We start from the raw sequence: 57,671 nt of genomic DNA, 5'->3' as shown, positions 1-57,671 counted from the left end.
GCAATAACGGTATCTGTATCTTTCTGCATCTGCTGAATGATTTTTCCTCCAGGCCCTATTACAGCTCCAATGAAGTCTTTAGAGATCTCCATTACTACCATTTTCGGTGCGTGCGGCTTCACATCTGCTCTTGGTTCAGAAATAGTTTCAGTGATTTTATTTAAGATGTGTAATCTTCCGTCTCTAGCCTGCATCAAAGCTTTTTCCATGATGTCCATAGAAAGACCCTGAATTTTGATATCCATCTGACAAGCAGTGATACCATCTGCAGTACCTGTTACTTTGAAGTCCATATCTCCCAGGTGATCTTCATCTCCTAAGATGTCGGAAAGTACTGTAAATTTACCTGATTTTGCATCGGTGATCAATCCCATTGCAATACCGGAAACCGGTTTTGTAATCTGAACCCCTGCATCCATTAATGCTAATGTTCCTGCACAAACTGTTGCCATTGAAGACGAACCGTTTGATTCTAAAATATCAGAAACAATTCTGATCGTGTATGGATTTTCTTCAGGAATAACTGCCTGTAATGCTCTTTGAGCAAGGTTTCCGTGTCCTACTTCTCTTCTTGAAGTTCCTCTTAAAGGTCTTGCTTCACCTGTTGAGAATGGAGGGAAGTTATAGTGTAGGAAGAATTTTTCGTCGTGTTGCGTAATAACGCTGTCTACCATGTTTGCATCTTTTACAGAACCTAAAGTTACCGCTGTTAAAGACTGAGTTTCACCTCTTGTAAACACTGCAGAACCGTGAGCTCCCGGAAGATAGTCAATTTCTGACCAGATCGGACGGATCGTCTGAGGATCACGACCATCAAGACGGATATTGTCTTCAAGGATCATCTGACGCATTGCTTCTTTCTCTACGTCATGATAATATACTTTTACGAAAGGAGTTACTCTTTCCAATTCTTCCACATTGTCTGCATATTGAGCAAGGAATTCTTCACGAACTGCTTTGAACTTTTCTCCTCTTTCTTCTTTACCAGATGGAGTTCTTGCTACTTCATACACTTTATCATAAGTTTCTTTCCACACTTTTTCACGAATTTCTTCATCGTGATCTTCGTGAGAATATTCTCTCTTAGGGAAAGCTTTTCCTACTTTTTCAGCTAATCTTTCCTGAGCTTCAATTTGTTTTTTAATTTCAGCGTGAGCGAAATTAATAGCTTCCAACATTTCCTGCTCAGAAATTTCTTTCATCTCTCCTTCTACCATTACGATAGAATCTTTAGTGGCTCCAACCATAATATCTAACTCAGAATCTTTCAATTCTTCATAGCTTGGATTGATCGAAAGTTTTCCGTCAAATCTTACCACTCTTACTTCAGACATAGGTCCGTTGAAAGGAATATCGGTAATGGCAATAGCTGCAGAAGCTGCCAAACCAGCCAAATCATCAGGAATCGTTTTTCCGTCATAAGAAATTAAAGAAATCATCACCTGTACTTCAGCGTGAAAATCTTCAGGGAAAAGTGGACGTAATACTCTGTCTACTAATCTCATTGTTAAAATTTCCTGATCGGAAGGTCTTGCTTCTCTACGGAAGAAGTTTCCAGGAATTCTTCCACCTGCATAAAATTTTTCTCTGTAATCTACTGTTAAAGGTAAAAAATCTACACCAGGATTTGCTTCTTTATTGGCTACAACTGTTGCTAAAAGCATTGTTCCGCCCATTTTTACTACCACAGATCCATCAGCCTGCTTTGCTAATTTCCCTGTTTCAATAGTGATTTCTCTGCCGTCAGCAAGAGTAATCAACTCTGTAAACACTTGAGGTATACTCATAAATTTGTCTTCTTAATACTCCGTATTGAGTATGAATTAATATTTAAACTCTTTAAATTTTCGTTTGCAAAGGTACTAATAATAATGATATATTAGATTTTTTCGATTGCATAAATAAGCCTTCAAAATACAAAATTTTGGCTTTCAGTTTCATGAAAGCTTTAAAAATTAACGTCAGTAATTAAAGCTTATTTCTTATTTGAGAAAACAAAAACCATCTATTTTTAAAATATTTCATTGAAAAATCCTCTTGTTTTTGTATTATTGTCTCATAAAAAGAAAATAATGTTTTTATCCTGTAAAATGGATACCTCTCATTATAAAAATCATTAAAACAATTGCAAAAACAGGGGGTGATCCTTATATTTGCCTTACTTCACAAAATACCATGCTGTAGCAAAAAAAGATAAGGACTTCATCATCCTTACACAGATAAATAAATGTTTATGAATAAAGAAGTACAACCACAAAGCAGGAATTACACGGTTCCGTTGATTACCATCACCCTGCTTTTTTTTATGTGGGGATTCATTACCTGTATGAATGACATCCTGATTCCCTATCTGAAACAACTTTTCAATCTTACCTTTTTCGAATCCATGTTGGTACAGTTCTGTTTTTTCGGAGCGTACTTTATCGGATCTCTGATTTACTTTCTGATCTCTATTTCCAAGGGTGATCCTATCAATAAATTGGGTTATAAAAAGGGAATTTTATTTGGAATTTTTCTTGCTGCTTTCGGCTGTATCCTTTTTTATCCCGCAGCTACATTCTCGTATTATCCGTTATTTCTGGGAGCCCTATTTATTTTGGGTTTAGGTTTTACCGTATTACAAATTACAGCAAATGCTTATGTATCTTTGCTGGGTAGTGAAGAATCTGCTTCCAGCCGTTTGAATATGACCCAGGCGTTCAATGCTTTTGGGACCACCATTGCTCCGGTATTGGGGGGGCATTTAATTTTTGAATTTTTCTCATCTCCGGATGGCTCATTCAGTGCAGTAGCGACAAGAATTCCTTACTTAATTTTTGCAGGTATTCTTTTACTGGTTGCTTTATTGATCTCCAGGGTAAAACTTCCATCATTTCAAATGGAGGAAGAAGAAATTATAAAAGGTTGGGGAGCATTAGAATTCAGCCATCTGAAATTTGGAGTTTTTGCTATGTTTTGCTATGTAGGAGGCGAAGTCGCAGTAGGAAGTTTTATCATTAGTTTTCTTGAGCAACCTCAAATTATGGGTTTCAATGAAATCATCAGTAAAAATTATCTTTCTCTTTATTGGGGAGGCGCTATGATCGGACGCTTTCTTGGAGCCATTTCTTTAAATCAGTCACTAAGTCAGGGCAAAAAGGCGGTTTATATGTTGGGGGCAGCTGCTGCTGTTTTCCTTGTGATTTTCAGTATCGTTAATCTTAGCTTTTCCCAGATCAGTTTTTTCCTCGTTTTTATCGCGCTTAATTTCATTGCCTTTTTTATTGGTAAATCTGCTCCGGCAAGAACGCTATCAATCTTTGCAGCGATCAATGTTGTATTATTGATTTCTGCCATGGTGAATCACGGTGAACTGGCTATGTACAGTATTCTGGGAATCGGAATTTTCAACTCTATCATGTTCTCTAACATTTATACACTGGCCATTTCAGGGCTTGGAAAATATACCAGCCAAGGCTCTTCACTAGTGGTTATGGCCATTTTGGGAGGTGCTATTGTTCCTATTTTTCAGGGTTATCTCGCAGATCAGTTTGGGGTACAGCATTCATTCATTATTCCTGTTTTCTGCTATCTTGTAATTCTGATTTTTGGAGCTTATTGTACCAAATATTTGGGTCATGTAGAAAGTACAGAAGCCAAATCAGGGCATTAAATAATATTTATATAAATAAAGTTAGTCATAGGCTGTTTCATCTTTGGAGCAGCCTATTATTTTACACTACTCTACCTATTTCTGGTAAGAAATAAAACTACTATTAAACCACATAGATTAATTGCGAGCTCATATTTTATTCGTGCATTCGTGGCCATTAAAGATACAGTTTCAACCTTTTCTATCCACGAATGTATGAATTCCTTTATTGATGTTAATCTGTAACTTTATGCATGAAATTCCGACCTATTTCACATCAATGCTAAAAACTTTATCCTGATGAAAGCTCAATTAAAACTTGAATATGCAGCCTTTTTAATACTTGGAGTTTTCGCTTTTTCACAAACAGGATATTCCTGGTGGTGGTTTGTCGGATTATTCCTTGCTCCTGATATTTCCATGCTGGGGTATACGATTAATAATAAAGTAGGTGCATTCTGTTACAATCTGTTTCATCATTTCGGAGTAGCTATTGTTGTTTATCTTGCAGGAGCAGTTTTATCTCTGCCATATTTACAAATGATAGGCAGTATTCTATTTTCTCATTCTGCCTTTGACAGAATATTAGGATATGGGTTGAAATACCCGGATAGTTTTCAGAATACACATTTGGGGAAGATTGGGAAAAAGATGGAGTGAGCAGATAACAGAAAGCATTACCCTCCATTAATTCTTTATTAAGCAACCATTTCTGAGCAGAACACTTCATCCTTCAATGGTGAGGTGGTTCAATAAAAAAGCAACCTCTTTCGAAGTTGCTTTTATTTTGAAAATCTTTATAGATTATTTTCTTAAACCTAATGCAGCAATAATAGCTCTATATCTTGCGATATCTTTCTTTTTAAGGTAATCTAGTAAACTTTTTCTCTTACCTACCAATTTCACCAAAGATCTCTCTGTGTTGAAATCATGACGGTTAGCCTTTAAGTGCTGAGATAAGTGATTAATTCTGAAAGTGAAAAGAGCGATTTGTCCTTCTGCGCTTCCTGTGTCTTGTGCAGATTTCCCGTGTTGTGCGAAAATTTCCTGCTTTTTGTCTGTTGTTAAGTACATTCCAATATTGTTTAATGATTATTATGTAACGGGTGCAAAATTACGACTATTTTTTAATTCTGCAAACTTCTGTCAACATTATTGATGTCATAAATCAAAATTGATAGAAAAAAATGTTAAAAATTTCTTAATTATTTTTACACAATTCAAGGAAAAGGCAGTAATTTTGCATTCGAATTACAAATGAGAAAAATTATATTTTTTACAACAGTTGTTACTTTCTTATCAGTGAGCTTTACTTTAGTACAGGCACAAAAAAACGCTGACGAAAAAATAAGAAAAGTTCTATACTTCAATCCTGAGGTAGAGCCGGACATCGATGAAATCAAAGAACCTACGAACACTGCTTTTTTCAGTGCAGTTTCTGATAATTTCAGTGGAAGAAAAAATAAAATGCTCCGCGCAGAAGTTCAGGTTCCTTTTGACAGTATAGATAAACAGACCATCACGGATTACTGTCTCAACAATGACGCAGACTTTGCTATTGTTTCCAAGGTACGTTATTTCAAAGTAGGTATCGGAAAATATGTCTTCTCAAATCAGGTCGTGGTAAGTATGAAGCTTTTTGCTGCTGATGGAAATCTGGTAACAGAATCAGACTATGATACATACCGAAAAAATATGCGTCTTTTAGGCTCAACAGTTAACTCTATCAAAATAGGTACTGAAGGAGCAATCAAAGATATTATTAAAAAACTGAGAAAACTCAAACCGACTGAAGCTGAACTTTAGTCCGAAAATATGTGTCCTAAAGGTTAAATTTAGCGTTAAATTCTGTTTTTTTTTTAAAAGAAACTGGAGAATAATCCATTCATTATTACACAAGGAGGTACTTACCTTGACGCCTACTCTACTCTCATCACTTATAGCTAGCTAATTTCTCTTAGTTGTTTATAGACCATAGCCTGCAGGATATCCCTAATCTATCCAGGTTTCTGCACTCCTTTCTTACATTTGGTTTACAACAAATCTAATCATTATGAAAAATTTAAATTTTAAAAAGCTAAGCAGAAATAGACAGAAACAAATTGTGGCAGGTGAAAGAGGTCTTCAAAAATGTAACTACTCTTTTGAATGTCCTGGTGGATCATGCTGCTTTAGGGTATGTATTTCTAACGCATGTCCTGATTTATAAAAATTCGCCTCGTCACCTTACTACTACTTGTTTAAACAAAACAGGTATTTTTCGTAACTATAAAAAACAACACCATAAATAACTGTGTATCAATTAAATATTTTCACTAATCAAGGAATAATTAAACAATATTTACTATTTTAGTCAGACATTAAAATCTAAATCATATGAAAAATTTAAAGAAACTCAGCAGAGAAGCAGCAAAACAGATCAATGGTGGAGCCCTGGCAAGATGCAGTAATACAAGACCATGTACAGTGGGATGGTGTTGTAATGGTATTTGTAGCCCACAAAGGTGTCCTATAGATTAATATCAACAAGTACTTTTAAGCATCTGAAAAAACAGATGCTTTTTTATGCAAAAAAACACAAAACACGTCAAACAAATTGATTTTCAATTAAATATTTTCACTAAATAAGGAATAATATGAAATATTTTACTATTTTAGTCAGACATTAAAATCTAAATCATATGAAAAATTTAAAGAAACTCAGCAGAGAAGCTACCAGTCAAATTAAAGGTGGGGGATTCCAGAGATGCAGCGAAACAGATCCATGTCCTGTTGGATGGTGCTGTAATGGAATGTGTAAAGAATTTATCTGTATAGAATAAGTAATGTATATCATTTAATAACAATCAAATCCTATGAAAAATCTAAAAAAACTCAGCAGACTAGAGCAAAAAGAAATTAAAGGAAATGGGATCATTAAAGGGTGTACAGAGCATTTTGAATGTCCCGGAGGATCATGCTGCAGAAACAGATGTGTTTTATATCCTTGTCCTTTAGAATAAGAAGAAAAAGCTATGACACCTGTTGAACACAGGTGTTTTTCATGATAGATCTTGAAATAAATTACACAAACAATTGTATATCAGTTAAATATTTTCACCAAGTATTGAATAATTGAAAAATATTTACTATTTTAGTCAGACATTAAAACTAAATTATATGAAAAATTTAAAGAAATTAAGCAGAGAAGCTGCAAAGCAAATTAAAGGTGCAGGACCAAAAAAATGTACAGAACACTCTCAATGTATTTTCGGTATGTGTTGTAAAGGAGTTTGTATGGAGTTTGCCTGTTTTGAAGACTAAAGATAAATTTCCTTTATGATTTAATTTATTAAAAATCAATAACCATGAAAACTTCAAATTTCAAGAAACTGAACCGACAAGAACAAAAGGGAATTACAGGAAGCCTGCAGATTAAAAAATGTAGAAACGGAGCTTGTGATCCAGGCGAATGTTGTTCCGGAGGGTTTTGTTTACCTTCTCCTATCATAGAATGTGGGCCTATTTTAGAATAATAGACATACATAAATTTTAAAATTTAATTTTTTAACATCCGCCTATGCGGATGTTTTTTTGTGATAAAACGTTTGTAACATTGAAATAATGCACCCCTTACTTTTCGTAAAAATAAGCAGAATTTTTCATAAAAAGTTTATACTACCCTTTCTTTTCGAGAGGTTTACATTATACCTTTAACAAGATTTAAAAATAAAACAATATGAAAAATTTTAAAAAGCTAAACAGAAATCAGCAAAAACAAATTCAGGGGGGAGCATTTAGAAAATGTAGTATTCAGAATCCATGTTCTGTGGGTTGGTGCTGTAATGGAGTATGTTCTCCAATGCGGTGTATCGACAATGATTTATAAAATTTATTCAAATAAAAAAATCAAAATCACATGAAAAACTTGAAAAAACTGAACAGACAGAATCAAATAAGAATTCATGGCGGAGGGCCAAGAAAATGTTTAGATGAAAATCAATGCAATCTTGGGGAGTGCTGCAGTGGGGGATCATGCATACGTTCTCCCTACCCTATCTGCGGTCCGCTTCTTGAGTAAAAAACACTGTGAATTTTCTAAAGACATCCGTTTACCGGATGTTTTTTTGTTATACACCTAATACACTTATTATCTGAACCCTAAAGCACGATTACATTTTAAATTATCCTTAAATTTTCTCCAGTGTTCGTCAGTCTTAAAAATTTAAATTATTTTTGCATATCCTAAAAATTTCACGTTTTGAACTCTAGAGACGAACTTATCTTCAATCCCGCCGACATTGCCGAAACTCTCAGTGAACTTCCTACTGACGAGAGGCTACTCGCGTTCCTGAAGGTTCCAAAGGAGTATAAAGCAGAAGTTTTCTCCCACCTTGATCCTGACTTCCAGGAGGATACCATCAGAAGTATCGGAAGTGATGATGTTTCCGAAATTTTGAATGCCATGACTCCGGATGATAGGACAGCCCTTTTTGAGGATTTTCCGGATGAACTGATTAAATATTCAATCAATCATCTTAATCCTCAGGAAAGAAGAATTGCTTTAAAACTTTTAGGATACAACTCTGACTCTATTGCCCGTCTAATGACTCCATATTACATCCAGATCCGTAAGGAATGGACCGTAAAAAGATGTCTTCAACAAATCAAAAAGGTAGGAAGAAGAGTGGAAACCATGAACTATCTTTATGTCGTAGATGAAAGAAACCGACTGATTGACGACCTTGCCATCGGAACTTTGCTACTTGAAGAAGAGGACACCCTGGTCTCAGACATTACGGATAATCATTTTGTTGCTATTACGACAACGACTTCAAAAGAGGATGCGGTAACGTATTTCGAGAAATATGACCGTGGTGCTCTTCCCATCATTACGGAAGCCGGTGTTCTGGTAGGAATTGTAACGATAGACGACATCCTTGATCAGATTGAACAACAAAATACTGAAGATATTCAGAAATTTGGGGGATTGGAAGCGTTGGATCTTCCCTATACCCAGACTTCATGGACTGAAATGATTAAGAAAAGAGCAACCTGGCTGATTATTCTTTTCGTTTCTGAAATGCTGACCGCCTCAGCAATGGGATATTTTGACAAAGAAATTGAAAAAGCAGTTGTTCTTGCACTATTTGTTCCATTAATTATTTCCAGTGGAGGAAACTCTGGTTCACAGGCGGCTACCTTGATTATCCGTGCCATGGCTCTGCAGGAAATCAGTCTTAAGGACTGGTGGTATGTGATGAGAAAGGAAATTATTTCGGGGCTATGCCTCGGTGCTATTTTGGGGATCATTGGTTTTATCAGAATTATGCTATGGCAAAAAATAGGTCTTTTTGATTATGGTCAATACTGGGCCTATGTAGGTCTCAGCGTTTCTGTTTCCCTGATCGCTATTGTATTGTGGGGTACTTTATCAGGATCCATGATTCCATTTGTCTTAAAGAAACTTAAACTCGATCCTGCTACTTCTTCTGCTCCTTTTGTAGCTACTTTAGTAGACGTTACAGGACTTATTATTTATTTTACCGTAGCCGGACTTTTCTTAACGGGAAAACTTTTGTAATTTTAGGCATCTAGCATGCCCATATGAAAATTGTATCTCTTGTACCTTCTATTACCGAAGCTTTATTTGATCTTGGACTGAGTGAACACGAAATTGTAGGAAGAACAAAATTCTGCATTCACCCAAAAGATAAAATAAAAAATGTACCCATTATCGGCGGAACAAAGAATATCAATATTGAAAAAATAAAAGCTTTACAACCTGATCTTATTCTTGCTAATAAAGAAGAAAATGTAAAGGAACAAGTTGAAGCTTTAATGGGTGAATTCAAGGTTACGGTAACCAATATAGAAACGGTTGAAGATAATTATTACCTGTTAAAAAACCTTGGAAAACTCTTGGGAAAGGAAGAAAGAGCTCAACTTTTCAATCTTAAAATTTACGATATTCTCCATCACGCCAAACTTGAAACAAAGGTAAAAGCCGCCTATCTCATCTGGAAAAATCCCTATATGACAATTGGTTCAGATACTTTCATCCACAAAATTTTAGCAGAAATTGGTTTTGAGAATATTTTCAAAGATAAAACACGTTACCCGGTCATCACAACAGAAGATCTTGCTGACACAGATGTTATTATGCTTTCTTCCGAGCCGTTTCCATTTAAAGAAAAACATATTGAAGAATTGAAATCTTTTTATCCTGATAAAAAAATTATGATCGTAGACGGTGAAGCTTTTTCCTGGTATGGAACTCATATTGCAAAATGCGAAAATTACTTTAAGGAATTGCGGGAAGAAATACACTCAATGCAGATCTGATATTTTTCAACACACAAGTCCGAAATTTTCTTATTATCTAAAAAATTAAGATCTCTTTTACTTAGACTTTAATAGAAAATATACTTGTCTTTTTGTCTGATTTTTGGTACATTGAATTTTAATTATTTACATTAATATTTAACACATGTCCGGTACCATTATATTGTCTGAAGGAGCAGAATTTGATCATGTTATACAGGAGGTTTCAAAACATATTCGCCTGTATGTCATGGCATTTGAAAAGGAGGAAAGAACCATCACCCGCATAGATAAACGTGAAAACATGTATGGTGGCAACGGCACGGTATATCTGATACAAATGTTTGATCAGAAGGAGCTGGCGAATAATCGTCTGGCAGCTTATATGGTTTTACTGAATAAAGGGGATGAATCGGGATTTCACACTCATAATACGAGAAATGAGCAAGAATTATATGTTGTCGTCCATGGAACCGGAGAGTATCGTGAAAGAAGCGGAGAACAAGGATCAATACGCAAAAAAGTATTGCAAAAAGGGGATATTACAGCCATCAACTCAATAGGCTATCATTCTATTGAAAATACCGGAGATGAGCCTCTAATCCTGTTTGTCATCACGACCAATAATCCGTAATCTCCAGAAAATCATTCTTACAAAGCGACTTATATTCATAAAAAACTCCAGCTGGAAAAGCCGGAGTTTTTTTATTTATTCTTACTAAACTTCGATTACAAAATCTTGGAAACCTCATTACAAAGCCACTCCAATAATTCACGATCTTCTGTTGTAAAAGGATCGATGGTATGAGAATCGATATCGATCTGACCAATATTCTTCCCGTCTTTAAATATCGGAACTACAATTTCTGCTTTTGTATCAATTGAGCAGCTTAAATAATTGCTTTCTTCATGTACATCAGGAACAACGAAAGTTTCATTGGAAACCGCTACCTGGCCACAAATTCCCTTTCCATACGGAATGATTGTGTGATCTGTAGGAGCTCCTACGTATGGCCCCAGAATCAATTCGTCTTTATCTCCGTTTTTGAAATAAAAACCTGTCCAGTTGAAATAAGAAATTTCCTGATCCAACAAGTGACAAACTTTTTCAAGTTTTTCTTCTGTATTATGCTTGGGACTTTCAAGAATTGAGGAAAGTCTTTTCTTTAATTCTGACATTATATTTATTTTTTAAGAGAATTGTTTTAGGGAAAGTTCTTCTTTATATCCAAACATTCCACGTTCTTTAATCATTTCTGCAACACCTTCCGGAACCTGGGTTTCCCAGCCTTTAACACAGCCTGCAATTTTTCTTAATATTTCTCTTGAATAAATTTCCAAAAACTCCGGATTATAGTTGGTTATGTCTACAATACGATTGTTGCGCTTGAAATATTTATACAATTCTTTAAGATTTTCCTCTACCTTAAGGTTGGAAGAGTCTAATAACTGATGAGTTTCAGGGTCTTTATACGGATACAGATACACTCTCATTCCGTTTCTGAAGAATTTACCGAATGCTTCCAGAATTCCTCCCGATAAGTCTTTATAATATTTCTCATCAAATACCATCAACAGGTTATTTACCCCCATTGCAACTCCGATATCTCCACCAGTATATGATGCAAAATAATCTATCAGTCTATAGTATTCTGAGAAGTTTGAAATAATAACAGTATATCCCAGTTTACCTAAAATATCTACTCTGTCGAGGAAGTCCCTCTCGTCAATATCTCCATCCGCCCTCAGGTTTGAAATGGTAATCTCAATAAGGACCTCTGTTTCTTCATGGGTACAGATGGCATCTTTTAAGAACATATCCAAACCGTTCTGAAGCATGTCAATATTCACTTTCGTTACCGGTCTGAAACTCCCTCTTACTGCAAAAATATTTCTCTTGTACAATATATCTGCCGGAAGCATATTACTCCCCTGAGAATTGAAAATTACAGCATCTGTCATTCCGTTTTTCACTAACTGAAGTGACATCAACCTGTTGTCAACATACGCAAAAGCAGGTCCGCTGAAATCAATCATATCAATCTCAAGATTGTCTTTTGCCACATCGTCATATAATGATTCAACCAGAGTTCTTGGGTTGTCAAAGTAATTGAAAGCTCCGAAGATAAGGTTTACTCCAAGGTTTCCTAAGGTTTCCTGCTGTAAGGTTGCATCATTTTCTTTGAATTTTACGTGGATGACGATCTCGTTGTAATCTTCATTTTCTTTAGTTTGAAAACGGATTCCTACCCAGCCGTGGCCTTTTACCGTCTTATCAAAATTGATGGTGGTAACCGTATTGGCATAGGAGAAAAATTTCCTATCAGGATTATTATCCCTTGAAATTCTTTCTTCAATCAATGCTACCTCATAGCGGAGCATTTTACGAAGTCTGTTCTGGGTAACATACCTGTTTTTTACTTCCTTTCCGTAGATTGCATCACTAAAATCTTTGTCATAAGCAGACATTGCCTTAGCAATCGTACCGGAAGCCCCCCCTGCTCTAAAAAAGTGACGAACAGTCTCCTGCCCTGCTCCAATTTCTGCGAAAGTACCATAAATAGTAGGATCTAGATTAATTGTTAATGCTTTTTGTTTGGGAGTTAGTTTCTGATACATTAGGACATGAAATTTTTTGTAAATTTACCAAAATTAAACCAACCTCAAAACAAAATGAAGTTGAAATTTTTAGGAACCGGTACTTCGCAAGGTGTACCCGTTATAGGCTGTACATGTGAAGTGTGTACTTCTGAAAATCCCAAAGACAATCGTTTACGTTCTTCTGTGATGGTTACGACGGAAGAAAATAAAAAAATACTCATCGACTGCGGCCCGGATTTCAGGCAGCAGATGCTTGTTAATCACGAACATACTGTAGACATCACCCTGATTACCCATGAGCATAATGATCATGTAATCGGGCTTGATGACATGCGTCCCCTTATTTTTAAAAGTGGAAAAGATGTTCCTTTATATTGCTATTCAAGAGTAGCAGGGGAGATAAAAAATCGTTTTCCGTATGCATTTACGGATGTCAGATATCCGGGAGCCCCAGCTTTTGAACTTCATGAAATTGAGAATAAACCTTTCAATGTCCTTGATACTGAAATCACTCCCGTGGAAGTGATTCACTATAAAATTACCGTGTTTGGATATAAGTTCAAAAAGCTTGCTTATATTACAGATGCCGGTTTTATTTCGGAAACAGAAAAGGAAAAACTGAAGGGTCTTGATGTATTAATTTTAAACTGTATCAGAAAATTTGATCCGCATCCGGCCCATTTTATCCTTCCGGATGTGATTAAGCTCTTTGAAGAACTGCAACCTAAAAAATTATTTTTAACTCATATCAGTCATCATCTGGGGCTGCATGATATTGAAGATAAGCAGCTTCCGTCCGGTATGCACCTTGCCTACGATGGTTTGGAAATTAATTTTTAAAATTTTTTCTTCAAAAAGCTTTTGAACATTGAAAAAAGTTCCTATATTTGCACACCAATTTGAAACAAACATCACGTTTGAATTCAACATCAAGCCCAGGTGGCGGAATTGGTAGACGCGCTGGTCTCAAACACCAGTTCTTAGGAGTACCGGTTCGATCCCGGTCCTGGGTACAAAAATCCCTGTAAACACTGTTTGCAGGGATTTTATTTTCCTATCTCATGCTATCTCATTGACTATCGTATAAAAAGTTTAAATAAATTTTTTGTTCTCAATATTTAATCGTAATATTGCGATATAATTATTCCAGTTATGGGTGCAACAAAAACAGATCACTTTACAGATCAACAAAACAGGATCGCTGTAATTGCAAAAGCATTAGGGCATCCTGCCAGAATTGCTATTATTGAATATCTGCTAAAAGTAAATACGTGTATCTGTGGTGACATCGTTAATGAACTTCCATTGGCACAAGCAACAGTTTCTCAACATTTGAAAGAATTGAAGAATGCAGGTCTTATTAAAGGGAATATTGAAGGAACTTCGATTTGCTACTGTATTGATGAAAAAACTTTTGGAATCCTGAAAGATTATTTTTCAAATATAATTCTAACCACTACAAATCAGAAATGCTGTTAAAGCGTTTTTTTTAAACAAATATATCGCAATATTGCATTTAAACGATAAATAAAAAAATATGAAATTATCTGAAATCAAAGAAATCTTAGCTGCGTTAAATAATGTTGAGTTTCAATTAGAAAACGGAACCTTTGTTCCTGAACATTTTCATGTTACAGAAGTAGGAACTGTGACAAAACATTTTATTGATTGTGGCGGAACTGTGAGAAATGAAAAAGTAGTAAACTTTCAATTATGGAACGCTAATGATTTTGAACATCGTTTAAAACCTATAAAACTTTTAAATATTATTAAGCTTTCAGAAGAAAAATTAGGGATTGAAGATGGTGAAATTGAAGTTGAATATCAAAACCTCACGATTGGAAAATATGATTTAGATTTTAACGGGAAAGCTTTTGTTCTTAAAAACAAAACAACCGCTTGCCTGGCTCAGGATGCTTGTGGGATTCCTGAAGAAAAACAAAAAATAAGCCTATCTGAGCTTTCTACTAATCAATCTTCATGTTGTATCCCAAATTCCGGGTGTTGCTAAATTCAATAAATCAAATTCAATAAACTATGTATTCGAAACTATTGCAAACAATAGAATTACTGAAAAATCATGAAATCAGCGAAGATAGAAAAACAATATTAGCACCGTTGGTTGATTTTATCCAGAAACGATTGGAAGAACAAAAGGAAGTAACTATTAACTTTATTTGCACTCATAATTCAAGAAGAAGCCATTTGGCACAGGTTTGGGCACAGGTTGCAAGTGCTTATTATGGTTTACCGAATGTAACTTGTTATTCAGGAGGAACAGAAGAAACTGCAATGTTTCCAAAAGTTGTAAAGACATTGGAAGACCAAGGACTTTTAATTATAAAAATTTCTAATACAGAAAATCCTGTATATGCTATAAAATTTGATGAGAGCAAACACCCAATCATAGGCTTTTCTAAAAAATACGACAGTTCTTTTAATCCTACTTATGGCTTTGCTGCAATTATGACTTGCTCCCAGGCAGACGGAGGCTGTCCTTTTATAGCAGGAGCTGACAAACGCATCACTATTACTTTTGAAGACCCAAAAATGTCTGATGATACGCCGGAACAAACAAAAGTTTATAATGAAAGAAGTTTACAAATAGGTGCTGAGATGTTCTATGTCTTTTCACAGATAAAAAATAAGAATTGATTAAAGAAACGTAATGCAACCAAAATTAAAATTTCTTGATAGATTCCTTACTTTGTGGATATTCCTGGCAATGTTTTTTGGAATTGGTTTAGGATACTTATTTCCTAATATTTCTGAAATTATCAATTCCTTATCAATAGGAACTACGAATATTCCATTGGCAATTGGTTTAATTATCATGATGTATCCACCATTAGCAAAGGTTGATTATTCATTATTACCTAAAGTTTTTCAAGATAAAAAGGTAATCGGAATTTCTTTGCTACTGAATTGGGTAATTGGTCCAGTTTTAATGTTTTTATTGGCAATCATTTTCCTGAGAGATGAACCTGATTACATGATTGGCTTAATTCTTATTGGCTTAGCAAGATGTATTGCAATGGTGCTTGTTTGGAATGATTTAGCAAAAGGTAATCGTGAATATGGAGCATTATTAGTGGCTTCGAACAGTATATTTCAAGTATTGAGTTATAGCTTTATGGTTTGGCTTTTTATCAATGTTTTACCTGAAAAATTAGGGTTGGCAAATTTTAATGTAACTGTATCAATGGGCGATGTTACAGAAAGCGTTTTGATATACTTAGGAATTCCTTTTTTAGCTGGTTTTTTAAGCCGATATATTTTAGTTAAACTAAAAGGGTTGGAATGGTATAACAGGAAGTTTGTTCCTGAGATTTCTCCATTTACTTTATATGCTCTTTTATTTACGATCGTACTCATGTTCAGTCTAAAAGGTGATAAAATATTGGAATTACCATTAGATGTTTTAAAAGTGGCTGTCCCGCTAATAGTATATTTTGTGTTAATGTTTTTTGTGAGTTTCTTTATCAACAAATACTTTGATTTGCCTTATGATAAAAATGCCTCCATTGCTTTTACAGCAACAGGAAATAACTTTGAATTAGCTATTGCAGTATCAATTGCTGTGTTCGGAATTCACTCCCCACAGGCATTTGTTGGAGTAGTCGGGCCATTAGTGGAAGTACCAGTGCTTATCTTATTGGTAAAAGGCAGTCTGTGGATGAAGCAAAAGTATTATTTATAAATCACAATTTACTATTTAAAACATTTTCTACACTACTTGAATTCAATAATATTTTTTCCAGAAATATCTATATTCAAACTATTACATAGGAAAAAAAAATCGTTTTCTTAATTAAAAATACTCTTGCTTTTAATTAAAAACATGTTTTTTTTCTATGTGACTAAAAATTTTAGACTATTGAAAAAATAGTACGAAAATTGTTTTTCAAGTCCTCTCAGCTGTATTAAAAAAAAGAATTAATATTGAATTGATAATCATCAGATTGTCTCAAAAAACCAAATCTATGAAAAAAATGCTGACCTTTTTTTGGGGAATATCTTTCCTATTTTTCTCTTTTGCACAAACAAAATCCAATCCTTTGATTCTTGGAAATGCACGATTTAGCATCATTTCTCCAGAATTAATACGCATGGAATATGCGTTCAATGGAAAGTTCGTGGATGATCCCAGCCTTTTTGCTGTAAACAGAAATGAATTTTCTCCTGATTTCGAAATAGAAAAGGAAAAAGATAATATATATCTGATCAAAACTAAAAGAATGAAAATAAGGTATAGAGCCGATGGTAAACCATTTAGCCAAATGAATATATCCGCAACCATTTACAATACGCCCAATGATTACCAATGGAAAATATACAGTACTGATGATGCCAATCTTGGAGGTGCCCTGTCTACACTGGATGGCATTGAGAAAGAGGTCCCTACTAATCCGGGACTTCTATCAAAAAATGGATGGCAGCTTATCGATGATAGTGGTAAAGAAATTATAAAAGATGGATGGATTCACGAACGTCCTATAGAGCACTATAGAGATTTGTATCTATTTGCATATGGAAAAGATTATAAATCAGCATTACAAGCACTCACCAAAATAAGTGGAGAAATTCCCATGAATCGCAAATATGTACATGGTATTTGGTATTGCCGGTGGTGGGATTATACTTCACAGGATCTTCTGGATATCGTCTCAGATTATCAGAAAAATGATTTCCCTTTGGATGTATTAGCTATTGATATGGGTTGGCATACCCAAAAAGAAGCAAAAACCGGTATGGGACACGCCGGAATGTATGGATGGACGGGCTATACCTGGAATAATGAACTCATTCCTGACCCGAAAAAATTATTAAATTCATTAAAAAATGATCAAATCAAAGTTGTTTTAAATGATCACCCTCATGACGGAATTAGAAAACATGAAAAATATTATTCCCAATTTATGAAAGCCATGGAAGCTGATACTATTGGAAAAAAAGAGCTCATGTTTGATTCCGGTAATAAAAAGTATATGGAAAATTTTTTCCGGTATGCGCTAGAACCTCATGAAAATAATGGCGTAAATTTTTGGTGGCTAGATTGGCAGCAGGATTATATAATGCCTAATGTACCGGGTTATAAAAATCTAAAACATTTACCATGGCTCAATCATCTATACTTTGAACATTCTAAAAAAAATAATCCACGGGGCTTGTTATTCAGTCGATGGGCAGGATGGGGAAGCCAACGGACCCCCATACAATTTTCAGGAGATGCAGGAGCTACCTGGGAGATGCTTAAATTTGAAATTCCTTTTACCGTTAGCAGCAGTAATGCAGGATGTTTTTTCTGGGCTCATGATGTGGGAGGTTTTTATGGAGGAAAAGATCCGGAATTATATGTTCGATGGACCCAATTTGCAATGACAACCGCCGCATTACGTATTCACTCCGAATACCATAAGGATCTGGATCGCAGACCCTGGTTATGGGGTTCACAGGCAGAGAAAGCTATGCGTATAGCTTATCATCTTCGTTCACGTCTGATGCCCTACATTTACAGCAGTGTTTATCAAGCCCATTTCCAAAGTCTTCCCCTTGTAAGAGGCTTGTATATTGATTATCCGGAGGAAGAAAACGCTTATTCTCAAAAGCAGCAATACATGTTTGGAGATCTTCTTCTTTCAGCGCCAATTGTGACTCCGGGAAAAGGAAAAAATTGGGTTGCCTCCCAATCTATATGGTTTCCACCGGGAGATCTTTGGTATGATATTACTACCCATGAAAAATATAATGGAGGCGATCAAAAACTGATAGAAAAAGATATCTACTCATTTCCATTATATGTAAAAGGAGGTGTACCTCTTCCCTTACAGCAATACAGTCAAAGAACTACAGCCAGCACATCGGGTGTTCTGACTTTGCGTTGTTACCCAGGGCTTGTAGGCAAAACAGGCACCTATGAGCTTTATGAAGATGACGGAGTCAGTAATGATTATAAAAAAGGGAATTATTTATTAACGAAACTTAGTTACACTCAGCAATCAGATCGCAAAGCCTTGATAAAAATAAAAAAGAAAGATGGAAATGGATACAAGGGTATGGAAATAAATCGAACATATCGAATTGAGCTTCCACTAAATGCTAATAAAGTTTATATAAATGGTAAAAAAACAAAGATTATAAAAGATGAAATTCCATACGTTGAAATTCTGAAACAAGATATTAATAAAAATATAGAAGTAAGAATTGATTCATAAAAAACAGATATCGAAGAACATTGCTATTCTGCCTGTATTCTTTTTATTTTAAAGTATTTCATTTCTCTTGAAAATACATTGTGAAAAGCAGATATCAGCAGCATCTTTTAGAATATAAGTCTTGACGCTGTCTATTTTACCATCTTTACTATAATATTTCCATTCACCCACTTTATCGTTATTTTTTACTTCAGTACAAGGAATCATTTTACAAACTTATTTCTCGCTCACAGCGACTAAATATAGAAGAGCTTCTTCTGCTTCTTTTTTTAAGCTAAAATCTTCGGATTTTAAATTATTTTGATAATATAAGATTTGTTGTTGAATTTCTTCTTTTGAACCTTTATCAACTTTAATATTGAAAACTCCATGGTGGGCTGAACTTTTCGGAGAACCTCCCTCGGTTGCCACAAACAAGTCTAAATTATAATGTACATTGATTTCTCCTTCTTTAAGAAACTCAAAATATCTGTTTAAAAAGTAGGTAACATGATAAGACTTTCCTGCGGCAATTTTAATAGGAGCCGAGCGTTCACTATCATTCCACTGCTTGTCTTTTATTTTTACTAAGGAAGATGGCGATGTGAAAGAAAGATCATTCGGATTGGGATAAAACAGTAAAATACTGACATCCTGAGAAGAATTATTAGTGACTGTCAGGATGGATGATACTACTCCATTAAGTAGATTCTTTCCCTGACCTTGTGTAATATTAACACCTATATTATTGTTATTGTTCATTTTAGTAGTATTTTGTGAAGCACACTGTGCATTAATGAATAAGATAATGATAATTAATAAGTTTTTCATAATATTATTTTTTTAAGGCAAACTATGATCCTGACTTGTTACATTTGCATTTCCTGCTCCGGTTATAAATCCACCTATTGTTACTGCAGCTCCAATTTTTCTTGTTCGATGTTTCCATTGAGGTATGCTAACGGTTCCTGTATTAAATACTTCATGAATTCTTTTAAAACCAGAATTCGGATGAACAATATCAACAGCGCCGCAGCATTTACATTTATATATACACAATTGATTGGCTTCTGATATTCCTGCTGTGCCTAAAGTAATACTTGCTCTCCCCATTGAATGAGTATCCTGAGTCAGCTGATCTCCGGCCAGATATCCTGAATTATTAGCCGGCCCACCTCTAGCAGGAAAAGGAGGATTATCATTTCTACCTACATAGTCAACCACTTCTTTAATTTCTATTTCCTTTAAATCTGCAAAAACGCCATTATCAGAGCTCCATCCATCCTGAACAATAACTCCCAGTCTGCTGGAAGTATTCACCTCACCAACATAAGTGTCAGTATAATTAATGGGATGACAGCATACACTAAACCCCTGTGAAGTGGCCTTTATATCGCTTCCTACTTTAGCTTCGATCATAAGTTGACCTCCATGTCCCGGCTTGGTCATAGCTGTTCCTTTTACAATAACTGTAGTGGTAGTTGTAATAGTAGAAGGGGTAATACTGGCATCGCCATTATCAGCACTTGAATTTTTTATTGATAAATTAACAGAACCAGCTCCTGTTACGGTAACTTCCACTTCATAAGTTTTATTTAAAGGAACACTATCAGGGAGTCCTGCCACTGATGTTGCATTCCTTCCTACATACGGATTTCCTCTGATAACCCTGCCAATGCTTACTACAATAGGAACAGAAGGTATTGGTGCTCCCTTTGCATCAATACTTTCCGGAACATTCACCTGCCCGGAATTTACAAATTCAACTTTTCCTGTTTCCGGCGGTGTTCCCGGTATCGCACCGATTCCCGGCAAAAATGATTGTTTCAACAAAACTTTGTTGTCCTGTACTTTTACTGTTCCAAAATTTTGCCATTCTGTGGGCTGTGTCAGGATAAATCCATCATCAAAGATAAAGTTGGGAATCTGTTTTTCGACAATAGTTCCTGTGAGCTTGTCTTGCGTGGTGGGTACATCATTTAATACTTTAAATGTTCCCATATGAGCATTGAATTTTATTTTCGCCCCATCTATGGCCAATAATAAACCTTCTTCCTTTTTATCTTTCTCTTCATTTTCCGCACGCATTTCTTCCATCTTCTGTTTATTTTCCGCCTTCATCTGATCCTGTGCCGAGGTCTGATTATGAGTTTCGGAATTGTTTCCGTCTTGATTTAAGGTATCCATGGTAATGAATGTTTTTAATGAGAGAATATTATGAAGAATCTTTTAAATTCACACTTCATGTGTTGCACCATTTTTCGATAATGTATCAGCCTGTTACTTCATCTATTTTTTAAAATATAATCCAGAACAATATATTTTTATTTAGGGAAATACTAAGAATCTTTCGACCCAAGTAATTACCATTATCATAACCTTGTATTTTATACTTCTTACCACTTTTCAGAATAAAAGATTCTTGATACATATTAAAAACTAATGATAGATTAGTCTGTCTTTTGTTCAAATTCCTTAAGAACCTTGAAATAATATTTATCTTTATTTCTTTTAAAATAAAGTCTATCTCCAACAATATTATTTCCTAGAAACATTCTCTTGATAATCAAAAAATTCTTTTTACAACAATCAGCGGTAACTTCTATAGGAGCATTGCTCCAATAATTAACTGTTTTTATATTTACATTTCTACCTAACCATTTATTATCTTTCTTTTCAATTGATAAATAGACACTATCTTCTCGTACTTGTTGATTAATTATAATATTGATATTTAAAGGTTTATTCCAAATTTTAATTTCTTGACCATTAGTAAGAATTCCAATTAATACAAAAATTAATAAATGGATCGCTTTATTTCTTATTATTGATACAATTTTCATATTTCATAATTTTTTTAAGATCAGCAACATATTTAATTCTCTCTTCCAAACCGTTAGGATGTTTTACCTTACCATTAATCCCTTGTGATACATAAAGTGTATTATCTTGATCTGCAGCTACGTTCATATTTACTCCAATCGCATTAACTTTATCATCATTTTTCCAATACCAACCAGCCGAATCAAATGCATATTCAACATTTGTTGCTAGTAATTGGGCAAACGGAATCAATTTATCTTTATAAAAATTTTTATCCTTTAAATCTTCTTTTGTTTTAAACACTTTATTATAATATTTTACATAATTATAATCGTGAGTAATTTGCATAAAACCTCTTCCTTGAAAATTGTAACCTCCACTATAATTTGATGGTGTATTTTTTTCTGTTCTACCTTCAAATGTAGCACGGAACCTGTGAGATTCGTGATGAGCTTGTGCTATAAAATGAATTTTTCTAATACAAGTATTGATATCATAATTCTTAAGCACTTTATTAATAGAATCTGTCACTTTATCGTAACTTGAATCCTCTACAGATAGATGCTCAGTTCGTTTGATATCAGATTGATTTGCAAATAATAAATCTTTAGTATGGCGCATATCATATACTGTTAAAGCAACCTTTTTGGAAACTTTTTTCTTCACTCCATTCACAATTTCAATTGTTTTTTGTGTTGTATATCCAGTAATTTCACCTTTTCTTAATGCAATTACAATTTCTCTTATTTCATCAGGTGTGAAATCTCTATTACAATAATATTTCTTATCCTCCTTCTGTTCCGGCACCGGTGCTCCCTTCGCATCTATACTTTCCGGAGCATTTACTTGTCCGGAAGTTACAAATTCTATTTTCCCTGTTTCCGGTGGTACACTTCCAGGCATTTTTCCTGTTCCCGGTAAAGTAGATTTCTTTAACAGAACATAATTTTCCTGAACTTTTGCAGTCCCAAAATCCTGCCACTCTGTAAGGGTAATCATTTGAAAACCATCATCAAAAATAAAATTGGGGATTTGCTTTTCCACAATGGTTCCTGTCAGTTTATCCTGTGTTGTTGGCACATTACTCAACACTTTAAATGTTCCCATGTGAGCATTGAATTTTATTTTCGCCCCATCTATGGCCAATAATAAACCTTCTTCCTTTTTATCTTTTTCTTCATTTTCTGCCCGTTGATCATCCATCTTCTGTTGATTATCTGCCTTCATCTGATTCTGTGCCGAGGTCTGATTATGAGTTTCGGAATTGTTTCCGTATTGATTTAAGGTATCCATGGTAATGAATATTTTTAATGAGAAAAATAATATAAATCAAATACCATATTACTTGAATCTGATTGACTATGGCTCAGTACATGGAAATTACTATTCTATCAATCGTCTTCTGTATTGTGGTGTAATAAATTTTTCAATTTCTTTCCATGTAAAATAAACCGAATATTCAGGATAGCCACTATTTGTCCTGTTTTTCTCATCATGAAATATGAGGTTTATACCTGTTATTTTTCCTTCTTTACTTGTATCTATTTTATATTGATTGATACTCTTTATCTGAAAGGATATTCTTTTATCAGTCTTTAATTTTTTACCACATATTTGTAGAAAAACTTTTTTGTTTACGAATAACTTTTCTCCAACCTCAGTATCATTAATTTCATCAAAGAAATAATAAGTAGTATCTTCCCATGGGGAACCATAAGACTGAATATGTACAGATATATTAAGCAATCTACTTTTATTCAGAAATATCTTATATTTTTCAAATCCAAATTGGTTATCCCGTAAAGCGTTTGTTGAAATTAAGTTTTTTAAAGTATCTTTTTTTGCTTTCAATCTTTTTTCCGGAATGTCAAAGAAAGTACCGTTCAAGACATCGTAGCTTTTCTGAATTTTCTTGTAAATTTCTGTATTCTTAGTTTCTATTTTTAATTCCTGTAACTCAAAACATTCCTTAGAAATACATACTGAATCTTTTAAGATAGAAGCACTTTGTGCATATGAGAATATGCTAAACAAAACAAATAATATATTGAGCAGGTATTTTATCATTTTATTCTTTATTTTATAGATTCATAATGTTCTTTGATTCCAAAAGCAATTTTTGCCCTTTCGTAGTTTTTTGCCCTTTTAGGAAGTGCTTTCGTATCATATCTATTAATAGCTTTTGAAACAGAATCAACATCATCATTGTCAGCATGCTGTTTTGCTGTTTTTTTATTGTATTTTGTTCCTTCATTCCAAAACCATAGTGCAGACTGAGTAGCATACATTGGATCTTCAGATAATTTTAAATATTTCCCTTTTAAAGGTACTCCTTGTTTTTCTTCTGCAAAATCTATAGGTCCTGTCGTATCATCAGTAAAAGTATTTTTATTTCTATATTTTGAAAAACTACCATAATTTGCTCTTCCTGTCACTTGTTTTAAACCTCTACCTTTAAATTTCCACCCATCTCTTGTTAGCTCATCTCCATTTCCAAGTCCTCTTGTATCCCCAGAATAAGGTGCATAAGCTCTAGACATCAAAGGAATTCCAAAATAAGTATGAGGTTGCAATACTATTTTATAATCTAGTGACTTATCTGATTTTAAAACTTCTTTAAGTACTTTTGCTATCCTTTTTTTGGGATTTTTTGGATCTTTTCCTCCTTTATATATTGCATATAATTCCCCATCTATGACAGATGGTTTCTCATTTAATAATATTATTTTAAGTTCATCATTTGTTTTTGGAATTACATTTCCTTTAGAATCAATTATTTGAAAAATTGAAGTTAAATGATCTTTCAAAGATTCCACAATAGTTGCATTGATTTGAATTGTAGCGGAACTAAAAATGCCTAAACTTATACTGGAGTAATACTCTTCTCCTTCTTCAAATGTCGTAAATGAAGCTGACTCAAGAGCAATTTGTGCAACAAAATGAGCCTTTCTTAAGCATGTATCTAAACCAAAATCTTTTCTATATTTATTTAAATAAGGTAGTATTGAGTTTATGATCAGTTGTTGTTTTTCACTTAATTTTTTTACACCGATTGTTTCTCTTATTAATTCAGCAGTTATTTCTGCAGAACAATTTAGACATTTATTATCTTTATTTTCCGGCACCGGTGCTCCCTTCGCATCTATACTTTCCGGAGCATTTACTTGTCCGGAAGTTACAAATTCTATTTTCCCTGTTTCCGGTGGTACACTTCCAGGCATTTTTCCTGTTCCCGGTAAAGTAGATTTCTTTAACAGAACATAATTTTCCTGAACTTTTGCAGTCCCAAAATCCTGCCACTCTGTAAGGGTAATCATTTGAAAACCATCATCAAAAATAAAATTGGGGATTTGCTTTTCCACAATGGTTCCTGTCAGTTTATCCTGTGTTGTTGGCACATTACTCAACACTTTAAATGTTCCCATGTGAGCATTGAATTTTATTTTCGCCCCATCTATGGCCAATAATAAACCTTCTTCCTTTTTATCTTTTTCTTCATTTTCTGCCCGTTGATCATCCATCTTCTGTTGATTATCTGCCTTCATCTGATTCTGTGCCGAGGTCTGATTATGAGTTTCGGAATTGTTTCCGTATTGATTTAAGGTATCCATAGTAATGAATGTTTTAAATGGGAATTGCTTTTAGTAACTTCTTATAACTCTAGTTGGCAATAAATGACACCCTTTAAGATCATTAATAACACGGTTCGTTTTTATTAAAAATACATTGCGGGAAACGAACATCAACAGCATCTTTTAGAGTATAAGTTTTGACACTGTCTATTTTCCCTTCATTATTATAGTATTTCCATTCCCCAACTTTGTAATTATTTTTTACCTCGCCTTCTTCTTTTAAAATTTCTTTACTGAAGCTTTGATTTTTACCATTCCATTCTGCATAGTAATATCCCTTAAAAGAACCGCTTCCTTTAGCCAAAAAAACATTACTTTCCAAATAATTATAAGTGATATCTCCATCTTTATTGTAGGTAACTGAGTACATACTGGGTTGTGGATTATTATTAGCATTTATAGTATATCCCGTTGACATTCCATTAACAATATATACTAAGTAATTAATATTTTCGCTTTGGCGATAATAGACCAAAAGACTGTCCACTTTCTTTCCGGAATGGAACAGCTGATCTTTTTTAAATGAGTATTGCTCCTTTACTTTCTTTATACTTTTTGATTTCTTGAAATTATAGGGAGAAATTTTATCGTTTACATATTTTTCATTGTACCAATTATCAATTTTTTTAAAATTTACTCCTGAAACTCCACATGCAAGCTTATAATTCGTTTTTAAAACAGGCTTGACTACAGGTTTTTTTGGCGTAATTTTTTTCTGAGCATTATAAGTACAAAAAAGAAAAAATATAATTATTGAAAATTTATTCATCATAATATAAAATTTTAATGGTAATACTGTTTAGTCTCCTCTTGAATTACTTTCCATTGCCATTTATCAAAAGTAATTTGCTTTCTTAAGTTATAATCCATGATATTTTCAGTAGTTTGCTTAATATATCTATGACTATTCTTTTTTAAAACATTTAATTGGTCTTCGTAATTTTTTATATTTTGATCATAAATATTCTCATTTTTAGTCTTTTCTCCAGGGTGTGTTGAATAGTATGCGGCATTCGTTACAAAGTGATTCCTTTTATCAGCTTTTTCTGCATTTAATTTCGTCTGAACGGATGCAATTTCTTGATTCACTGTTAATGTTCCATCTAAGAAAAAATGCTCTAACCCTAAACTATGGCCTATTTCATGAGAATAGGAGGATAGGTGATCTAAATTATTTTTAAATAATATTATATGTTTGCTTGTAAGTGGAACATTATAACTGGCTCCGCCAGCTGACGGGCTTAAAAAAGGAGTAAGATAAATAAAAAGCCCTTTTTTCCCGGCTATAGCAGGATACCCCACTTTAAATCTGTCATTAATAAAATTCATATACTTCGCATCATCCATTAACATTGTAACCTTATTAGTTATCATTCCTGTATATGGAGTATTGCGTGTATCAGATGTATTTACAAGAGTTTGCTCAGTAAATACCCAATCCGGCAGAGGAAGGACTTTTATTTGTATTAATCCCTGATTTAAACTGTTTTCATTCAAATATTTTTCTAAACCTGTTAGTCCACCAATCTTATTAAATTCAGTATCAACTGTAGATAATCCAAATGATGTATGATTTTTCAAATATGACTTTATCACATACACATTAATTGTATACTTAGACTGATCACTATTCTTCATCACCATCATCTTCCCTACCTCTTTTTTATCTTCTGCTCCAGATGCCGCATCTTTAAATTTTGCAAAAACTTTTATCTGCTCATTTTTTATCAAAGCTTTATTACATTTTACTTTTACCTGATTAGCTGCTAAGTAATAATCTCTGGAAGTAGTTCCACCCAAAGGTTTATTTTTCTTCCCACCTGCGATTAATGTACTTAACGGAATGTTTGAAGGATTTATGGTAAGATCAGGACTACTGCTTTCAAAAATAATTTCAGTAGCATCAGCTGCCAAAGCTTCGAGTTCTTCTACTTCTATGTCTAATTCTACCTCCTGATTTAACATCAAATTCAGAAATGAACAATAATAATCTTTTCCATAAGGAGAAACAGGATTTAAAACATCCGTTGTTTTATATTCTGTTTTCAATTGTGCAGGATCCAGACTTAGTTCTTTATTTGTACTACCGACGGCTGTCATAGGATAAATATATTCATCTCTCATCCAGTCAAAACCGAACTCTCCCTTGTATGATGCATTTCTCCTGAAGTGAATTATAAACTTTTTTAAAACCTCAACTTTATTGGGAATAGGCGCGCCTTTTGCATCAATACTTTCCGGAACATTCACCTGCCCGGAATTTACAAATTCAACTTTTCCTGTTTCCGGCGGTGTTCCCGGTATCGCACCGATTCCCGGCAAAAATGATTGTTTCAACAAAACTTTGTTGTCCTGTACTTTTACTGTTCCAAAATTTTGCCATTCTGTGGGCTGTGTCAGGATAAATCCATCATCAAAGATAAAGTTGGGAATCTGTTTTTCGACAATAGTTCCTGTGAGCTTGTCTTGCGTGGTGGGTACATCATTTAATACTTTAAATGTTCCCGTATGAGCATTGAATTTTATTTTCGCCCCATCTATGGCCAATAATAAACCTTCTTCCTTTTTATCTTTCTCTTCATTTTCCGCACGCATTTCTTCCATCTTCTGTTTATTTTCCGCCATCATCTGATCCTGTGCCGAGGTCTGATTATGAGTTTCGGAATTGTTTCCGTCTTGATTTAAGGTATCCATGGTAATGAATGTTTTTAATGAGAGAATATTATGAAGAATCTTTTAAAATGCATATAAAAACATGCTAAACACAGAAACAAATAATATATTAAGCAGGTATTTTATCATTTTATTCTTTCCCCAACATACTTTGGGACTTTATTAAGATCTTTTCTTTGAGACTTCATTAAAGAAAGATATGTTTTATAATTTTCTACAGCCTTTTCTTTTTCACCTATCAGCCAATAGCTATCAGCTAAATTTAGGTAAGCAACTGTCCTGGAAGGAAATTTTTTAATAATTTGCTCCAGCAAGTCAATTGCAGCTTTTTGATTCCCATTTTCAGAAAGAATATATGCTACATTATTAACGGTATCCAGATTAGTTTGAGACAACATAAACTTCTTTTTAAAATTTGATGTTGTTGTTTCGTTAAAACTATTTGCTAATAAAGGATAGTAAGATAGGTCCATATAGATTTTCTTTATATCTTTATATCGCTCTAATATATCTTTTTGATCGAAAAATATTAATGATTTAAATCCTCTTGAATCAATTTCAAGCATTTCGGGGTCTATGCTATGAATAGGGAGATTGATATTTTTAGTTAAAATTTTAAAATTTTGATCTTTACATTCCTGGCAAGGATTATAAAAATTAACATTCTTTATATACCAATCTCTTTTATAAAAAATAGTAATTGTACCATACAAAACTTTATCTCCGGTATAATATATTGTAATCTCATAAGGATTAGTATATCCAATTTTTGTATTTGTGAGTGTAGTAATTTCCGGTAATTCAAAGCTACCAGAAGTTTTATTTCCAAAATGGACAGTTATCACTCCTTTACTCAGAACAACAGTATCTTGAATGTTATCCTGATCAAGATCATAATAATGAGACTGAGCCGAAACAAAACTCAGAAAAAGCATACAAAACACAAGTATCACTTTCAATATCCTATTTTTTGATTTTATCACGATTGATGCAATTTGTGTTAAACTTAAATACGTTAGTCTTCAATTCATTGTAATACACATTTCTTTCTGCCATCCCATTCCCTCCTCCATTTACAAATTTCGAAATTATACTAAGGTATTTATCTCCGTAATCTGAAACTTCATTCAAATTTTTGTGTAGTATTTCTCTATATTTTGTTTTATTAGCTTTTGAACTGTATTCAATAGTTTTATAAATATCCCAAAACCATCCCGCTGAATCGATCGCAAAAAATAAATTATTAGCTAATAATCCGGCACTATCTACATCTATTAAATCTACTACTTTCTCCTTTATTTTCCTCTTTTTTTTATCTAAAACAGGCTTTCCATCTTTATCAAACTTAATTTTCGTATAAATATATTTTTCTTGGTATTGCTTTTTCCTATTGAATAATTCATCAATCTTTTTTCCTTGTAACAATTGAAGCTTTTTTGAAATCACATAACTAAAATATTCTTTTTGTTGATCTCTCCAAGTCAATTGCATTGCCCCTCGTCCCTTATACCTTGGACCATCACCAACTTCAGTGTGCCCATGTTGTTTCGATTCAGGATGATTCCCCGGATCATATCCTACGCCGCTAGCGTATTCCAAAGTTGTTCCCAATCTGGCAGTTTCATGATAACATTGTGCAAAAAAATGTATTTTTCTGATACAAGTGTTAATATGATAAGTTTTAAACATTGCATTTATTTCAACAAGTAATCTTTCATCTGTTTTATCGGATTCTTGTAAAGGGCAATTTTCATCATCAAATATTGCTGTAGAATTTTTCTTTTCAGATGCTCTGAGTTGCTTTATAATCAGTTTTAATTCATCTATTGTCAAATCCCTGTCACAATAACATCTCTTATCTTCCTTTTGCTCCGGCACCGGCGCCCCCTTTGCATCTATACTTTCCGGAGCATTTACTTGTCCGGAAGTTACAAATTCTATCTTCCCTGTTTCCGGTGGTACACTTCCAGGCATTTTTCCTGTTCCCGGTAAAGTAGATTTCTTTAACAGAACATAATTTTCCTGAACTTTTGCAGTCCCAAAATCCTGCCACTCTGTAAGGGCAATCATTTGAAAACCATCATCAAAAATAAAATTGGGGATTTGCTTTTCCACAATGGTTCCTGTCAGTTTATCCTGTGTTGTTGGCACATTACTCAACACTTTAAATGTTCCCATGTGAGCATTGAATTTTATTTTCGCCCCATCTATGGCCAATAATAAACCTTCTTCCTTTTTATCTTTTTCTTCATTTTCTGCCCGTTGATCATCCATCTTCTGTTGATTATCTGCCTTCATCTGATTCTGTGCCGAGGTCTGATTATGAGTTTCAGGAACATCTCCTTCACCATCGTTCTTTAACCTATCCATAATAATGAATGTTTTAAATGAGAATTCTGTTTTTTAATCTCAATAAAGCCTTCTTCATATTGATCCCCTTTACAGACAAATACCCCTCTGAAATCCTCCACTTCTGTTTGTTCAAGATTTTGAGCACTGATTTTTAAAATCATTTTATCTCCCACTTTCACAGGAGTCATTATTTCTGTAAATCCTTCTGAAGATTCTCTTTTTCTTTTTGTATCAAATGATTCTAATAAACCATTGAAAAGCAAGCCAAACATATTATACCCTCCTAAAAAATCAATGAGTTTTCTTTCATCTTCGAGCAGACTGCTTACCCTGCTGAAATAATTATCAACAGCTTCTCCTTTATGTGTCTTTGATAATTCGTTTTGAATTTTAAGCCATCTCATCCGTAAGAAAAGCAGGTTATCGACTGCTGTAATATTTCCTTCCGCATCTACTTTACATTCCAGTTCATCGAATAAATAACTGATTTTTTTGATCAACTTACCCATTGCATCTTCTTCGTCAGAGAAATTAAAATCAACCACTAAAACCTGAAACTGATGTTCCTCTTTTACTTTCCCATAATAATAAACCTCAATTTGTCTGGCATAGCTTTTTGTGATCCTATAAACGGGATTTTTTTGCTCCGTGAAAATCGTTTCCAGCCTGTATATTTTCTGATGAAGGTTTTGCAATATGTTAAGCATCATTACGGATATATTACTCTTTCATAATTACTATTAGGGTCCATCCCCATCCAATCCCTGTTGGCAGACCAATGGAGGTACTGATTACGGATAATCCTCAACAAAGTTTGAGGATGATAAGCTGTAACCGTAACTTCTTGTAAAGTGGTCGTTTTCATTTTATTACCATTTTCATCTAACGGCGGACCAGGCACAGATTCCTGTACCGGTTCCGGGCTATTGAGTCTTTGTAATGCTCTTTCTTGCTTTTCTTTTTCGTATTCTTCATCTGTCTGGAAACTCCATTTTTGTCCATCCTCAAAAACATAATGATGTAATAGATCTTTCGCGGAAGGCAGGTATTGATCGTGATCTATGGAATAAGTTGTTTCTGTTTTTAACATCAATTGATGATCATACAATTCCTTCCCTTGTTCTTCCATGAAATGAAGTGGGATATAGCTGTATTCTTTTCTTAAAAAACGGATTCCGGTAATCTTGCGATATACTCCTCCCAAAGTCAGAACGTTCAGGAAGCTATTATTAATTTCAATTTGCTTATCTGTAAACCAATGCTCATCGATCAGATGTTGCATGCGTTTATTTAAAAACCATACCGGTTTATGATTAGATGTCTCTATTTCATCAACAGTTTCCATTCCGTTTTCATACGCTCCGCCGATATCACAATGAACTCCCGGAAACTCTTTTTCAATACTACCCGGGAATCTCGTTAACGAAAAGTTTTCCCTGTGCTCATTACCTGCTGTAAAGTGAACCGCTCTGAAATAAGACCCTGGATTCAACAGCTGTAACTGCTCTACATCATCTCCGAAATTGTACGAAGATCCTAACGTAGAATGTTTCATTCCTTCCCATCCCACACGTCTGATTCCTCCCATATCACCATATTCCTCATAAGAGGATACCGTATCATATACTCCGATAAAACGAACATCCAGATCTAATTCTTCAAGTTGCTGTTCTGATAAAATTCTCTTGCTTAAAAGATAATATCCTAAAAAACCAAATTTTGGAAGTTTACCATCTTTAATATATTTTGGATCTACTTCTGTATTATCTTTATCTATCCAAATATCTCCATATTCCGGAACCGTTACTGGGCCTTCACGAGAATCTATCTGAGTGTATCCTACCACCTTTCTGGATTTTTTTATCTCAACATCTTTTGGTCTTTTGTTATAACTGTTGATTTCGTAAGAAAAATTTCTTGCGGCGGCTGCTCCACGGCTAAATCCAAAAGTATCAATGGTAATCTTTGTCACTTTTACTTTACCATTTGCATCAAGAATAAGCTTTTTGATTCTTTCAGCGGCCATTTCACATCCTTTCCTTACCTTTCCCCGTACGCCGGTTTTACCAGAGCCATATTGAAACCCATCATCCACATCTCTGCTGTTATCCAGTGTCCCGATTCCTTCTACATAGACTCCATACGTTTTTTGTCTACAACATTGGTACATCCTGGCCACATTGGTATAGTCATTACTGAAACTGTTATCAACCCCCTGTTTATCTAACCATCCTCTGTGGCTTGCTTTGAGATATCGTTCATATTCACCATCATTATCAGTGATGTCTTTATTGGCCAGCTTTTTATATTCCTTTTCCTGTTGGGCTCTCGTTTTTTCGATCTCTTCCTCTTTTCTCAGGATCTCATCATTGGAATCGGTACTTTCCATTTTATTCTTTCCATCCCTGTACTTCATCCTTAACTCACTATTTTTCAAGTTATTTAAAGTTCCATCAAAGAACACCCCTATTTCCAGATGCAATTCATCTACAGGAGGTTTAGCATTGCCAGTGTTGTATACAAATGTCTTTCCCATAGCCAATCAGGTTTTGTTATCAATTAGTTTTATACTTTACTTTAGATTTGAACATTTCTAAATTCTCTGTTTTAATGAAAGCTTCTTTTCCATTCTCTCCCTTTAATAAAACAGTAAAGAAACTATACGCTTCATTTACTTTAACAACGATACTTGCTCTGGTTGATTTAGGATCATCACCAAATACTTTAGTAAAGGCCTCAAAAGCCGATTTTTCATCAAGACTACTTCCGGCTTCATACCTGATTTGATCTGATCCTACCAAAGAAAATGAAATAGTAACTGGTATTGCTCTCCATTCACTCTCCGTTAACGGATTTCTTTCCGCATCCAGCTGCTCCCATTCACCATTAACAGCTGACATTCCAACATCTGTCAATGGGTTTAGTTTAGCATTTTCCGGCAACTCAAAGACAGGTTTCCAACTGTATCTTATTCTGTAAGTATCCCACAAACCAAATGGAATTTCTTTTCCTTTATTTTTCTCTCTCAGCTCGGCAGGGATTACCTTGCCATTATTAAATACTTCATCAAGGTAATCTTTCCTCCAGAAACGGTTTTCATGGCTATCCAGCTTAGCAATTTCCGATTCAGGAATCGTTACTTTTTTTCCCTGGTATCGGCCTACTTCCTACTGAACTCCAACACCAACTACCCAGACCACTACCACACCTCCGGGAGCCATTCCAACACAAATTTCTTTATAATTCAAATGCTTAATATTACCACTACCACTGGTTGCTTTTATTTGATAGCCCTTACTGAAATACTCTTTTATTTTAGCGGTATCAATAGCCGTATCAATCATATAAAACTGGTTTTCCATATATGACATCCAGACAAAATCCAGTCGGGCGGGAAGACTTTTAAAACCATTTCCCATTCCATGGTTGATAGCGCCCCAAGAATCATCCCCTTGTATGATACCAAAGCTTAATCCTACCCATTCCCCACCTTCGCATTCTATTCCTCCTTTGTATACTTCCATCGGGTATCCCAAGGGAGCAGAGGTCCCTTCAGTCCATTCATATTTTGTCATAGTTTTAGTTTTTTTATCGTCTTTTTTCTCCTGACACGAGATCTGGGTAAAAAGTAAAAAGCTTAGTAAATATTTTATTAACTCGTTCATTGGTCGTAAATGATTAATAGCTATTTTAGCTTTACTTTATCGAAAGATCATTATTAATAAATTTATCTGTTGATCTTTTCTTTAAAAAACTTCTACTGTATCCGTCTTTATAAAAGCTTCTTTTCCATTTTCACCTCTTAGCTTTATTGTAAAATAGCTGTTAGCCTCATTAACCTTAACAATAATATCAGCCTTAGTTGAGTTAGGATCATCACTAAATATAGCTTTAAAAGCTTCGAAACTTGAGTTTTCATTTAGATCACAATTTGCGCCATACACTTTATTATCCATACCAACATAGTCAAAAATAATCCTTCTTGGGATTGCTCTTTGTTCATTTTCAGCCAATATACTTTTTGAAGTGTCAAATTGTTCTTTTTCACCATTAATTGTAGATATCTTAACATTTGCTAATGAATTGAGCTTACCCTTTTCAGGCAGTTCGAAAACAGGTTTCCAGCTGTATCGTATTCTGTAAGTATCCCACAAACCAAATGGAATTTCTTTTCCTTTATTTTTCTCTCTCACCTCGGCAGGGATTACCTTGCCATTATTAAATACTTCATCAAGGTAATCTTTCCTCCAGAAACGGTTTTCATGGCTATCCAGCTTAGCAATTTCCGATTCAGGAATCGTTACTTTTTTTCCCTGGTATCGGCCTACTTCCTTCTGAACTCCAACACCGACTACCCAAACTACCACTACACCTCCGGGAGCCATTCCAACACCAATTTCATCATAGTTTAAATGCTCAATTTCACCGCTGCCATTTGTCACTTTTGTATCATACCCTTTACTGAAATACTCTTTTATTTTAGCCGTATCAATAGCGGTATCAATCATATAAAACTGGTTTTCCATATATGACATCCAGACAAAATCCAAGCGGGTGGGAAGACTTTTAAAACCATTTCCCATCCCATGGTTGATAGCGCCCCAAGGACCATCCCCTGGTATGATACCAAAGCCTAATCCTACCCATTCCCCACCTTCGCATTCTATTCCTCCTTTGTATACTTCCATCGGGTATCCCAAGGGAGCAGAGGTCCCTTCAGTCCATTCATATTTTGTCATAGTTTTAGTTTTTTTATCGTCTTTTTTCTCCTGACATGAGATCTGGGTAAAAAATAAAAAGCTTAATAGATATATTAATATTTTGTTCATTCTTAAAATCTTAGTAATTATTTGTATATTTTTTGATATCATTATTCTTGTTTTCAGGAGCATAACCACGGAACTATAATCAGTAAGATCACGGATATGATGATAAAGCCAATACCATCTGAATAAATACAAAACACTGTAAAATCGCTTATTGTTTTTTTGTTCTTTTGGGCTGTTATTATAAATGGCAGAAAAAACAATATGGGCAGAAAAGCTCCGCAAAGCCATACAGCCAGCCAGCCGCAATCACCATCACCATATCCTGTAGAATCCATAACACTTAATGTAATGATACCGATAAGTATAACCGAAAACACAGAGGAGAATAAAGCAATAAGTATCTTTTTTAACATAGAATTTAGCCTTTATTCACTTTAGCATCTATTTTACCCAACATTTTGGCTACTCCTGAACTCTGCAACAGAATGTCACCATTTTTGGCTTTGTGAGTAGTGGTAGAAGTTGTTTCCTTCAAGTCACCAGTTACATTAATGGTTTTATTCTCGTTAACGGTTTGTTTATAATTTTTTGAGGTGAACTTGTGATCATTGATAATATTAGTAGTATTATCATTTCCAACGCTTGTTTTCATATCTTTACCGACATTAATATTCAGATTCTCACCAGCATTAAATGTCATATTCTTTGGAGCAGTGACAACGATATTACCTTTTCCATCCATAAAATAATTATTTCCGCTAGGATCAATAATATTAACACTGCCTTGTTCATCATTCATCAGAATTCTGATTCCGCTTCTGGTTTGTATTGATTTTAAATGGTTATTCACTCCACCTCCCATTGCAGTACCTCCATGAAACATTCCTCCCATAACAAAAGGACGATCCGGATGGTTGTGTACAAAGCCTATCATGACCTGATCTCCAACTTCAGGAACTGCTACATATCCTCTGTTTTGAGTAATCTGATCTGTTCCACCGGCATCCGGAGCCATCATTCTGATAAAATTTGTAGTATCATGAAGCTGCCAGTCGAATCTGACGCTTACTCTTCCCTGCTCCAGGGGATCTGTATTGGAAATAACCGTTGCAATCTGGGGCTGTGCAATAGGTATTGTAAAATCTGGGGTAGGAATATATCCTGTATCTGAAGCGATTGCCTCAAATTGTCCTTTATAGCGTCCTAATCCATCAACTTCATGGATCACTTCTGTCATCATTAATTTGGTAAAATAAGCACTGCTGTTTGTACCTGTTTTTCGCATATTGATATCAGCAACACATCCGGGATGTAAAAATGGAATGGTAGTACCCCCCGAAACGGTAAAGACTTCTACGGCTTTGCTTCCCGCTGTGCTGGTTTGAGAAATTACCACATCCATATCAGTCGCTGCTTTGATAGGAGCCACCTGCAATGAGGGAGTTTTGAAGATTCCTTCATTATTCTGGTACGCTGTTTTTGCTAAATTCCCTACATGCTTTATAGGAGTAGCTCCTGATGATAACTTAGCATTCGAACTGCTGTTATATCCGTAAAAACTGGGTTTAATATGTACTGCTTTCAACTCTACATTGACATCAGAAACGTTACTTCCATATACTAATTCTAATGCTTTATTCTGTGGAGGCATATTTCCGAAATGCAGTACTTCACCATCATAATAAAACTGTTCACCATAGGCTTCTGCCATTCTGCAGAGATAATTATAATGAGTTTCGTTATACTGAGCGCTATATAAAATCTGGGAAGAGGCTTTTGCATTCACTTTCACATCAAACTTACCACTATCAATTCCTTGTTTAATCACTTCGGAAGCAATAATTCCCATATTGACAGGTTTTTCGCCACCAAAACTTTGGGTATGTGGAGCGGCGTCTAATAAAATAGTGGGGCTTTGGCCTTTCAATACAATATTTCCAAGGCTATGATTTTCCTGGCTGAATCCTACTTTTGTAATAACTCCAACAAAGGTTCTTTCAGGGCTTCCGTCTACATCTTTATATTTAAAAACAACAGTTAAACGTTTCCCTAAAAACTGTTGGGCTTCTTCCAAATCGTGATTTTGAATACCACCTAAGGTATCATGAGCTAATGTCAATTCAAAATCATGGTGTTTCTTCACACTCTGCTTTAAGTGGAAGTGCTTGAAGTGTTTAATCATTTTCCCTTCAATCACTATATCCAGCTTCACCACACGGTTGATTCCGGGAATATGATTCTCGGAAATCTTTTCAGAATTCGAGGTATTTTTATTCATATGAGATGAGGTGTTTGTTAAAGATCTTTACTCTTACAATAATTTTAAAAATAAATGACCTTTTTATAAAGTTATAAATTTTTCACAATACAAAACCAATTTCAACCAATCTTATTTCAAAAATAAAAGCAATTTCATAACAAATATTCAATGAGATTTATTCACTCTGATCGTGATAATAACAGACAAAAAAACAGAACAGCGTCCTTAGCGGATGAACTATTCTGTTTTCTTATTTAAGTTTTTTAAGTGATCGGATTCTTATGCAGAGGGCCAAGCTCCATCATAGGAAGAGTTTCCAAGATCAATTTGTTCTGCACTTACGACAAAAGAAATATACATACTATTTTCGTCCACTGCATCGAAGTCTACTTCGTGCTGGATTACATAACCGTTTTGCCACTTTAGTGTTGTTAAAGTACCTTCTTCGTGAGATTTGTTGAAAGTAACCTCTCCTACGGTCGGTTTGTATTTTCCATTAAGAAGACTTTCCAGAATATCAGATTTTTCTGTAGCTTCCACTGTAATTTTGATTAATGCGTTGGAAGGATCTGATGCTACACGTCCTGAAACGTCTGTAGATCTTGCTACAGTATAATTAAGCTTTAAAAGCTTTTGCCCTTCGCCGTTGTTAAATTTTAAGATTCCTCTTGAGTTTCTTTCTGCCATGATTGTAAATTTTAATCGTTAATATTTTGTGATTTGTTATTGGTTATATCACCAAATTTAGATGTATTAAATGAGCCTGAAGAATATTTTCAGACAAATATGAAAAAGTGTAGTATTTCTACGACTAACACTTGTTAGGCTTAATACAATCTATAAATCAATTAATTACATCAAAATCTACTACTCTATCTACGATAAACACCGATATTTTAAAGCTAAAATTTAATATATCATAAACAACAACGAACAATATTTTTAGATTATCTCCCCTTTTTTAAGCTATATTCACGCCAAAAAGAAGCCCTACCAATGCTGTAATTCCCATTGCTACGGTACCCCAGAAGCAAATTCTCAACATAGCAATTCCAACGTGTGCTCCTCCTGCTCTTGCTGAGATAGCTCCCAGAAGCATTAAAAATATAATTGAAAATCCATATTGGAAATACACCATTTGTTTAAGAGGAGCCAAAAGAGAAACGGTAAAAGGCAATAATGCTCCTACAGCAAATGATCCGAATGAAGCAATAGCTGCTTGTAAAGGTTTGGCCTGCGTTATCTCATTGATTCCTAATTCATCCCGGGCATGGGCACCCAAAGCATCATGTTCAGTAAGTTCGATGGCTACCTGCATTGCCGTTTCTTTACTACATCCTCTTTTTTCATAGACTTTGGCAAGTTCACGAAGTTCTATTTCCGGCATTTCTTCCAATTCCCGTTTCTCTCTCATCAAATCAGCTTTTTCGGTATCCTCCTGAGAGCTTACAGAAACGTATTCGCCGGCAGCCATTGACATAGCACCAGCAATCATTCCGGCTAGGGCAGCAAGAATAATGATATGACGTTCGGGTTCTGCTGCTGCGACACCGATAACAATACTTGTTGTAGACAATAACCCGTCATTGGCGCCCAATACCGCCGCCCGAAGCCAGCCTACTCTGTTTACGTAATGTTTTTCTAACTGATGATGCATACCTTTTGTTTTGGTGGTAGGCTAAAGTTACCAAATGTTTCATCAAGAATCATTTTAAATTAACATGAGATTTCCCGCTTTAGTGTAAAGCTGATACAGGATATTCATTTTTGAACCTGATAAAATCTTCTAATGAATATTCCGGACATGCTCCTTCCTGCGATGTAATGAAGGCGCCGAGTGAAACAGCCTGAGTCATCATTTCATGAACTGTGCTTCCTTTTTCTAATTTTTTGGAAAGAAATCCTGCCAGAAATGAATCCCCGCTCCCCACAGTATCTTTTACGGTAACCGGAATTGTAGGATATAGATAAAAATTCCCATCAGAGGCATACAGAGCACCTTTGCTTCCTTTGGAAATAATAATTTCACCCAGATCAAACTGGTCCTGAAGATATTGTATCCCATCTTCTTCAGTAGTGTATTCTTTTCCAAGAAAATCCAGCATCATACGCATTTCTGCTTTGTTGAATTTGGCAAGATGGGTTTTATGGAGTAGATCTTTAATCATTCCAACCTCATAATAAGGTTCTCTGAGGTTGATATCAAAAACATTATAATTGCTGATTTCAAGTAATTGGAACAAGGTATTTCTGGATTTTTCGTTTCGGGCTGCAAGAGTTCCGAATACAAACACATCTGTTGTCTTAATGACTTCCCTATTTTCTAAAGTTGTTTCAATAAAATCCCACGCTACCCTTTCCACAATATCATAATGAGCATCGTTATTTTCATCTACTGTAGCAACTACCGTACTTGTTGGGTACTCTGTATTAATCTGGACATGATCTGCAGGAATATTCCAGTTTTTCATTTTATCCAAAAGATCACGCCCAAGCTGATCGTTACCGATACTGCTTATCATATTGACTTCTACGCCCATTTTGGAAAGATGATAGGCTACGTTAAAAGGTGCACCGCCTACTCTTTTCTGCTCTCCCGGAAAAATATCCCAGAGCACTTCTCCAAAACAGATGGCTTTATTTTTTTTGTATTCCATTATATAAAAGTAATTAAATGTATTGATTTTGTAAAAAATTTACTATCTGTATTTTCTTGTTTCAGAATGAATAAACCTGTACAGAAAACTGAAGAAATGCATTATTGTTAACCGGATTCCACATTCCCCAGATCCCGAGGGGAATTTTATATCCTTCGATGGTAAAGCTTTTTGAAACAATAAGACTTACCTCATTGAAACCAGAGTCTTTAGCAAAGAAATTATTTTTTTCTCCATAACTGTCTAAGGCAAAAGCATAGCCTACTCTTCCTCTTACTTCAAGATTATCTTTTTTGTATACAGGATATTCTCCCGAAACAAATGATGAATATTTATTCCCTGTGTTTTCACTGTTTCTGTCTCTTCCGAAAACAACTGTGTTCCAGCTGAGAACTAAAGGAAACTGATCACTTATGGTATAATAAGATCTGAAATCCCAAAAACGCCCGGTTTCTCTCGCAGAATAATTAAAAAATTCCTTATTGTTATAAGTGGCTCCGGGTGAAAAGTTATAAATATCCCATAATTCCAATGTAAGGTGCTTATTCTTATATCCTATATAGTTATTGAATTCTTTGTAAGAACCATCAACATTACCGCCAGCCCAAAATCCTGCATAAAAATTCTTATAATCAAGATGTAAATCTCCGGTATAAATAAGTCCGGCAGAGACTTCAATTCCGCGCCATAAATGGCTGTTACGAAGCTGTAATGCTGAATGCACTTCCTGTGCACCTAAACAGCTTCCTACAAAAGAGGAAACAAATAGTAAGTAGTTTTTTAACATGATTCAAGTGTTTTTAAGGCAGTAGTTATCCTGTATCCTGTAATAGTCTACAGGATAATTACATGAGTTAAAAGAAAATATATGATTAGTGAATGAGGTCCTTTTCTCTTATACGCGATCCAAACAGCGCATAGGTAAGCATAAGCAGTTCACAGATTACGGTAAGCCACCACGTCCATCTCCATGAACCTAAAATATCTGCCAAACCTCCCTGAATAAGCGTAAATACAGCTCCGCCAAATACAGCAGAAATAAAAATACCGGATGCTTTTGAAGTATATTTATTCAAACCTTTGATGGAAAGTGTATAAATACAGCTCCACATGGATGAATGCAGAAGGCCGATTGCAACAAGAAACCAAAGATTCTGGGTAATCATAGATATCAGGGCAAGAATGGTTGCCAGCACTGTGGTTGTAATCAATTGAGTTCTTGCGGAAATTTTACTAAAGAAACTTGATACCGCTCTTCCTACAAGGAAACCACCCCAGTATAATGTGGATAATAAGGCATGAATTCCCAAATCCATTCCTCCTACAATGATATCTGTTTTTCCGAAAAATGTGATAGGATGGCCAGAATCCATCAGCTCAAAAGCGTACAGATTAATATTAGCTCCTATGGCAACCTCTGTTCCTACATAAAAAAAGATAGCCAAAACTCCCAACACAAAATGCCTGAATGACCAGATACTTCTTTCAAGCTTTTCCTCTCCCACAATCCTTGTATGAGCAAGATCAGGAAGATGAAGCTTTTTCGTGATGATCATTACGGTAAGTATGCAGACAATCAACACCGAAAGCGGAAACAAAAGCTGTCTGATTTCTATATTCTCAATGGAAATTCCGCTGAACATGACTACAGTAACAAAAAAAGGCGCAGAAGTAGTTCCGATAGAATTGATCGCTGTCAGAATATTCAAGCGCTGTACGGGCTGAGTTCCTTTCAGTTCATATGAAGCTGCATAAGGATTTACAACTACCTGAATGATTGCTGCTGAAGTCCCCATCAGATAAGAACCAATAACAAAAATGATGAATCCAAAAGGGATAACAGCATCTTTTATTCTAAATTTAAAATCTGGGTAATGATCTCCGAACCATGATGAACACAGATACATAAAGAGACCTGAAATCATAAAAAAAAGCCCACGCAGAATTGTATTCTTATATCCGAAGGCATTTACCCATTTACTTCCCAACGTTCCGTTCAGAAGATATCCTAAAAAGAAGAAAAAGGAAATCAGGGTCGTAAATGTGTTTTTAAGACTACCTGCATGGCTCAGGAAAGTAAATTTCAGGGGAGCCTGCAGCTGTTCATTCACAGTGGTCAGAAAACCTACAATAAAATAGATAAACGTAATGATCACAAACGGCAGTATCGCATTGTTTGTTTTATTATCTGAAGAAACGAAATCTGAAGAATTGATCTGCATGGCTTAATTATTTTATGATGGATTGTAAAACTGAATCTGTCCCTGAGTTTTTTATATCTTCAACAAAGCGATTGTATAATTTCATAAACTGTTCAGAAGCTTTTAGCTGGACTCCTTTAAAAGCTGACAACTCCAGAAAGTCCTGTGGATTATCACTAACAATAAGTTTCTGATCGCTCTCAGTAATCCAGGGTTCTGCTGTCTCGAATACATTACCCTGATCGTCTGTTTTATATTTAAGATAATGTCGGTAAGAAGCGATAAGAAATGCAGGTCTGGTAAGGTCTTTTGCTCCTTTTATCATTTTACCCAGGTTTGGAACGATATATACCGGGAATTTTGAAATCCCGTCGAAGCACAAACGGCTCACCTGATCACTTACACTATGATTGGCGAATCTTTCGATCAGTGTTTGCTTGTATTTTTCAAGATCTGTATTTTCAGGGGCAGGAACGAAAGGAGTACTATCTGTATCCATAAAATCTCTGATGAATTTTACAAGATTTTGATCCTCCATTGCCTGATCCACTTTACGGTAACCCATTAGGAAAGCCGGATAAGATAATAAGGTATGGGAAGCATTCAGTAAGCTTAGTTTCATATTTTCAAATACGGTTACATCATTTGTAAACTCTACACCTACCCTTTCCCATGCGGGTCTTCCTGCGATAAAATCATCTTCAATAACCCATTGTGCAAAGTCTTCACAATATACGGGAGCACGGTCATCTGTCCCATTCCGTTTGTTTAATCTTTCCACGTCTTCCGCGGTTGTTGCCGGAGTAATACGATCTACCATACTGTTGGGGAAAGTTACATTTTCCTTTACCCATGCGGCCAGTTCTGAATCCTGTGCTTCTATAAATGACATAAAAGCTTTTTTTGTTGTATTTCCGTTATGCTGAAGATTATCACATGAAAGTACAGTCATTGCTCCTCCATGTTGAATTTTTCTCTGGCGTAATCCTTCTGCAACGAAGCCAAAAACAGTTTCAGGACGGGAAGGATTCTTCAGATCATGCTGTATTTTCTCATCACCTACTATAAATTCTCCGGTTTTTTTATCCAGATTATAGCCCCCTTCTGTAATTGTTAAAGTGATGATTTTGACAGAGGAATCTGCAATTTTTCTCACAACAGATTGCGGATCTTCTACCCCCCAGATCAGTTCCCGCAAAGACCCTATTTTATATACCTCATCTTTTCCGTTTCTTCCACAAATGGTAAGAGAATACTGAAGATTCTGAGCTCTTAAATTCTTTACGATCTTTTCATCTGCTGGTAGCAAACATACTCCACAAATTCCCCAATCTTTCTGATCTTCATCATTGAGCAGCATATTGGTATAAAACTGCTGGTGAGCCCTGTGAAAGTTTCCTACTCCAATATGTAAAATTCCTGTGCGGGTTTCCGACACCTCATCGTTGTAATAAATCATACTCATAATCGTAAAATTGTTATCATATTAACCAATTCGTTAAAACTATATTAACAAATGGTTAACCGGTCCTTTTTTTTACAAAATTCAAACTGGGAACGTTCCCAAAAATCCGGGAACGTTCCCAATTGTCTATTTTTTTATTATTTTTAGCCAAAAAACAAGGCTGATGAGACGTATTACGATTAAAGATCTGTCCAAATTTTTGTCATTATCTACCTCTACCATCTCCAGAGCACTTCTTCATGATAAAAATGTGAATGAAGAAACAAGAAAAAAGGTGCTGGATGCAGCTGAAAAATTGGGGTATAAACCCAACCTTACCGCTTTGAACTTACAGTCTGGACAATCCCGGACAATAGGGTTTGTAGTACCGGAAATGATTACTCCTTTTTCATCCACTGTACTGAAAGGAATTCAGAATATTCTGTACCCTCTCGGATACCGTATCATCATCACTCAGTCTGATGAAGACCCTCTTATTGAGAGAAAAAATCTTCAGCTCATGGAAGAGTTTAATGTAGATGCCATTATTATTAATCTCTGTCATGAAACCCAGAATAACGACATCTACCAAAAGATTATGGATAATGGAACTCCTTTAATATTCTTTGACCGAATTCCTCACAAATCCCTGGATGTTTCGAAGGTTATTATTGATGATTCTATTAAAGCTTCATTAATGGTGGAATACTTAATTAAGACTAAAAGGAAAAAGATTGTACATATCATGGGACCTTCAACCATCCGAAATGCTGTAGAAAGAGTAAATGGTTATAAGCGCATTCTTATGAAATACAATATTTTTGATGAAAACCTGGTCGTACAGACCGATGGAATGACCTTCGAACATGGGAAAAAAGCAGTTAAACAACTATTGAATAAAAATATAGAATTCGACAGTATTTTTGCTTTCAGTGATACCCTTGCCATGGGAGCCATGAATTTTCTTCTTGAACAAAAAGTAAGAATACCCGAGGAAGTTGCTATTGCAAGTTTTTCCGGAACGGAATTGTCGACCATGGTATATCCTCAGCTGACCAGCGTACAGCAGCCTTTGGAAAAAATGGGTGAAGCCGCTGCAGAACTGGCATTGGAAAAGATCAAAAACAATATGCTTCCAAGCAGATCTATACTAATGGATGCGGAACTGGTTTACAGAGCTTCTACTTAAATGACTTCAGTACATATACATTTTTGTAGTCTATCGGTCACAAAGGATGTAAAAACATTCATAACAGACTGTCATTTAAAGAGTAAATTCATTAAACTGCACTATTCTGTCCACAAATTCCTATTTTCTTATCTTTGCAGCAATGAACTTATTATACATCAACTGGGATATTAATCCCGAAATCGTCAATATCTTAGGACTTCCTATAAAATATTACGGATTACTTTTCCTTGCAGGGCTTGTTTTATCACTCAATATTTTAAAAAAAATTTATAAAAAAGAAGGTCTCAGCACACAGGCTCACGAAGCGTTATTCTCTTACGCCCTTATAGGAATTTTAGTGGGAGCAAGACTCGGTCATTGTCTTTTTTATGATTTTGATTATTATTCCCAGCATCCGATTGAGGTATTTTTACCTATTCAGAAAGGGCACGATGGAGCTTATCATTTTACAGGATTTGCAGGTCTTGCCAGTCATGGTGGTGGTATAGGATTGGTTATTATGCTTCTGATATATGCGAGAAAGTTTTCAATCCCATTGATGACTGTTTTGGATGCCATAGCGATTGTACTTCCGTTGGCCGGTACTTTTATCAGACTGGCCAATCTTATGAACTCTGAAATCCTTGGAGTTCCTACTGATGTTCCATGGGCGTTTATATTCCGTCAGGTAGATGATCTTCCGAGACATCCTGCCCAGCTTTATGAAGCCATCTCTTATTTTATCATTTTCCTTTCTGTTTATTTTATTTATAAGAAAAATATCTTTAAAATAGGAAGAGGTTTCTATTTTGGAATCAGTATTCTTTTGATCTTTATAATGAGAATCGTAATTGAATTTATCAAGGTAGACCAGGTAGAATTTGAGCACGGGATGAGTCTGAATATGGGGCAGCTCCTGAGTATTCCTTTTGTTCTTCTTGGATTATTTTTTATCATCAAAAGTATCGTGGAAAAAGCAAAGGCAAAGGCTTTATAGTTTCCCTTTCTTTATCAAATATAAAAACTCACTGAAGCGTTTTCAGTGAGTTTGTTTTTTTACATGATATTAAAACAATTATCTTGTGGTATATCCTCCATTGGCAAAAATAGTCTGCCCCGTAATCCACCATCCGTCGGTTACTAAAAACTCCACCAGTGGAGCAATGTCTTTGATGTCGGTAAGCCCACCTAATGCAGCAGCCGATTTATGGTAAGCAACTGCGTCATCAGTTTCCTGACCATAGAAGAAAGGGGTATCCATTGGTCCCGGAGCAACTGCCGTTACAGAAATACCTCTTGATCCGAACTCTTTGGAAGCAGCTCTTGTAAAATGCTCTACCGGAGCTTTGGCACCTGCATAAGTAGAATACAAACCTGTGTACGCTGCCAGCAATGAAGTTACAATTGTACAAATTTTTCCGTTATCATTCAGTTTTTTACCAGCCTCCTGCAGGAAAAAATAAGCCGATTTTGAATTTACATTGAACATGGTGTCATATTCTGATTCCGTAGTATCTGTAAATGGCTTTTTCAATACCATTCCCACTGTATTGATCGCAATGTCGATTCCACCAAAACGCGAAATCGTCTCATCAAAGAACTTCGTCAGGTTTTCTACTTTGGTCAAATCTCCCTGAAATAGAAATGCTTCGGCACCGAGTGCCTGAACTTCTGCCAGTGTTTTCTCGCTCTCTGCTTTAGAGCCCTCACTATTGTAATGAATCGCTAGTTTTGCTCCTTTCGCAGCAAAATCCTTACTTAACAATCCTCCTAAATTTTTGCCCCCTCCGGCGATTAAAACAACTTTTCCTTTTACATTTTGTGTTGACATTATTTTTAATTTTTAAATGTTAATGAAGCAAAGATGGGCAATAATATTCACCACAGTATGGTGAATTTTTCGGAAATTCCACATAATATAAGAGCTCAACAGTTAAAATAAAATCAAAGTTTTTCAAAAATTCTCTCTTATCATTATGATATTCTCTACCAGACACATACAATTTATCATACGGTTATCAAATGAAATTTACTCTAAAAACCTCTACCAACAGTGAATTTTAGGCACAACATTTGATACTTTGCATATGTATCGTACACCACATTCATACAAGAATATATTTTTTTTCATAATCCTCAGATTGCTGGGGATTTTTATTTTTCCTTTTTAATACGGCTTCTTCATTACAACAAAACATTTTTATAAAATTCTTAATAATAACCTTTTCTGATAATCAATCATTTAAAACCGCATTATTCATTTTATTGTTGTATATTTGCATATTATAATCAAGTCACTACTTTGTTTTTCTGTAACGACTCAAATAATTCATTCAGTCCTTGCTTTTTTGAGCAGCCATATTTTTAACTTTTATTCTTCTATTAAGAACAATACTTGTCGGAATTTTAAAGCTCTGGATGATTGGAAAAATCCAAGAACAGGAAACATCGACGGGCTTTATGGTCTGCAACAGATCAGTTGAACTTATATAATTTATAGAAACTAAATACTAAAAATAATTTATGGCAGATTCTTTTTCTAAAAAGGAAAATTTCAAGAAAAAAATTCAAAAGCAAAAAGAAAAGGCGCTAAGACGCGAAGAACGTAAAACGAACAACAACAAAGGAGCGGAGGATGTCTTCATGTATGTAGACGAATTCGGAAGATTAACTTCTACTCCCCCTGAACAAAGACAGGAAATAAACCTTGAAGATATTCAGTTGGGTGCAGCTCCTATCATTGAAGAAGATCCAAGAAAATTAGGAATCATTACTTTCCTAAGTGAAAAAGGGTATGGTTTTATTACTGAAGACAATAGTAAAGAAAATATCTTTTTCCACAACAACAATTGTTTAGAGCCTGTAAAGAAAGGAAACAAAGTTTCTTTTGAGAAAGAGAAATCTCCAAAAGGATTCTCTGCAATCAATATACAGATTGTTAAATAAATAATCATTTATTACGAATATAAAAGCCACCTTTTCAGGTGGCTTTCTTTATACATCGTAAAAATAAAAATGGGCCGGTTTCCGAGACTGATAAACTCTGTTTTCTCTTCTTTTACTCCAGTTTTCCACCCAATGCTTTAAACAACAGCACATTATTTCTGGTGTTCTGATGCTGGAATTGCAGCAGATCAAGTTCAGCAGTTAGTTTGCTTTTCTGGGAATTGATCAGTTCAAAATAATTGGCATATCCCGTCAAATAAAGGTCGTTGGACACTTCTACTCCACGATCCAGAAAACCTACTTCTTCAGACTTTAATTTCAAAACACGTTCATAAATTTTAGTTTGTTTCAAAATAGATTGAAGCTCATTGAATGCTGTGGTAATACTTTTCTGATAGTTTAGAAAAGCGATTTCCTGCTCTTTACTTGCCACTTTGAACTCGTATTTCAACTGTCCTTTATTAAAAACCGGAACCATAAGACCTCCCAGCAACTGGCCGGCTAAAGAACTTGGTTTGAAAAGGGTTTCAACAGAAAAAGAATTCAAACCAAAACCTGCACCAAGATCTATTTTTGGATAAAAAGCTGCTCTTGCTGCTTTGGCATCAGCCTGAGAAGCTTCCAGTACATAATAATTGGCTGCGACGTCCGGACGTGAGTGAATAACAGCTTCCACATTAATGTTTTTATTTAAAACATCCATATTAGTGGGCATCAAGGTCTTTCCTCGTTTTACATCACCACCATAACTTCCTGTAAGAGTGGTAATGGCTTGTTCTACTGTAACAATTTCGACTTTAATATGTTCAATTTCAGCAAGCCAGTTGTTATTTTGTGCTTTAAATTGTTGTACTGCAAGTTCAGTGGCTTTTCCGACTTCACGTTGTGCTAAAACAATTTCAAAAGCTCTTTGTTGCAGGTTATAGTTCTTCTGATAAATAGCCAGACGATTGTCTAAAGCCACCAATTGGTAATATAAATTGGCAATATCAGTAAAGAGTTCTACCTGTAAGAGCCTCAAACCTTCCGTAGAAGCCAGGAATTTCTTTTGAGCAGCTATCTTTTTATTTTTTAATTTACCCCATGCGTCAATCTCCCAGCTGCTTCTGCCTCCCAACCAGTAATTAGGAGTAAAATCCCTGTTGATTTTCTGTTCTTCGGTAATGTTGGGAGAAAGGTTAGTATCGTAGTTGCCCACACCTTCCATGGTGTATTTTCCATATCTGTTCCCTGAAACCTCAGCACCCACTTCAAGAGAAGGTAAGAGATCCATTTTTGATCTCTGAAGAAAGCTGTTTGCTATTTCTACTCTTTGTTGGGCAATCTGAAAATCAGGGTTGGCCTGAACTACTTTATCAAAAAGTTCCAGCAGTTGTGGCTCTGTAAAATAAGCTTTTAAATTCAACTGTTTAAAATCATCTGAAGTAGTTTCTTTTCCGGTTTTAATCAATTCCGCGGGCAGCGCATGAGCTTTTTTTATCTCGGTGACTTTCGGTACTGCACATGAGATCAGGCTTATTGCAGCCATTCCTAATACTATATTTCTAAGATGTAATCGTTTCATTTTTCTTCTTATTTTCAAGTTTTGCAAAGAATATATAGAGTCCCGGAATGACAACCAATCCGAAGATCGTTCCGATCAGCATTCCTCCTGCCGCCGCTGTACCAATAGAACGGTTTCCAATAGCTCCGGCACCTGATGCGATGCATAAAGGAATAAGCCCTGCCACAAATGCAAAAGAAGTCATCAGAATAGGACGAAGACGCTGCTTTGCTCCTTCAATAGCAGCCGGAACAATATCAAACCCCTGTTTGTTTCTGGCTACGGCAAATTCTACAATCAAAATGGCATTTTTCGCCAAAAGACCAATCAACATGACCAGCGCAACCTGAGCATAAATATTATTGTCCAACCCTGCCAGAACCAATGCTATATATGAGCCAAAAATCCCGGTTGGAAGGCTTAGCAATACAGGCATCGGAAGAAGAAAGCTTTCATACTGTGCCGCCAGTAAAAGATACACAAACAACAGACAGATCAGGAAGATATAAACAGTCTGGTTTCCTGATAGAATTTCTTCTCTTGTCATCCCCGACCATTCAATATCAAAACCTCTTGGAAGTGTTTGTTTTGCAACACGTTCCACCGCTGCAATAGCATCTCCGGAACTATATCCATCCGACGCTTCTCCATTGATCATCGCAGACATATACATATTGTACCGGGTTAATACTTCAGGTCCATAAACTTTTTCCATGGTAATAAATGTTGAGAACGGAACCATTTCTCCTTTATCATTTTTTAAATACAGATTCAAAATACTCTCAGGGGTATCCCTATGCTCCGGACTTGCCTGCACCATTACTTTATACATCTGGCTAAATCTGATAAAATTGGTTGCATAATAAGAACCCAACATTGTTTGCAACGTTGACATCGCATTATCCACAGAAATTCCTTTCTTTGCAGCCATGTCATAATCCACATTGATCATATATTGTGGAAAGGTGGCATCAAAGCTGGTAAAACTGTTCTGTAGTTCCGGTGCTTCATTCAGCTTTTTAACAAAATCTTTGGTGATTTTATCTGTATTCTCGATCGTTCCTCCGGTTCTGTCCAGCAAACGCAATTCAAAACCACTGGTATTTCCGAATCCCGGAACGGTTGGTGGTGCAAAGATTTCGATCTGCGCATCTGCAATACCTTTTGTTTTTTCTGAGAGTTCAGCAATCAGATCATTGACTGAAATACTTCTTTGCTTCCAGTCTTTAAGGTTAATCATTGCCATTCCGTAAGATGCTCCTGCAATCTCTGTTACAATGCTATATCCGGCAAGTGTTGTTACATTTTCTACCCCTTCGATCTTCTTTGCCATAACAGTTACTTCATCCAGTACTTTCTCTGTTCTTTCTACGGTTGCTCCCTGTGGTGTGGTTACACTCACATACACCATTCCCTGATCTTCCATCGGAATAAATCCTGTTGGAAGAAACTTACTGGTTACAAACGTCAATGCAATAAATAAGAACAGTAAACCAAAGGTAACTGTAGTTCTTGTTGCAAATTTTGATAAAATGCTGACGTAGCCATTTGTTAAACGGTCAAACCCTGTATTAAAACTCTGGAAAGCCCTGTCAACAATCGTTTTCTTTTTGTCGTGAGCATGAGGTTTTAAAATAATAGCACAAAGAGCCGGAGTAAGCGTCAAAGCGTTGACCCCTGAAATCACAATACTAATCGCTAACGTTAATGAAAACTGTCGGTAAAATACCCCCACAGGACCATCCAGAAAGGCTACCGGAATAAATACGGCCGACATTACAATGGTTATTGCAACTACTGCTCCCGCAATTTCCTTAGTGGCGCTTATTGTGGCATCCAGGGCATTCATCCCATCTTCCATTTTAACGTGTACGGCTTCTACGACGACAATTGCATTATCTACGACAATTCCGATGGCAAGAACAAGGGCAAATAAAGTCAACAGGTTTACCGAGAAATCAAGCATATTCATAAAGGCAAAAGTACCTACCAAAGCTACCGGAACTGCCAGAACAGGAATTAATGTTGAACGCCAGTCCTGAAGGAATATAAAGACTACAATTCCTACCAGAATAAAAGCTTCAATCAAAGTGGTCAATACCGCGCTGATGGAGGCATCCAGGAATCTGGAAACATCATAAGCCATGTTATACTCCATTCCCGGAGGGAAAGAAGAGACTTTTAATTCTTCCATTTTTGCTTTTACACTCTCAATCACTTCGGAAGCATTGGAGCCCGGACGTTGTTTCATCATAATGGATGCAGAAGGTCTTCCGTCTGTTTTGGAAACCATTCCGTAATTCATTGCCCCGAATTCTACTTTAGCAATATCTTTCAGTTTTAAGATGGTTCCGTCCACATCAGACCTGATCGGAACTTCTTCATACTGCTTAGGTTCAAAAAATTTACCTTTATACTTGATTACATACTGCAACTGGCTGGAAGTCTTCCCTGAAGTTTCACCCACTTTTCCCGGCGCTGCAGAGATATTCTGCTTCTGAAGAGAATTGATCACTTCATCTGCAGAGATATTATAAGCAGCCATCTTCTGCGGATCCAGCCATACTCTCATGGAATATTCTTTTTGTCCCATGATCTCGGCACGTCCTACCCCATCAATACGCTTTAGCTCCTGAAGAACATTAATATCTGTAAAATTATAGATAAACTGTTCGTCCTGACTCGGATCTGTACTTGTGATATTAAGATACATCAACATACTGTTTACCTCTTTTTCCGTGGTAACTCCCGCTCTGATTACTTCTTCAGGAAGCTCATCAAGAATAGTGGTTACCCTGTTCTGGACATTTACTGCTGCTACATCAGGATCTGTTCCCACCTCGAAAAACACCTGAACAAGTGTAAGCCCATCATTTGAGGTAACTGTAGACATATACGTCATTCCCGGAACCCCGTTGATAGCGCGTTCCAGTGGAAGAGCTACGGCATTTGCCGATACTTCGGCATTGGCTCCTGTATATTTGGCTGTTACCGTTACAGAGGGAGGTACAATATCCGGAAACTGTGTAATAGGCATCTTCAGGAGTGCCATAATTCCCAGGAGTACAAATAATATGGAAATAACCAACGAAAGAACCTTTCGTCTTATAAACATTTCTACCATTGTCAATTGATTTAAAAATTATGAAAGGCTATACCTTCTTTTTGATTTTAATGATATCACCGTCTTTTAGAGACTGGGTACCCTCATAAATGATTAAATCACCTTTTTTAAGGCCACTTTCCACCATATAGGAATCTCTGAGAGTTGTTCCGATCGTAATATTGGTCATTTTCACCTTATTCTGCTTATCCAGTACAAATACATAGGTTTTATCCTGAATGGAGAATGTGGATTTTTGTGGAATTAAAATGGCATTATTCTGCTGTTCCGAAATGATCAGCTTTCCTGAAGTCCCATGTTTGATCAGACGATCAGGGTTGGGAAACAATGCTTTATATCTGATAGAACCTGTTGCTCTGTCTATTTCTCCTTCCGCAGTTTTTAAAGCTCCGTTAAACTGATAATTGACCCCATTGGGTAATGTCAACTCAATTTTCTGATGGTTTCCTATTTTATCCTTGGCCAAGAGCTCGAAGTATACATTTTCCGGAATAGAAAAATAAGCATACACCTCATTCAGCTGCGACAAGGTGGTCAACAACGTCCCGTTTTCTACCAAACTCCCGTCTTTGAGGGGAATAACGTCAATAACTCCGTCAAAAGGTGCGGTGATCTTCGTAAAGCTTATCTTTTGCAACACTGCTTTCTTTTCTGCATCGGCAAAAGCATGTTTGGCTTTAGCTGATGATAATTTTGCTTTTACCATCTCCAATTCGTTGTTGGCAACAAATTTCTTCGCATGAAGACTCTGGATTTGTTTCAGCTCTACTTCAGCAATACGGACATCAGCTTCCGTCTGTTTTAATGCTGCATTGGCCTTCAATAATTCCATTTGTAACTCGGCATCATTAATTTTAAACAGGGGTTGCCCCTGGCGTACAAATTGTCCTTCGTTAACGTAAATATGCTGTATAAGCCCTCCGATTCTTGAACGCATTTCAACATTCTTTTTAGCCTGAATATCTGTAACAAAATGGTTACTTACCAAGGTATCCTTTTCTTTAATTTCAAGTATCGGGACTTCTTTTTCTTTCTGACTGTTTTTTTCCTTGTTTTTACTGCATGACACAGCGAATAATGTTGCAAAAGTGCAAATTATTACATTTTTAAAATACATCTTAAAATGTTTAAGTTATAAAAAATTCGTTAAAATAAACTGGATTTCAATAACTTACATTAATACAACTGGAGGAGATGGAGAAAGGATTTAACTCCACAAATAGTAGATAGTGAAATTTCAGGAAGTGTAATTTTCGGGCTTACTTTTATGATTGCCGAAAAATCTCCTGTTGCATCTTCATCCTTGCGGGCAGAATATTTTACAATTTTTGAGGCTGCAGGTAATGCATGGGTATTCATATCTGCCTCCTCATAGACATCCAAAAGATGAATATTGCTTACAGGGGGGAGGTGAGGAATATTATTCAATGACTTTTCTGCCCAATTCGAATTGAAAAGGGTAAAAACCAATATAATATAGAATATGATAAATGACCTCAGACCTGCCATGTCACTGGAATACTTGTTTTTTTTAGTAAAAACGATAGTGCCGCAAAAATAGGTATTTTTGCCCGGAAAAGAGGCCATTTAATTGTTAAAAAAACTTAAACAATTGAAGAATACAGCAGATTTTAACTATGAAAGGTATTAAAAACCTGAATTGCAAACTTAAAACAACTTACTTAGTATCCTGAACCTGTAATCGAAAATGTATTCCAGTTTCTTTTTAACAAAAAGACTATGGGCAATTTCTCCAAGAAATCCCATTGGAAGTTCATAGTCTATGGTATCTCTCATCAATACCCCATGATCATTGGGAATAAACTCATGATGATGGTTCCATAATTTGTAGGGCCCTTTTTTCTGAAAATCAATAAAACTCTTCTGAAAATCGACATGTGTAATTTCTGTCTGCCATTTCATCTTAATTCCCAATAATGGAGAAACGTAATAATCAATGATCATTCCTTGATAAATTTCATCATCATCCATTTCTGTCAATACAATAAATCCCATATCTTTTGGGGTAATCTCAGAGAGATTATTGGCTGAAGAAAAAAATTTCCAGGCCGTTTCTATATCACAGTTGAGTTGTTGCTCACGAAAAAGGGTATGTTTCATTCTACTTCTTTTTAATTATAAATCCACATCAGAACCGGTTTCTTTGAATTCTGAATCATCGGATCAATTTTCTTCATTGCATTATTTGAAATGGTTGGACACCCCCAGCCTTCCGGCGACCCTTTAGGAAATGTCTCTTCATCACTCATCAGGTTCCAGGAATGAAAAACTATAAATCTTTTTAAAGCATTAGTATTGGTTTCTTCAAGCCCATGCATCAGATATTTCACATTTATTCCCCATTCACTATAGCCCCTTCCCTGTAGTTTATATTTTCCCAGAGACGACAGATGACTTCCATCTTCGTTACTGAATTCCGGACGGTCTTTTGATTCATCTTTACTCCAGGAATTGGATCCACAACCGTGACCTACCAGATATTTTTCAGAAACTGAGTGGGTTTTAAAATCCCAGATAAAAAATCTACTGACTCCTGAATGGAGACTCATGTCAATAAGGATACAAAAATCTGTATTCAAATCTTTTGATGTACAAAATTGCAATGCCTCTTCACCTTTTGTTTTTATTTTGGCCCAATCGGCTTCAGGCTTTTTTTCAATCTTCCTTATAGGATCTTCAGCTATCAGATGGGGCATATTCTTCTCTTTCATGCATGAAAAAGAGATTATAGCAAGTAAAAAGAACAGGTAATTCCTATTCATCTCTATTTATAGTGTCGAAAGATTCCAAAATCAGTAGGTGTCCAAAGGGCGGCTTTCTGCCCTGCGGCTTTCAAAGCATCATTACTCCAGGTATTGCAGGTATACAGAAAACTGTATGTTCCTTTAGCATCATAAAAGGCATCATTATCACCATATACTGCATCTGTGGGGATCAATATAAAGTTTCCGTTCTGATCTCTGTCAAATTTTTTTTCTACAAATTCTACTAATTTTTTGTATTGACTTCTGCTGATCATAATCATTTTACAATCATCGCCTTCTTTCATGCTGTTGTAATAGGTACAATGCATCGCCGAGTCACTGAGCCAAAAAGCTGCTTTAACGGCTGTAGAAAATTTAAGGTCAGCCCAGGTTGGAGTGTCAAGATAAAAACCTTTATCTCCCCAGCCTATTCCGACATAATTATAATCTGTCTTCTTTGATTTTATATTGGCAAAAGGAATTTTCAGGCTCCAGTCCTGCATATCATTTTTTACCGGCATTACAATATCGGTGTGTACTCCATTGGTATAGATATAGATGGGAATTTCTTTCTTTTCACCATCTTCTTTAGCTGCAACCGGAATAATGGGGATCAGTAATCCTAGGATTACATAAATAATCACAATTCCTAAAATAATTCCCAAAACTTTTAAGGTATATATCAGTATGGTTTTCACAGTCATGTTTTTGAATAAAATTTAATCTTTAATTTTTAGTAAAAGTATTTGTTTTAATCGAAAAAATGGCTATATTTAGTTACGAAATGTTCACAAATATGCGTAAAAATACCAAGTCCCAAAAAAGATTTAAAGTAAGAGTAAAAACTGCTCCAAAAAGAATACAAAAAAAACGTTGATTTTCGGTGAGATTTAATCTCCTGAAAGTCAATTTTTCTTTTTAGGAAAGGCTTTTCAAGAAACTTATTCAACTAAATCTTAACCTCCTTAAGACTGAAAACTTAGGGAATGGTCGATCATCAGCTTTAGTTTGGAACTCAGAAAAATTCCGAAGGAGGGATTGTCACCAAAAGTTTAGCCTAAAATCAGTCTGAAGACCTATTTAAAAATTCTATATTTCTCTTCAGACCAGCAAATTTGGTTCTTTTCACTGGTGATTTCCTAAAGATTTCAGAGAAAATTTCCTGAGTAAGTTCTTTCCATTCTCCTTTTTTAAAATTTTTTAATGCTTCATTGGGTGTAAATCTGCTCTGCTTGTGTGGTGCTGAAAAGCGATTCCATGGACAAACATCCTGACAGATATCACAACCGAACATCCAGTCTTCCATTTTATCTTTAAAATGATCAGGAATTTCGTTTTTAAGTTCTATAGTTGCATAAGAAATACATCGGCTTCCATCAATAATTTTTTCTGAAACAATGGCATCTGTAGGACAGGCATCTATACATTTTCTGCAGGTTCCGCAATGATCGGTTGTGGCATGATCAGCAACCAATTCAAGATCACAAATAATTTCGGCTAAAAAATAAAAGGAACCATTCTGTTTGGTAATAAGGTTCGCATTTTTTCCTACCCAACCAATTCCTGATTTTCGGGCCCAGCTTCTTTCGAGAACCGGAGCAGAATCAACAAAAACCCTGAATCCGAATTCACCAATTTCTTCTTGCAATTGGGCAACCATTTCACGAAGAATCTCCTTGATTACTTCATGATAATCTTCTGCATAAGCATATTTTGAGATCTTAAAATTCTCTAAAACAGAAAGCTTTTCCTCTGGAAAATAGTTGTAAGAAAGTGAAATTACAGAACGGGAGCCTTCCACCAGGAGTCTTGGATCAAGCCTTTTATCGAAATGATTTTCCATATATTTCATTTCGCCGTTAAAATTATTTTTGAGCCAATTCTCAAGAGGTCTTGCGTCTTCTTCCAGAAAATCAGCTTTAGAAATGCCACAACTCTGGAACCCAAAACTTTTTGCTTTGGACTTTATCAGTTGGGAATATTTCTCAGCATTTAAATTCATAATTTCACACTGCAAAACTAAGATTATTTTATAAATTTGTCGTCTTTAAATAAGTACATTGAAAAGCAATAACATTTAAAAACTATTAAATAACTATGAAAAAACTTTGTCTTTTAGCAGGATTTCTTGCTGCAGGCATCCATTATGCACAAATCAGATTTGAAAAAGGATATTTCATCAACAATTCCGGCGAGAGAAAGGAAGTTTTGATCAAAAATCTGGATTGGAAAAATAATCCTGTAGATTTTGAATACAGGACAGACAACTCTTCGGAAATTAAAAAGGAGAATATTAATAATGTAAAGGAATTCAGCATTGATGGTAACCGGAAGTATATAAGAGCGACTGTAATGGTTGACCGATCTTCTACCAACCTGAATTCTATGTCGGAAAACAGAGCCCCTGATTTAAAAGAGGAAACCCTGTTTCTTAAATACATCATCGAAGGAAAAGCAGGTCTTCTTTACTACGAAGATGGTAATATCAGAAGGTTTTTTTACAATGCCGAAAAATCTGAGCCTGAACAGCTTATTTACAAAGCGTACTATATTGATCAGGGGAGTGTAGGATACAATGAAGA

Annotated in this window: 58 protein-coding genes and 1 tRNA gene (2 of these 59 running past the window's edge); 23 read left to right on the top strand and 36 right to left on the bottom strand. The window is 35.4% G+C overall.

Features of this window, described 5'->3' with window-relative positions; genetic code table 11:
• Positions 1 to 1,787: the 5' portion of a polyribonucleotide nucleotidyltransferase gene (locus tag C1631_RS13095; RefSeq protein WP_109712609.1), read on the bottom strand. 484 nt of this gene lie to the left of the window's left edge; only the first 1,787 of its 2,271 coding nucleotides appear in the window; its start codon is at positions 1,785 to 1,787; its stop codon lies off the left edge, out of view.
• 446 nt (positions 1,788 to 2,233) lie between these two features.
• Here C1631_RS13095 and C1631_RS13090 point away from each other — a divergent pair, with 446 nt between their 5' ends.
• Together C1631_RS13090 and C1631_RS13085 are read left to right on the top strand one after the other, a co-directional pair.
• A complete protein-coding gene (locus tag C1631_RS13090; RefSeq protein WP_228441217.1) occupies positions 2,234 to 3,652 on the top strand; it encodes a sugar MFS transporter in 1,419 nt (472 codons plus the stop codon).
• A gap of 279 nt (positions 3,653 to 3,931) precedes the next feature.
• Positions 3,932 to 4,291: a DUF4260 domain-containing protein gene (locus C1631_RS13085; RefSeq protein WP_109712605.1), complete on the top strand. Its 360-nt coding sequence runs from the start codon at positions 3,932 to 3,934 to the stop codon at positions 4,289 to 4,291.
• 144 nt (positions 4,292 to 4,435) lie between these two features.
• Here C1631_RS13085 and rpsO read toward each other — a convergent pair whose 3' ends face one another.
• Positions 4,436 to 4,705, bottom strand: a complete 270-nt coding sequence (gene rpsO / locus C1631_RS13080) for a 30S ribosomal protein S15 (protein WP_045494446.1) — start codon at positions 4,703 to 4,705, stop codon at positions 4,436 to 4,438.
• Between the two features lie 183 nt (positions 4,706 to 4,888).
• Here rpsO and C1631_RS13075 point away from each other — a divergent pair, with 183 nt between their 5' ends.
• The 10 genes from C1631_RS13075 (at position 4,889) to C1631_RS13060 (ending at position 10,568) form a co-directional block, all read left to right on the top strand.
• Positions 4,889 to 5,437 carry a pyruvate decarboxylase gene (locus C1631_RS13075; RefSeq protein WP_109712603.1) on the top strand — a complete coding sequence of 183 codons (549 nt, stop codon included), beginning with the start codon at positions 4,889 to 4,891 and terminating at the stop codon, positions 5,435 to 5,437.
• Between the two features lie 570 nt (positions 5,438 to 6,007).
• Positions 6,008 to 6,151 carry a bacteriocin-like protein gene (locus tag C1631_RS24080; RefSeq protein WP_165828299.1) on the top strand — a complete coding sequence of 48 codons (144 nt, stop codon included), beginning with the start codon at positions 6,008 to 6,010 and terminating at the stop codon, positions 6,149 to 6,151.
• A 161-nt stretch (positions 6,152 to 6,312) separates the two neighbouring features.
• Complete coding sequence (locus C1631_RS24075) at positions 6,313 to 6,453, top strand: hypothetical protein (protein WP_165828298.1); 141 nt, start codon at positions 6,313 to 6,315, stop codon at positions 6,451 to 6,453.
• A gap of 33 nt (positions 6,454 to 6,486) precedes the next feature.
• Positions 6,487 to 6,633 (top strand): bacteriocin-like protein, encoded by a 147-nt coding sequence (locus C1631_RS24070; protein ID WP_165828297.1) that lies wholly within the window; start codon positions 6,487 to 6,489, stop codon positions 6,631 to 6,633.
• Between the two features lie 157 nt (positions 6,634 to 6,790).
• Positions 6,791 to 6,934 (top strand): bacteriocin-like protein, encoded by a 144-nt coding sequence (locus C1631_RS24065; RefSeq protein ID WP_165828296.1) that lies wholly within the window; start codon positions 6,791 to 6,793, stop codon positions 6,932 to 6,934.
• A gap of 44 nt (positions 6,935 to 6,978) precedes the next feature.
• Entirely contained in the window at positions 6,979 to 7,146 is a 168-nt protein-coding gene (locus C1631_RS24060; RefSeq protein ID WP_165828295.1) for a hypothetical protein, read from the top strand.
• Between the two features lie 203 nt (positions 7,147 to 7,349).
• A complete protein-coding gene (locus tag C1631_RS24055; RefSeq protein WP_165828294.1) occupies positions 7,350 to 7,499 on the top strand; it encodes a bacteriocin-like protein in 150 nt (49 codons plus the stop codon).
• A gap of 372 nt (positions 7,500 to 7,871) precedes the next feature.
• A complete protein-coding gene (gene mgtE / locus C1631_RS13070; protein ID WP_109712601.1) occupies positions 7,872 to 9,194 on the top strand; it encodes a magnesium transporter in 1,323 nt (440 codons plus the stop codon).
• Between the two features lie 23 nt (positions 9,195 to 9,217).
• Positions 9,218 to 9,955 carry an ABC transporter substrate-binding protein gene (locus C1631_RS13065; RefSeq protein ID WP_109712599.1) on the top strand — a complete coding sequence of 246 codons (738 nt, stop codon included), beginning with the start codon at positions 9,218 to 9,220 and terminating at the stop codon, positions 9,953 to 9,955.
• 145 nt (positions 9,956 to 10,100) lie between these two features.
• Positions 10,101 to 10,568, top strand: coding sequence for a cupin domain-containing protein (locus tag C1631_RS13060; RefSeq protein ID WP_109712597.1), 468 nt, complete (start codon positions 10,101 to 10,103; stop codon positions 10,566 to 10,568).
• Positions 10,569 to 10,663: 95 nt separating this feature from the next.
• Here C1631_RS13060 and C1631_RS13055 read toward each other — a convergent pair whose 3' ends face one another.
• Together C1631_RS13055 and C1631_RS13050 are read right to left on the bottom strand one after the other, a co-directional pair.
• Positions 10,664 to 11,113, bottom strand: coding sequence for a GAF domain-containing protein (locus tag C1631_RS13055; RefSeq protein WP_103249541.1), 450 nt, complete (start codon positions 11,111 to 11,113; stop codon positions 10,664 to 10,666).
• Positions 11,114 to 11,125: 12 nt separating this feature from the next.
• Positions 11,126 to 12,553 carry a nicotinate-nucleotide adenylyltransferase gene (locus C1631_RS13050; RefSeq protein ID WP_109712595.1) on the bottom strand — a complete coding sequence of 476 codons (1,428 nt, stop codon included), beginning with the start codon at positions 12,551 to 12,553 and terminating at the stop codon, positions 11,126 to 11,128.
• Between the two features lie 54 nt (positions 12,554 to 12,607).
• On the opposite strand from C1631_RS13050, the gene C1631_RS13045 reads away from it, so the two are divergent.
• The 7 genes from C1631_RS13045 to C1631_RS13015 all read left to right on the top strand — a co-directional run bounded on the left by C1631_RS13045 (position 12,608) and on the right by C1631_RS13015 (position 18,750).
• A complete protein-coding gene (locus C1631_RS13045) occupies positions 12,608 to 13,375 on the top strand; it encodes an MBL fold metallo-hydrolase (RefSeq protein WP_103249559.1) in 768 nt (255 codons plus the stop codon).
• A 93-nt stretch (positions 13,376 to 13,468) separates the two neighbouring features.
• Positions 13,469 to 13,548, top strand: a tRNA-Leu gene (locus tag C1631_RS13040).
• Between the two features lie 139 nt (positions 13,549 to 13,687).
• Positions 13,688 to 14,014, top strand: coding sequence for an ArsR/SmtB family transcription factor (locus C1631_RS13035; protein WP_103249558.1), 327 nt, complete (start codon positions 13,688 to 13,690; stop codon positions 14,012 to 14,014).
• Between the two features lie 58 nt (positions 14,015 to 14,072).
• Complete coding sequence (locus C1631_RS13030) at positions 14,073 to 14,546, top strand: DUF6428 family protein (protein WP_103249557.1); 474 nt, start codon at positions 14,073 to 14,075, stop codon at positions 14,544 to 14,546.
• A 26-nt stretch (positions 14,547 to 14,572) separates the two neighbouring features.
• Positions 14,573 to 15,190 carry an arsenate reductase/protein-tyrosine-phosphatase family protein gene (locus C1631_RS13025; RefSeq protein WP_109712593.1) on the top strand — a complete coding sequence of 206 codons (618 nt, stop codon included), beginning with the start codon at positions 14,573 to 14,575 and terminating at the stop codon, positions 15,188 to 15,190.
• A 13-nt stretch (positions 15,191 to 15,203) separates the two neighbouring features.
• Entirely contained in the window at positions 15,204 to 16,235 is a 1,032-nt protein-coding gene (arsB, locus tag C1631_RS13020) for an ACR3 family arsenite efflux transporter (RefSeq protein ID WP_109712591.1), read from the top strand.
• Between the two features lie 283 nt (positions 16,236 to 16,518).
• Positions 16,519 to 18,750: a glycoside hydrolase family 31 protein gene (locus tag C1631_RS13015; RefSeq protein WP_109712589.1), complete on the top strand. Its 2,232-nt coding sequence runs from the start codon at positions 16,519 to 16,521 to the stop codon at positions 18,748 to 18,750.
• 48 nt (positions 18,751 to 18,798) lie between these two features.
• Here the strand turns inward: C1631_RS13015 and C1631_RS24380 are convergent, their stop codons facing one another.
• The 23 genes from C1631_RS24380 to C1631_RS12905 all read right to left on the bottom strand — a co-directional run bounded on the left by C1631_RS24380 (position 18,799) and on the right by C1631_RS12905 (position 43,561).
• A complete protein-coding gene (locus tag C1631_RS24380) occupies positions 18,799 to 18,957 on the bottom strand; it encodes a hypothetical protein (protein ID WP_228441214.1) in 159 nt (52 codons plus the stop codon).
• Positions 18,958 to 18,966: 9 nt separating this feature from the next.
• Positions 18,967 to 19,560: a hypothetical protein gene (locus C1631_RS13010; RefSeq protein WP_103249740.1), complete on the bottom strand. Its 594-nt coding sequence runs from the start codon at positions 19,558 to 19,560 to the stop codon at positions 18,967 to 18,969.
• Positions 19,561 to 19,572: 12 nt separating this feature from the next.
• Positions 19,573 to 20,916 (bottom strand): hypothetical protein, encoded by a 1,344-nt coding sequence (locus C1631_RS13005; RefSeq protein ID WP_109712587.1) that lies wholly within the window; start codon positions 20,914 to 20,916, stop codon positions 19,573 to 19,575.
• Positions 20,917 to 21,179: 263 nt separating this feature from the next.
• On the bottom strand, positions 21,180 to 21,572 hold the full coding sequence (locus tag C1631_RS13000; RefSeq protein ID WP_109712585.1) for a hypothetical protein: 393 nt from the start codon (positions 21,570 to 21,572) through the stop codon (positions 21,180 to 21,182).
• Entirely contained in the window at positions 21,544 to 22,845 is a 1,302-nt protein-coding gene (locus C1631_RS12995; RefSeq protein WP_103249073.1) for a hypothetical protein, read from the bottom strand. Before C1631_RS12995 ends, C1631_RS13000 begins: the two co-directional genes overlap by 29 nt.
• Before the next feature lie 90 nt (positions 22,846 to 22,935).
• Positions 22,936 to 23,439, bottom strand: coding sequence for a hypothetical protein (locus C1631_RS12990; RefSeq protein ID WP_165828293.1), 504 nt, complete (start codon positions 23,437 to 23,439; stop codon positions 22,936 to 22,938).
• Positions 23,440 to 23,627: 188 nt separating this feature from the next.
• Positions 23,628 to 25,097, bottom strand: a complete 1,470-nt coding sequence (locus tag C1631_RS12985; protein WP_123966679.1) for a hypothetical protein — start codon at positions 25,095 to 25,097, stop codon at positions 23,628 to 23,630.
• Between the two features lie 148 nt (positions 25,098 to 25,245).
• Positions 25,246 to 25,956, bottom strand: a complete 711-nt coding sequence (locus tag C1631_RS12980) for a hypothetical protein (RefSeq protein ID WP_103249072.1) — start codon at positions 25,954 to 25,956, stop codon at positions 25,246 to 25,248.
• 11 nt (positions 25,957 to 25,967) lie between these two features.
• Positions 25,968 to 27,878, bottom strand: coding sequence for a zinc metalloprotease (locus tag C1631_RS12975; protein ID WP_109712579.1), 1,911 nt, complete (start codon positions 27,876 to 27,878; stop codon positions 25,968 to 25,970).
• 104 nt (positions 27,879 to 27,982) lie between these two features.
• The gene (locus C1631_RS12970; RefSeq protein WP_228441262.1) at positions 27,983 to 28,810 is read right to left on the bottom strand and encodes a tetratricopeptide repeat protein; all 828 of its coding nucleotides are present in this window, start codon (positions 28,808 to 28,810) and stop codon (positions 27,983 to 27,985) included.
• 10 nt (positions 28,811 to 28,820) lie between these two features.
• Complete coding sequence (locus C1631_RS12965; RefSeq protein ID WP_109712575.1) at positions 28,821 to 30,227, bottom strand: hypothetical protein; 1,407 nt, start codon at positions 30,225 to 30,227, stop codon at positions 28,821 to 28,823.
• Positions 30,215 to 30,919 (bottom strand): hypothetical protein, encoded by a 705-nt coding sequence (locus C1631_RS12960; RefSeq protein WP_109712573.1) that lies wholly within the window; start codon positions 30,917 to 30,919, stop codon positions 30,215 to 30,217. Before C1631_RS12960 ends, C1631_RS12965 begins: the two co-directional genes overlap by 13 nt.
• Positions 30,919 to 32,745, bottom strand: a complete 1,827-nt coding sequence (locus tag C1631_RS12955) for a phospholipase effector Tle1 domain-containing protein (protein ID WP_109712571.1) — start codon at positions 32,743 to 32,745, stop codon at positions 30,919 to 30,921. Before C1631_RS12955 ends, C1631_RS12960 begins: the two co-directional genes overlap by 1 nt.
• A 19-nt stretch (positions 32,746 to 32,764) precedes the next feature.
• Positions 32,765 to 33,199, bottom strand: a complete 435-nt coding sequence (locus C1631_RS12950; RefSeq protein ID WP_109712569.1) for a hypothetical protein — start codon at positions 33,197 to 33,199, stop codon at positions 32,765 to 32,767.
• 177 nt (positions 33,200 to 33,376) lie between these two features.
• Entirely contained in the window at positions 33,377 to 33,874 is a 498-nt protein-coding gene (locus C1631_RS12945; RefSeq protein WP_109712567.1) for a DUF2931 family protein, read from the bottom strand.
• Positions 33,875 to 33,955: 81 nt separating this feature from the next.
• Positions 33,956 to 35,038, bottom strand: a complete 1,083-nt coding sequence (locus C1631_RS12940; protein WP_165828292.1) for a DUF2931 family protein — start codon at positions 35,036 to 35,038, stop codon at positions 33,956 to 33,958.
• 358 nt (positions 35,039 to 35,396) lie between these two features.
• The gene (locus C1631_RS12935; protein WP_109712563.1) at positions 35,397 to 37,256 is read right to left on the bottom strand and encodes a type VI secretion system Vgr family protein; all 1,860 of its coding nucleotides are present in this window, start codon (positions 37,254 to 37,256) and stop codon (positions 35,397 to 35,399) included.
• Positions 37,257 to 37,517: 261 nt separating this feature from the next.
• A complete protein-coding gene (tssD, locus tag C1631_RS12930) occupies positions 37,518 to 37,925 on the bottom strand; it encodes a type VI secretion system tube protein TssD (protein ID WP_109712562.1) in 408 nt (135 codons plus the stop codon).
• A 274-nt stretch (positions 37,926 to 38,199) separates the two neighbouring features.
• The gene (locus C1631_RS12925; protein ID WP_103248740.1) at positions 38,200 to 38,895 is read right to left on the bottom strand and encodes a VIT1/CCC1 transporter family protein; all 696 of its coding nucleotides are present in this window, start codon (positions 38,893 to 38,895) and stop codon (positions 38,200 to 38,202) included.
• 79 nt (positions 38,896 to 38,974) lie between these two features.
• A complete protein-coding gene (locus C1631_RS12920; RefSeq protein WP_109712561.1) occupies positions 38,975 to 39,895 on the bottom strand; it encodes a carbohydrate kinase family protein in 921 nt (306 codons plus the stop codon).
• A 61-nt stretch (positions 39,896 to 39,956) separates the two neighbouring features.
• A complete protein-coding gene (locus C1631_RS12915) occupies positions 39,957 to 40,682 on the bottom strand; it encodes a hypothetical protein (RefSeq protein WP_109712559.1) in 726 nt (241 codons plus the stop codon).
• 85 nt (positions 40,683 to 40,767) lie between these two features.
• Positions 40,768 to 42,117 carry an MFS transporter gene (locus C1631_RS12910; protein WP_103248742.1) on the bottom strand — a complete coding sequence of 450 codons (1,350 nt, stop codon included), beginning with the start codon at positions 42,115 to 42,117 and terminating at the stop codon, positions 40,768 to 40,770.
• A gap of 7 nt (positions 42,118 to 42,124) precedes the next feature.
• Positions 42,125 to 43,561, bottom strand: coding sequence for a mannitol dehydrogenase family protein (locus C1631_RS12905; protein WP_109712558.1), 1,437 nt, complete (start codon positions 43,559 to 43,561; stop codon positions 42,125 to 42,127).
• A gap of 163 nt (positions 43,562 to 43,724) precedes the next feature.
• Between C1631_RS12905 and C1631_RS12900 the strand changes: the two genes are divergently transcribed.
• Together C1631_RS12900 and lgt are read left to right on the top strand one after the other, a co-directional pair.
• Positions 43,725 to 44,729 (top strand): LacI family DNA-binding transcriptional regulator, encoded by a 1,005-nt coding sequence (locus C1631_RS12900; protein WP_109712556.1) that lies wholly within the window; start codon positions 43,725 to 43,727, stop codon positions 44,727 to 44,729.
• Between the two features lie 142 nt (positions 44,730 to 44,871).
• Positions 44,872 to 45,708 (top strand): prolipoprotein diacylglyceryl transferase, encoded by an 837-nt coding sequence (gene lgt / locus C1631_RS12895; RefSeq protein WP_109712554.1) that lies wholly within the window; start codon positions 44,872 to 44,874, stop codon positions 45,706 to 45,708.
• Between the two features lie 78 nt (positions 45,709 to 45,786).
• Here lgt and C1631_RS12890 read toward each other — a convergent pair whose 3' ends face one another.
• On the bottom strand, positions 45,787 to 46,542 hold the full coding sequence (locus C1631_RS12890; protein WP_103249444.1) for an SDR family oxidoreductase: 756 nt from the start codon (positions 46,540 to 46,542) through the stop codon (positions 45,787 to 45,789).
• 692 nt (positions 46,543 to 47,234) lie between these two features.
• Between C1631_RS12890 and C1631_RS12885 the strand changes: the two genes are divergently transcribed.
• Positions 47,235 to 47,657 carry a cold shock domain-containing protein gene (locus tag C1631_RS12885; protein WP_109712552.1) on the top strand — a complete coding sequence of 141 codons (423 nt, stop codon included), beginning with the start codon at positions 47,235 to 47,237 and terminating at the stop codon, positions 47,655 to 47,657.
• A 112-nt stretch (positions 47,658 to 47,769) separates the two neighbouring features.
• On the opposite strand, the gene C1631_RS12880 is transcribed toward C1631_RS12885, so the two are convergent.
• From C1631_RS12880 to queG, 8 genes are all read right to left on the bottom strand, one after another.
• Positions 47,770 to 49,221: a TolC family protein gene (locus C1631_RS12880; RefSeq protein ID WP_109712550.1), complete on the bottom strand. Its 1,452-nt coding sequence runs from the start codon at positions 49,219 to 49,221 to the stop codon at positions 47,770 to 47,772.
• On the bottom strand, positions 49,202 to 52,324 hold the full coding sequence (locus tag C1631_RS12875) for an efflux RND transporter permease subunit (protein WP_109712549.1): 3,123 nt from the start codon (positions 52,322 to 52,324) through the stop codon (positions 49,202 to 49,204). Before C1631_RS12875 ends, C1631_RS12880 begins: the two co-directional genes overlap by 20 nt.
• 28 nt (positions 52,325 to 52,352) lie before the next feature.
• Positions 52,353 to 53,393: an efflux RND transporter periplasmic adaptor subunit gene (locus tag C1631_RS12870; protein WP_228441205.1), complete on the bottom strand. Its 1,041-nt coding sequence runs from the start codon at positions 53,391 to 53,393 to the stop codon at positions 52,353 to 52,355.
• A gap of 107 nt (positions 53,394 to 53,500) precedes the next feature.
• On the bottom strand, positions 53,501 to 53,833 hold the full coding sequence (locus C1631_RS12865) for a hypothetical protein (RefSeq protein ID WP_123966675.1): 333 nt from the start codon (positions 53,831 to 53,833) through the stop codon (positions 53,501 to 53,503).
• Positions 53,834 to 53,992: 159 nt separating this feature from the next.
• Positions 53,993 to 54,445, bottom strand: coding sequence for an SRPBCC family protein (locus tag C1631_RS12860; RefSeq protein ID WP_109712545.1), 453 nt, complete (start codon positions 54,443 to 54,445; stop codon positions 53,993 to 53,995).
• An 11-nt stretch (positions 54,446 to 54,456) separates the two neighbouring features.
• Positions 54,457 to 55,056 carry a murein L,D-transpeptidase catalytic domain-containing protein gene (locus C1631_RS12855; RefSeq protein WP_228441202.1) on the bottom strand — a complete coding sequence of 200 codons (600 nt, stop codon included), beginning with the start codon at positions 55,054 to 55,056 and terminating at the stop codon, positions 54,457 to 54,459.
• A 53-nt stretch (positions 55,057 to 55,109) separates the two neighbouring features.
• Positions 55,110 to 55,793 (bottom strand): TIGR02117 family protein, encoded by a 684-nt coding sequence (locus C1631_RS12850; protein WP_103247710.1) that lies wholly within the window; start codon positions 55,791 to 55,793, stop codon positions 55,110 to 55,112.
• 359 nt (positions 55,794 to 56,152) lie between these two features.
• Positions 56,153 to 57,091, bottom strand: coding sequence for a tRNA epoxyqueuosine(34) reductase QueG (gene queG / locus C1631_RS12845; protein ID WP_109712543.1), 939 nt, complete (start codon positions 57,089 to 57,091; stop codon positions 56,153 to 56,155).
• A gap of 95 nt (positions 57,092 to 57,186) precedes the next feature.
• Between queG and C1631_RS12840 the strand changes: the two genes are divergently transcribed.
• On the top strand, positions 57,187 to 57,671 hold the 5' portion of the coding sequence (locus C1631_RS12840; protein WP_109712541.1) for a porin family protein. It continues 727 nt past the right edge of the window; only the first 485 of its 1,212 coding nucleotides appear in the window; the start codon lies at positions 57,187 to 57,189; its stop codon lies beyond the right edge, outside the window.

The sequence above is a fragment of the Chryseobacterium phosphatilyticum genome (assembly GCF_002899825.2).
Classification (GTDB): Bacteria; Bacteroidota; Bacteroidia; order Flavobacteriales; family Weeksellaceae; genus Chryseobacterium; species Chryseobacterium phosphatilyticum.
This window is presented reverse-complemented; position numbering and strand designations above follow the sequence as displayed.

Excerpts from the sequence above, each read along its gene's own strand:
- C1631_RS13090 (WP_228441217.1), top strand. The coding sequence starts at position 2,234 with ATGAATAAAGAAGTACAACCACAAAGCAGGAATTACACGGTTCCGTTG.
- C1631_RS13085 (WP_109712605.1), top strand. The coding sequence starts at position 3,932 with ATGAAAGCTCAATTAAAACTTGAATATGCAGCCTTTTTAATACTTGGA.
- rpsO (WP_045494446.1), bottom strand. The coding sequence starts at position 4,705 with ATGTACTTAACAACAGACAAAAAGCAGGAAATTTTCGCACAACACGGG.
- C1631_RS13075 (WP_109712603.1), top strand. The coding sequence starts at position 4,889 with ATGAGAAAAATTATATTTTTTACAACAGTTGTTACTTTCTTATCAGTG.
- C1631_RS24080 (WP_165828299.1), top strand. The coding sequence starts at position 6,008 with ATGAAAAATTTAAAGAAACTCAGCAGAGAAGCAGCAAAACAGATCAAT.
- C1631_RS24075 (WP_165828298.1), top strand. The coding sequence starts at position 6,313 with ATGAAAAATTTAAAGAAACTCAGCAGAGAAGCTACCAGTCAAATTAAA.
- C1631_RS24070 (WP_165828297.1), top strand. The coding sequence starts at position 6,487 with ATGAAAAATCTAAAAAAACTCAGCAGACTAGAGCAAAAAGAAATTAAA.
- C1631_RS24065 (WP_165828296.1), top strand. The coding sequence starts at position 6,791 with ATGAAAAATTTAAAGAAATTAAGCAGAGAAGCTGCAAAGCAAATTAAA.
- C1631_RS24060 (WP_165828295.1), top strand. The coding sequence starts at position 6,979 with ATGAAAACTTCAAATTTCAAGAAACTGAACCGACAAGAACAAAAGGGA.
- C1631_RS24055 (WP_165828294.1), top strand. The coding sequence starts at position 7,350 with ATGAAAAATTTTAAAAAGCTAAACAGAAATCAGCAAAAACAAATTCAG.
- C1631_RS13065 (WP_109712599.1), top strand. The coding sequence starts at position 9,218 with ATGAAAATTGTATCTCTTGTACCTTCTATTACCGAAGCTTTATTTGAT.
- C1631_RS13060 (WP_109712597.1), top strand. The coding sequence starts at position 10,101 with ATGTCCGGTACCATTATATTGTCTGAAGGAGCAGAATTTGATCATGTT.
- C1631_RS13055 (WP_103249541.1), bottom strand. The coding sequence starts at position 11,113 with ATGTCAGAATTAAAGAAAAGACTTTCCTCAATTCTTGAAAGTCCCAAG.
- C1631_RS13050 (WP_109712595.1), bottom strand. The coding sequence starts at position 12,553 with ATGTATCAGAAACTAACTCCCAAACAAAAAGCATTAACAATTAATCTA.
- C1631_RS13045 (WP_103249559.1), top strand. The coding sequence starts at position 12,608 with ATGAAGTTGAAATTTTTAGGAACCGGTACTTCGCAAGGTGTACCCGTT.
- C1631_RS13035 (WP_103249558.1), top strand. The coding sequence starts at position 13,688 with ATGGGTGCAACAAAAACAGATCACTTTACAGATCAACAAAACAGGATC.
- C1631_RS13030 (WP_103249557.1), top strand. The coding sequence starts at position 14,073 with ATGAAATTATCTGAAATCAAAGAAATCTTAGCTGCGTTAAATAATGTT.
- C1631_RS13025 (WP_109712593.1), top strand. The coding sequence starts at position 14,573 with ATGTATTCGAAACTATTGCAAACAATAGAATTACTGAAAAATCATGAA.
- arsB (WP_109712591.1), top strand. The coding sequence starts at position 15,204 with ATGCAACCAAAATTAAAATTTCTTGATAGATTCCTTACTTTGTGGATA.
- C1631_RS13015 (WP_109712589.1), top strand. The coding sequence starts at position 16,519 with ATGAAAAAAATGCTGACCTTTTTTTGGGGAATATCTTTCCTATTTTTC.
- C1631_RS24380 (WP_228441214.1), bottom strand. The coding sequence starts at position 18,957 with ATGATTCCTTGTACTGAAGTAAAAAATAACGATAAAGTGGGTGAATGG.
- C1631_RS13010 (WP_103249740.1), bottom strand. The coding sequence starts at position 19,560 with ATGAAAAACTTATTAATTATCATTATCTTATTCATTAATGCACAGTGT.
- C1631_RS13005 (WP_109712587.1), bottom strand. The coding sequence starts at position 20,916 with ATGGATACCTTAAATCAAGACGGAAACAATTCCGAAACTCATAATCAG.
- C1631_RS13000 (WP_109712585.1), bottom strand. The coding sequence starts at position 21,572 with ATGAAAATTGTATCAATAATAAGAAATAAAGCGATCCATTTATTAATT.
- C1631_RS12995 (WP_103249073.1), bottom strand. The coding sequence starts at position 22,845 with ATGGATACCTTAAATCAATACGGAAACAATTCCGAAACTCATAATCAG.
- C1631_RS12985 (WP_123966679.1), bottom strand. The coding sequence starts at position 25,097 with ATGAAGGCAGATAATCAACAGAAGATGGATGATCAACGGGCAGAAAAT.
- C1631_RS12980 (WP_103249072.1), bottom strand. The coding sequence starts at position 25,956 with ATGATGAATAAATTTTCAATAATTATATTTTTTCTTTTTTGTACTTAT.
- C1631_RS12975 (WP_109712579.1), bottom strand. The coding sequence starts at position 27,878 with ATGGATACCTTAAATCAAGACGGAAACAATTCCGAAACTCATAATCAG.
- C1631_RS12965 (WP_109712575.1), bottom strand. The coding sequence starts at position 30,227 with ATGGATAGGTTAAAGAACGATGGTGAAGGAGATGTTCCTGAAACTCAT.
- C1631_RS12960 (WP_109712573.1), bottom strand. The coding sequence starts at position 30,919 with ATGATGCTTAACATATTGCAAAACCTTCATCAGAAAATATACAGGCTG.
- C1631_RS12955 (WP_109712571.1), bottom strand. The coding sequence starts at position 32,745 with ATGGGAAAGACATTTGTATACAACACTGGCAATGCTAAACCTCCTGTA.
- C1631_RS12945 (WP_109712567.1), bottom strand. The coding sequence starts at position 33,874 with ATGAACGAGTTAATAAAATATTTACTAAGCTTTTTACTTTTTACCCAG.
- C1631_RS12940 (WP_165828292.1), bottom strand. The coding sequence starts at position 35,038 with ATGAACAAAATATTAATATATCTATTAAGCTTTTTATTTTTTACCCAG.
- C1631_RS12935 (WP_109712563.1), bottom strand. The coding sequence starts at position 37,256 with ATGAATAAAAATACCTCGAATTCTGAAAAGATTTCCGAGAATCATATT.
- tssD (WP_109712562.1), bottom strand. The coding sequence starts at position 37,925 with ATGGCAGAAAGAAACTCAAGAGGAATCTTAAAATTTAACAACGGCGAA.
- C1631_RS12925 (WP_103248740.1), bottom strand. The coding sequence starts at position 38,895 with ATGCATCATCAGTTAGAAAAACATTACGTAAACAGAGTAGGCTGGCTT.
- C1631_RS12920 (WP_109712561.1), bottom strand. The coding sequence starts at position 39,895 with ATGGAATACAAAAAAAATAAAGCCATCTGTTTTGGAGAAGTGCTCTGG.
- C1631_RS12915 (WP_109712559.1), bottom strand. The coding sequence starts at position 40,682 with ATGTTAAAAAACTACTTACTATTTGTTTCCTCTTTTGTAGGAAGCTGT.
- C1631_RS12910 (WP_103248742.1), bottom strand. The coding sequence starts at position 42,117 with ATGCAGATCAATTCTTCAGATTTCGTTTCTTCAGATAATAAAACAAAC.
- C1631_RS12905 (WP_109712558.1), bottom strand. The coding sequence starts at position 43,561 with ATGAGTATGATTTATTACAACGATGAGGTGTCGGAAACCCGCACAGGA.
- C1631_RS12900 (WP_109712556.1), top strand. The coding sequence starts at position 43,725 with ATGAGACGTATTACGATTAAAGATCTGTCCAAATTTTTGTCATTATCT.
- lgt (WP_109712554.1), top strand. The coding sequence starts at position 44,872 with ATGAACTTATTATACATCAACTGGGATATTAATCCCGAAATCGTCAAT.
- C1631_RS12890 (WP_103249444.1), bottom strand. The coding sequence starts at position 46,542 with ATGTCAACACAAAATGTAAAAGGAAAAGTTGTTTTAATCGCCGGAGGG.
- C1631_RS12885 (WP_109712552.1), top strand. The coding sequence starts at position 47,235 with ATGGCAGATTCTTTTTCTAAAAAGGAAAATTTCAAGAAAAAAATTCAA.
- C1631_RS12880 (WP_109712550.1), bottom strand. The coding sequence starts at position 49,221 with ATGAAACGATTACATCTTAGAAATATAGTATTAGGAATGGCTGCAATA.
- C1631_RS12875 (WP_109712549.1), bottom strand. The coding sequence starts at position 52,324 with ATGGTAGAAATGTTTATAAGACGAAAGGTTCTTTCGTTGGTTATTTCC.
- C1631_RS12865 (WP_123966675.1), bottom strand. The coding sequence starts at position 53,833 with ATGGCAGGTCTGAGGTCATTTATCATATTCTATATTATATTGGTTTTT.
- C1631_RS12860 (WP_109712545.1), bottom strand. The coding sequence starts at position 54,445 with ATGAAACATACCCTTTTTCGTGAGCAACAACTCAACTGTGATATAGAA.
- C1631_RS12855 (WP_228441202.1), bottom strand. The coding sequence starts at position 55,056 with ATGAAAGAGAAGAATATGCCCCATCTGATAGCTGAAGATCCTATAAGG.
- C1631_RS12850 (WP_103247710.1), bottom strand. The coding sequence starts at position 55,793 with ATGACTGTGAAAACCATACTGATATATACCTTAAAAGTTTTGGGAATT.
- queG (WP_109712543.1), bottom strand. The coding sequence starts at position 57,091 with ATGAATTTAAATGCTGAGAAATATTCCCAACTGATAAAGTCCAAAGCA.